We start from the raw sequence: 56,206 nt of genomic DNA, 5'->3' as shown, positions 1-56,206 counted from the left end.
GGCAGGTGCCGGTCGAAGATCGCGCGAATGTATGGCTCAGGTTGCAACAGGCCTGGGACGACCCGACTTTCATACGCGTACAGCGAGATCGCCTCCTCCTCGACCCCCGCCCACTGCCGGAACCACGACGCCAGTCCCGCCTTCCGCGTCAGGCTCCTCGCCGCAGCCTCCAGCACCCGTGACGCGACCGCCCCCAGGACTTCGTCCGACCGCTTCAGCAGTTCCCTCGGCGGGAAACGCTTCCCCTGCTCGATCTTGGCGACGTACGCGGGCGAGTAGCGCACCAGCGGCGCGAACTGCTCCTGGGTCAGGCCGGCTTCCTCCCGGAGGGCTTTGAGGACCGCGCCGAAGGTCTTCAGGCTGTCGGAGAGTTCCGGCTCGCAGCCCCCGCCCGCCCCGCCACCGTTGTCCGTCGTCATCGCAGCCGCCTTCCCCTGTGCCACCGGGCCGTACCCGTGCCGTACCGTTCGTCGTCCGGGCTGCGCCACGCCAGACCGATCAATGCTCACGCACAGCGACCGGCCCAGTCCAGTGCGTGAACCAGTACAACGTGATCTGTATCAGCGGCGGACCTGCCGACGGACTGTCAACTGGCAGCACCCTGGCCCACATGCCAGCCCTGAACCACGAATCCGCCACCCCCACACGCACGTTCACGCAGCGTTTCTCCGCCACCCGGCGCGGTGCCCGCCTCGCCCGGCTGCTCGCCGCGCATCAGCTCACCGAGTGGGGGCATCCCCGTGGGACCGAAGCGCATGACACCGTCGTGCTCGTCGTCGCGGAGCTCGCGGCGAACGCCGTTCTCCACGGCCGTGTACCCGGGCGGGACTTCGCCCTCGCGCTGTTCTTCGAGGAGGGCCGGGACGCCGTCCGGATCGAGGTGACCGACACCCATCCCGCCCTGCCGGCGCGCATGGCTCCCGGCCCGGACCAGGACGGGGGCCGTGGCCTGGTCCTCGTCGACGCGCTCGCCGACGACTGGGGCGTACGCGACCGCCTCGGCCCCGGCAAGACGGTCTGGGCCGAGTGCGCCCTGTGAGGAGGGCTTACGGGTTCGACTTCAAGGGGTCGCCGAGGGCTCAGTTCCCCAGGGACGACAGCGCGGCAGCGACCCGTTCGGCTGCCTCCGGTGGGGTCGAGGCGTGCGGGGAGAGTCTGAGGGAGTCGGTGCGCACGGTCGTGGTGACGCCTTCCGCGTGCAGTGCCTTGGCGACGAGGGCCGGATCGTGGTCGGGCAGGGTGAAGGAGAGGATGCCCGCGCGCCGCGCCGGGTCGGCGGGGGAGAGGACGCGGCCGCCGTATGCCTCGACGGTCTCGGTGAGTTCGGCGATCCGGACGGCGATCGCGGCTTCGATCGCGGGGACGGTGTGCCGCTCGACGAGGTCCAGCGCGGCCGCGAACGCGGCGGCCGTCACCGGGCTCAGATTGGTGATCGACCACCGTCGGGCGTCCGGGGCGGGCGGGTGCTCGGCTCCGTCGAAGAGGCCGACGTCCTCCACGCCCGTCCAGCCGGTGAGGACCGGCTCAAGGGACTCCAGGGCGCGGTCGGACAGGGTGGCGAAGCCGGTCGACCATCCGGCGCGCAGCCACTTCTGGCCGCCCGCGACCACCACGTCGGCGGCGTCCCAGGGCAGGGAGGCGACACCGAACGCCTGGATGGCGTCCACGATCAGCAGCCGGTCGGGGCCGATCGCCTCGCGCAGCGCCGCCAGGTCGGCGCGGAAGCCGGTGCGGAAGTCCACGGCGCTGACCGACACGGCCACGACGTCGTCGGTCAGCGCGGCGCGGACCAGGTCGGGGGTGACTCCGGAACCGGGCGCGGGGTCGAGCCAGTGCGGCGTGGCCCGGCCCAGGTCCGCGCTGCGCCGCCACGGGTAGTGGTTGGCGGGGAAGTCGGTGCGCGGCGCGAGGACCACGCCCTCCCGTACGCCGAGCGCGGCGTGGAACAGACCGGTCGACGCGTTCGGGAGCAGCACGGTGTGCCGGGCGTCGGTGCCCGCGAGGCGGGCGGCCGTGTCCCGCGCGGTCTCCTCCGCGCGCATCAGCGTGTCCACGGTGGTGTGGTCGGCGCGGGCGGAGGCGTCCAGGGCCTGCGCGGTGGCGGTGACGGCGGCCCGGGACGGCGGCCCGAAGCGTGCGAAGTCCAGGTACCCGGCGGGTGTGTCGAAGTGGGCGGCGTACGACGTGAGCACGGGGCTCGTCCCTCCGGGGTGGTGCGGGCGGATCGGGTGGTGCGGCGGGCGGTGGAGCGAAGTCCGGTAGCGCCACGGAGCCCGCCCGCGCATCCTGCCACAGCGCTTCGGATGCTCCAGATGGTGAGATGCCCGTGCGCGAGTCGAAACCCCTCGGTGGAGAAGATCACGTCCGAGATCGCGGTCTTGGCCGGGCGGGCGGCACGCGATACGGTCTGTCCGATATCGACGACGGCGAGACGGAAGCCGGTGGGAATCCGGCACGGTCGCGCCACTGTATGTGAACGCCCCCGGGCGTTCGTGAGTCAGACCCGTGGCTGTCGTCCTGTGCACCACCGAGATGGGACGCGAACTCCCAGAGGAGGTTCTGCCATGGCGCAGACCGTCGCCCAGCCGACTGCCACCGCCGCACCCGCCCCGCTGCCGCTGAAGGCGATAGCCCCCTGGGCGGTCTTCTTCGGCGTTCTCATGCTGGTCCTGCTGTACTTCGTCGGCGCCGAGCAGGGCGCCACCTCCGTGTTCAGCGGCACGGACGTCCACGAGTGGGTGCACGACGCCCGCCACCTGCTCGGCTTCCCCTGCCACTGAGCCGAGGGACGCCGCACGCTCATGAACTCCGCAACGGTAAGAAACCTCCTGGTGCGGGGCATGCTCGCCGGCCTCGCCGCCGGTGTGCTCGCCCTCGTCGTCGCCTACTTCCTCGGGGAGCCGTTCGTCGACAAGGCGATCGGCTTCGAGGAGGCGCACGCCCACGGGCACTCCCACTCCCATGACGAGGTCGAAGTCGTCTCCCGTTCCCTCCAGTCCACCGCCGGTCTCGCCACCGGCGTCCTCGTCTACGGGGTCGCCTTCGGCGGCATCGCCGCGCTCGCCTTCTGCTTCGCGCTGGGCCGCGTGGGCCGCTTCTCCCCGCGGGCGACCGCGCTGCTGCTGTCCGGCTGCGCGCTGCTCGCCGTGTACGTCGTGCCGTTCCTGAAGTACCCGGCCAACCCGCCCGCGGTCGGTGAGGAAGACACCATCGGCAAGCGCACGACCCTGTACTTCCTGATGATGCTCCTCAGCATTCTTCTCGCGATCGCCGCCACCATCCTGGGCAAGCGCCTCACGCCCACGCTGGGCACGTGGTATGCGACGGTGGCCGCGGTGGCCGCCTTCGCCGTGGTGATCGGGCCGGCGTTCGCCTTCCTGCCCGCCGTCAACGAGGTGCCGTCGCACTTCCCGGCCACCGTGCTGTGGCGGTTCCGGCTCTCCGCGCTGGCCATCCAGGCCGTCCTGTGGGGCGGGTTCGGGCTGCTCTTCGGCGAGTTGGCCGAGCGGCTGCTGAACCCCCGGCCCGCGACCGCCGCGTCCGTACAGGCGGTACCGGCCGCGCACTGAACCCCTTCAGCCCGCACGAGCACCCTTCAGCGCGCACGACAGGGCCCCTCGGAATCGTCCGGGGGCCCTGTCGCGTTCGGTCAGGGCGCCGCCAACGGCTGTCCGAGTCGCAGATTCCAGCGGCCGGCCCGTCCGCTGAGTTCCGTGGCCGTCAGCGGCGGTACGTCCAGCCGCCAGAAGCCGGCCAGGGGCAGGTCCAGTGCGTGGACGATCGCGGCCCGTACGACCTCCGGCTCGACCACGGCGAGCGTACGGCCGTCGGTGTCCCGCGCGGTGTCCAGCCGGCGTCCGACCCGCTCGCACACGTCCCGCACCGACTCGCCGCCGTGCGGCGCGCAGTCGGGGTCGGCGAGCCAGCGGCCCACCGCCTCCGGCTCGGTGGCCATCACCTCCTCCAGGGTCCGGCCCCGCCAGCGGCCCGCGTCCAGGCCCGCCAACTCGGCCTCCGCCACGCCGTCGAGACCGAGCGCCGAGGCCGTCTCCCGGCAGCGCACGCTCGGGGACAGGAACACCCGGGCGGCCGCGGGCAGCGATCCTGCGGCCGAACGGGCCTTGACCACGCCGCCGTTGTCGAGCGAGTCGCCGTCGTCGAACCGGGCCTGCCGCAGCGACGGGCTCGTCGCGGGCGAGATGAGCGTGATACGGCTGGTCAACGTCACTCCTACCGTGCGGTGTTGACGGCGGTGCCGGCGGCGCGCAACGCCTCGATCTCGTCGGGTGGCGCGGATTCGTCGGTGACGAGGGTGTGCAGTCGCGCGACCGGTGCGACGAAGGCGTGTGCCGTGCGGGAGAGTTTGCTGCCGTCGGCCACGGCGAGCACGCGCCGGGCCGATTCGATCGCCGCCCGCTTCACCGCCGCGTCGTCCAAGTCGTAGGCGGTCAGGCCCTGTTGTGCATTGAGCCCGCAGCAGCCGACGACGGCGGTGTCGAAGCGCAGGGCCGCCAGCGAGGACAGGGTCAGGGGGCCGGTGAGGGCCCCCTCGCCCGGTCGGGGCCGCCCGCCGGGCACGAGGAGGGTGGTCTGCCCGGGGTTGTCGGCGAACACGTTGACGGCCTGGAGCGACAGTGGCATCACGGTCACCCGCCGGCCGCGCAGTGCCCTGGCGACCTCCAGGCACGTGGTGCCGCTGTCGAGGACGACCGTCTCCCCGTCGGCGATCAGCGCGGCCACCTCCGCGCCGATGCGCTCCTTGGCCCGCGTGCCCTCCTGCGCGCGCAGGGTGAAGGGGGGCTCCTCGCCGCGCAGCAGCAGGGTCCGGGCGCCGCCCCGGAAGCGCTCCAGCACGCCTTGGGCCGCCAGGGTCTCCAGATCGCGGCGGACGGTCATCTCCGAGGCCCCGGTCAGTTCGGCCAACTGGCCGACGCCGAGGCTGCCCGCCTCCCGCACCGCGTCCGTGATCTGCCTCAGGCGGTCCATGTTCCCCATGGCCGTGATTGAACACCATGCACCGACAAACAGGAATGCTGTGAGAACAGGCGCTTTTCAAACAAGCAGAATGTTCGATACGTTCGTATCCATGGAGCGAACCCTTCGTGTCGCGCGTCTGGCGACCTTCGCGTACTTCATCCTCAACGGGACCCTGCTGGGGATGTGGATCGTGCAGATCCCGGCCATCGAGCACCGCGTCGGCGTGAGTCACGCCGTCCTGGGCGGCTTCCTGCTCCTGCTCGGGGCGGGCGCCTTCGTGGGGATGCAACTGGCCGGCCCGGTCGCCGACCGCCTCGGCACCCGGATCGTCGTGCCCGCCTCGGGTGTGCTGTGCAGCGCTGCCCTGGTGCTGCCCGGACTGGCCTCCCGGCCGTGGATGCTCGCCGCCGCCCTGATCGTGCTCGGGTTCGGCAACGGCTGCCTGGACGTGAGTATGAACGCCCACGCCGTCCAGGTCGAGAAGGCGTACGGACGCCCGGTGATGTCCGCGTTCCACGCCACGTTCTCCGTCGGCGGCGTGGTGGCCGCCCTCGCGGGTGCCGCCGTCGCGAGCGCGGGCTGGACCCCGGCGGCGACGCTCGGCACGGCCGCCGCACTGGGAGTGGTGGCCTCCGTGTGCGCCGCCCCCGGTCTGCTGCCCTCCGCCGCGTCCACCGTCGCGGGACCGGGCGCGGATGCCGGGAGCGAGTCCGGGGCCGGGTCCGGCGGGCCGGCCGAGCAGGCGGACCGGGCGCGCACCCGTATCTGGATCCTGGCCGTCCTCGCGCTGATGGTCATGCTGTGCGAGGGGGTCGCCAACGACTGGAGCGTGCTGCACCTGCGGACCGTCCTCGGCGCCTCCGAAAGCACCGCGGCCTTCGCCTACGGCGCGTTCGCCGCGACGATGACCGTCGGCCGTCTGCTCGCGGACCGCATCTCGGCCCGCTTCGGCCCCGCCGCGATCCTGCGGTACGGAGCCTCGGTCGCCGCCGTCGGCATGGCGGCGGCCGCCCTGTCGCCGTGGACGCCGCTCGCCCTGGCCGGCTGGGGGCTGTTCGGCGCCGGGCTCTCCGGCTGCGTTCCCCAGCTCTTCAGCGCCGCCGGACACGCCGACGCCGACGCCGCCGGCGCCAACGTCTCCAAGGTCGCCGGACTCGGCTACCTGGGCATGCTCGCGGGACCGGCCGTCATCGGCTGGCTCACCCGCCTGGTCCCGCTGAACCTGACCTTCTTCCTCCCGGTGGCCTGCTGCGTCGTCGCGGCGGCGACGGCGGGGGTGCTGCGGTCGCGGGGGACCACGGTCGCGGGCCGCGGGCCCGTTCCCGAGGTGGGGCCCCGGACTGGGTCACCCCTCCGGGGTGAGGGTGCCGCCGAGGGTCGAGGCGCGGGCCACTAGCGCGGGGCGCAGCCGCCGGGAGCGGCCCTGCTTGCCGTTCAGCATGGCGACCAGGGTCGTCGCCGCCACCTCGCCCATCCGGTACATCGGGGAGCTCACGGAGGTCAGGGACACCGGGAGGGCCGCCGCCAGGGGGACGTCGTTGTAGCCGACGATCGCCACGTCCCGGCCGACCGCGAGGCCCGCGTCCCGGACCGCCGCCATCACGCCGATCGCCGCGAAGTCGTTGACCGCGAAGACGGCGGTGGGCCGCGGCCGCAGGGCCAGCAGCCGCTCGGCCGCAGCCCGGCCGCCGGGCACGTCGAAGCGGGACGGCACGACGTGGCTCCCGGGCACTGGCAGGCCCGCCTCGGCGAAGGCGTCGAGGAAGCCCTGGGTGCGCTCCGTGCCGGTACTGGCGTAAGGCTCGCCGGCCACCACCGCGACCCTCCGGTGGCCGAGTTCCAGCAGGTGCTCCGCGGCCAGTCGCCCGCCGAGGACGTCGTCGGTGGTCACCGAGACCCGTCCCGGCAGCCGGCGCGACACCAGCACCAGGGGGACGTGCCGGCGGGCCAGTTCGGCGACGAGGTCGGTGTCGGAGCGGGCGTCGCCGAGCACCAGGCCGTCGACGCGCCGGGCGAGCAGGGCGTCGGCCCGCCGCCGTTGCAGCTCCGGGTCGTCGGCGGTGTTGGCGACCACGGTGTGGTAGCCGGCGGCCGCCGCGGCCGCGTCGATGCCCTCGTAGACGGTGGCGAGCACGATGTCGGTCAGTCTCGGGACGAGCACGCCCAGCATCCTGGAGCGGCCGGTGCGCAGCGCCGCCCCGGCCGGGTCGCGCTGGTAGCCGAGTTCCTCCGCGAGCGCCCGGATCACTGTGGCGGTGTCGGCGGCCACCCCGCTCCGTACGCTCTCGTCCGGGCTCAGTGCCCGTGACACCGTGGAGACGTGGACCCCCGCCTGCCGGGCTATCAGGGCCAGTGTGACCGGGGCGCGACCGGTCTGTGCACCGGCCCCCGCCCGCGCTCCCTGCCGATCCACGCTGGCTGCCCCTCTTCTCGTTTCGTCCGGGTTCTTCTCGGTGTCTCTCGACGGTTCCCGGGTTTCGCCGGGCTCCTGCCGGAACCCGTGGGTGCCCCCGCGTCGCGCCCTTGAGCTTCGCACATCCCCGAACCGTCCGGCCAGACAAGTGTGCGGCAACCCATTGACCCGCCGCAATCGTTTGCATAGCCTCTGCGCAATCGATTGCGGAGAGAGGGTCCATGCGTCGTATCCAGGTCGTGGCAACCGGCGGCACCATCGCGAGCCGTTCCGGGGCGGAGGGCCGCCGGGCGACCGTGCTCGCGGAAGAACTGGTCGCGTCGGTCGGCCCGCTGCCGGAAGGCGCGGAGGTGAGCACACGCGACGTGGTCACCCGGGGAAGCTACGCCTTCGACACCGCCGACCTGCTGGCGCTGGCCCGTGAGGTGCGCGGCACACTGCGCGACGGCGCCGACGGGGTGGTGATGACGCACGGCACCGACACCATGGAGGAGACGGCCTTCCTGCTCGACCTGGCGTTCGACGACCCGCGGCCGATCGTGCTGACCGGCGCGCAGCGCCCGTTCGACGACCGTGCCGCCGACGGTCCGGGCAACCTGGGCGACGCCCTCGCCGTGGCCGCCGACGACGCCGCCCGCCGGCACGGCACGCTGCTGGTCTTCGACGGCTTCGCCTTCCCCGCCCGCGGGGTGCGCAAGAGCGACACCATGTCGGCGCACGCCTTCACGGCGCCCGGCCGCGGTGCCGCGCTGCGCGTGGTCGGCCGGCGGGTGGTCCCGTTGTGGCAGTCCGTGCCCAGCCCGCGGCTGCCCCTCGACCTCGACCTGCCCCGGCTGCCCCGGGTGGACGTGGTGCCGGCCTACCCCGGGGCGGACGGGCTGTTCGTCCGGGCGAGCCTGGCCGAGGGCGCGGCAGGGGTCGTGGTGGCGGCGGTCGGCGCGGGCAACGCCGGGCCGGAGCTGGTGGAGGCGGTCGCCGAGGCCGTGGCGGCGGGCCACCCGGTGCTCATCTGCTCACGGGTGCACTCGGGCCCGGTCGAACCCCTCTACGCGGGGGGCGGAGCCGAACTGCAACGGGTCGGCGCGATCTTCGCCGGTGATCTCAGTCCCTGGCAGGCCCGGCTGTTGCTGGCCGCCGCGAGCACGGTACCCGGAACGTCGCCGGCCGCAGTCGTCCGCGCCTGGCTCGCCGGACGGGACCCGTCGTCCGACACCGGCTCCTGACCGCTTCCCGGCCGACTGACTTCCCGACTCCGCGAGCCGTCCCGACTTCTTGACCCGTCCCCGTCCCCGACCCGTCCCCGACCCGTCCCCGACCCGTCCCCGCCCGGACTCCCCGAACCGCCCCCGTCCCCGACCCGACTCCCCGACCGCTTCCGATCCCCCCACGCAGCAAGCAACCCCAGCAAGAGCAAGGAGATTTCGATGACCAAGGAAATCCTCGTCAGCTTCGGTGTGGACGTAGACGCCGTCGGCGGATGGCTCGGCTCCTACGGGGGTGAGGACTCCCCCGACGACATCTCCCGCGGGTTGTTCGCGGGCGAGGTCGGCGTGCCGCGCCTGCTGGAGCTGTTCCGGCGCCGCGGCCTGACCCAGACGTTCTTCTGGCCCGGCCACTCCGTCGAGACCTTCCCGGAGGAGTTCGACGCCTGTGTCGCCGCCGGTCACGAGATCGGCGTGCACGGCTACAGCCACGAGAACCCGATCGCCATGAGCCGCGAGCAGGAGGCCGCGGTCCTGGACCGCTGCATCGAGCTGATCGAGACCCGTTCCGGGCGTCGCCCGACCGGCTACGTGGCCCCCTGGTGGGAGTTCAGCCCGGTCACCAACGAACTGCTCCTCGAACGCGGGATCAAGTACGACCACTCGCTGATGCACCGGGACTTCGAGCCGTACTACGTGCGGGTCGGCGACTCCTGGACGAAGATCGACTACAGCCGGCCGGCCGAGGACTGGATGAAGCCGCTGGTGCGCGGCCGGGAGACGGACCTCATCGAGATCCCGGCGAACTGGTACCTCGACGACCTGCCTCCGATGATGTTCATCAAGGCCAGCCCGAACAGCCACGGCTTCGTCAACCCCCGTGACATCGAGCAGATGTGGCGCGACCAGTTCGACTGGGTGCACCGGGAGATGGACCACGCCGCCTTCACCATGACCATCCACCCCGACGTGGCCGGCCGCCCGCAGGTCCTGCTGATGCTGGAGCGGCTGATCGACCACATCAACTCCCACGAAGGCGTCCGCTGGGTGACCTTCGACCAGATCGCGGACGACTTCGCCGCCCGCAACCCGCGTCAGAAGGGTGACAGCAGATGACCACCGCACAGGAACAGCAGACCGTCCACGAGAGAGACTGGCCGCGCGGCGGCGCACCCTCGGACGAGGTCCTCTTCAAGGGCCCCCCGGCCCTCAGCCGGCGCACCATCACGACCACCACCGTGGTGTGCTTCCTGGCCTGGGTCTTCTCGGTCTACGACTTCGTGCTCTTCGGCACCCTGCTGCCGAAGATATCCGAGACGTTCGGCTGGACCACCGGACAGGCCACGGCCATCGCGACCGGGGTGACGGTCGGTACCTTCGTCGTCTCGCTGCTGGTCGGGCCGATGCTGGACCGCTGGGGCCGCAAGCCCAGCCTGATCGTCACCACCGCGGGCGCGGCGCTCTCCTCAGGCTTCACCGCCCTGGTCGGCGGCGCCGCCTCCCTCATCGGTGTCCGTGCCATCTCCGGCCTCGGCTACTCCGAGGAAGTCGTCAACAGCGTCTACCTCAACGAGATGTACGGCAAGAGCCGGCGCCGCGGCTTCATGTTCAGCCTGGTGCAGAGCGGCTGGCCGGTCGGCGCACTGCTCGCGTCGGCGTTCGCCGCCGTGCTGCTGCCGGTGATGAGCTGGCGCTGGATCTTCCTCCTCGCCACCTTCCCGGTGGTGGTCATCCTCGTCGCCGGGTCCAGGCTTCGTGAGTCGCCCTCCTTCGTCGCCCTGAAGCGGACGCGGGAGCTGCGCAAGGACGGGCGCGAGGCCGACGCGGCCCGGCTGGCGGAGCTCTACAGCCTCGACATCACCCGGGACGACGAGTCCGGTCTGCGCCAGCTCTTCGCCCCGGACCTGCGCCGCCACACCCTGTGCCTGTCCGGAGCGTGGCTGTTCAACTGGATGGGCATCCAGATCTTCTCGGTGCTGGGCACCACGATCCTCACCGACGGCAAGGGCGTCTCGTTCTCCAGCGCGCTGGTCGTGCTGATCCTGGCCAACCTGGCCGGTTTCCTCGGCTACCTCTTCCACGGGTACCTCGGTGACCGGATCGGCCGGCGGACGACCATCATCGTCGGCTGGAGCATCGGCGGCATCGTGATGACGGCGATGCTCTTCGGGCCGAACAGCAGCGCGTACGTCATCCCGATGTACGCCCTGGGGCTCTTCTTCCTCCTCGGCCCGTACTCCGCCATGGTGTTCTACATGGGCGAGTCGTTCCCGGCCCGGGTCCGGGGCATCGGCTCCAACACCGCCCACGTGATGGGCCCGGTGGGCGCGATCGTCGGCTCGGCGCTGCTCAGCGCCCTCATCGGGATCGGTGCGAGCGCCACCATGGCCGCGTTCCTCGCGGGCGCCCTGGGGATGTTCATCTCCGGCGTCCTGATGCTCGGCGCCCGCAACGTCAGCCAGGACGCGGACGAGGAGTCCGCCCCCGCGGCGCCCGCCGCCTGAGCAGCACCTCCTTCCTTCCCCTCCCTCTTCCGGTGCGTGGCGGCCCACACCCGCCACGCACCGGAAACCCCACGAAAGGCAGGACATGCCCTCCAGCGAGCACACCGCACCGGTCCGCGACGACGGGCTGGCCGGCAAGGTGGCCGTCATCACCGGCGGCGCGAGCGGCATCGGCCGCGCCCTGGCCGTGGCGTACGCGCGCGCCGGGGCCGACAGCGTCGTCGGTTTCTACCCCAAGGACCCGCACAGCGCGGAGGAGACCATACGGCTGGTCGAGGACGCCGGCGGCCGGTGCACCGCGGTCGCGGTCGACGTCCGGGACAGCGAGCAGGTCGACGCCCTGGCCCGGTCCGCCGTGGAGACGTACGGGCGGCTGGACATCGCCGTAGCCGGAGCCGGAGTGCTGCGCCGGGCCGCCCTGGCCGAACTCGACGACGACGCCTGGAACGACATGCTCTCGGTCGACCTGACCGGAGTGCTGCGCACCTTCCGCTCCGCCGCCGCGGTGATGACCGGCCCCGGTGCCATGGTGGCGGTCTCCTCCATCGCCGGCGGGGTCTACGGCTGGGACGACCACGCCCACTACGCCGCCGCCAAGAGCGGGGTGCTGGGGCTGTGCCGGTCGCTGGCGACCGAACTCGCCCCGCGCGGCATCCGCGTCAACACCGTCATCCCCGGGCTGATCGAGACCCCGCAGTCGCTCGACGAGGCCAACTCGCTGGGCCGCGCGGGGCTGGAGCGGGCCGGCCGGAGCATCCCGGCGGGCCGGGTGGGCCACGCCGACGAGGTCGCCCGCGTGATCCGCTTCCTCACCAGCGACGACGCCGCGTACATCACCGGCCAGGAACTGGTCGTGGACGGCGGTCTGACGGTCCGGTGGCCGGAGTGACGGCGCGGCGGCGGCAGGACACGGAACAGCGCGGAAAGGTGAACGGCATGGGAGTCCTCCAGGATCAGGTCGCCCTGGTGACCGGCGCGGCGAGCGGCATCGGCACGGCGATCGCCGACGCCTACGCGGCCGAGGGCGCGCGGCTCTTCCTGGCCGACCGCGACGCCGACCGGCTGACCGCGCTGGCCGAGCGTTACGCGGCGCAGGGGACGGAGACGGCCACCGCGGTCGTCGACGTGGCCGACGCGGAGCAGACCCGGCACATGGTGGAGAGCTGTGTGGCCGAACTGGGCGCGCCCGACGTCCTGGTCAACTCGGCGGGGATCCTCACCGAGGTCCCGCTGGTCGAGATGGACGTCGAGACCTGGGACGAGATGATCGCGATCGACCTGCGCAGCGTCTTCCTGTGCTGCCGGTGGACGGTGCCGCACATGGTCGCCCGCGGCAGCGGCCGGGTCATCAACATCGCCAGCCAGCTGGGCATCAAGGGGGGCGAGGGCCTCGTGCACTACTCGGCCGCCAAGGCCGGCGTCATCGGGCTGACCAAGGCCCTCGCCCGTGAGGTCGCCCCGCACGGAGTGCTGGTCAACGCGATCGCTCCGGGCCCGGTGTTCACCCCGCTGGTGGAGGGGATCAGCGAGGACTGGAAGCAGGCCAAGCAGGCCGAGCTGCCCCTCGGCCGGTTCGGGGTCCCGGCGGAGGTCGCCCCCACCGCCGTGCTGCTGGCCAGTGATCCGGGCGGCAACCTCTACGTGGGCCAGACCCTCGGACCCAACAGCGGCGACATCATGCCCTGAAGCCCCGACAGGAGGGAGCCACGATGTGCGGAGCCTGCGGCGCGGGCCGTTCCGTACCGCGCTGGGAGGACGTCCTTGCCCGGCCCGGCCGTTCGGTCCTGGCCGACCGCGCGGCGCGGACCGAACGACTCCTGGGGCCCGGATCGGGACTGCGGGTCCGGGCCTGGATGTCCGCGGGATACCTGCTTGCCGACCGGGTCGGCCGTACCGTGCACGCGGCGGACCTGGACACGCTGTGGCGTGCGGCCGCCGAGCGCGGCGCACGGCCGGCGGGCTGGCGGCCGCTGCGGGGCCCGGCCGCCACCGTGCCCGTCGAGGTGCCCGGCGGCTGGGACCCGGCCACGGTCGCGGTGTGGTGCGCCGCCGTGGCCCGGACCGAACCGGACGCCTCGCTGAAGGTCACCCTCCCCGACCCCGGCGGGGCGCGCACCGTACTGGTGGAGATCGGGTCGGGCGCCGTACGGGCCACGGTCCTGGAGGCCGGCCCGGACGGCCCGGAGCGCGGGGGCGCGATCCTGGTCGGCGGAGTCGGCGCGGCCGGTGCGGCCCGGCATCTGACGGACTGCCATCAGGTGGCGCGTGGGCCCGCGGACGGGCTGTAGTGGGCTGGGCCGATGCCGTCGAAAGTTTCGAAGGTGTCGGCCCTCAAGTTGATCTAGTGCCTGGAGGCCTCGTCGGGATCGGCCGGAAGAATCAGGCCTCTATGGCTCTGAGCAGGAAAAACATGCTTCCTTGGGGCTTCGAGGTCGAGCGAACGTTTCGAAATTCCGACCGAAACTGTTGACACCCGTCGGACCCGGCTCAACACTTCACACCGCTGCGTCACCTCCTGGCAGCCGGCCGTTCCGCGAGGTCCTGTCGTGCTGCCCGCCCCCCACCACCTTCACGAGGAGGAAGCACGGACATGAACACGCTCGTCCGGACGACCGGCCGCAGACGCGGTCGCTTCACGTGGTTCATCAGGAGCCTCTGTGCCGCCGCCATGATTGTCATGGCCGCGATGACTTTGCCGGGCACCGCCAGCGCCGACACGGTCATCACCTCGAATCAGACCGGCACCAACAACGGCTACTACTACTCGTTCTGGACCGACGGCGGCGGCTCGGTCTCCATGAACCTCGGCTCCGGCGGCGGCTACAGCACCCAGTGGAGCAACGTCGGCAACTTCGTGGCCGGCAAGGGCTGGGCCACCGGCGGCCGCAAGGCGGTCAACTACTCGGGCAGCTTCAACCCGTCCGGCAACGCCTATCTGGCCCTCTACGGGTGGACGACCAACCCGCTCGTGGAGTACTACGTCGTCGACAACTGGGGCACCTACCGGCCCACCGGAACGTTCATGGGCACCGTCACCAGCGACGGCGGCACGTACGACATCTACAAGACGACGCGGGTCAACGCTCCCTCCATCGAGGGCACTCGGACCTTCGACCAGTACTGGAGCGTCCGGCAGTCGAAGAAGACCGGTGGAACCATCACCACCGGCAACCACTTCGACGCCTGGGCGGGCAAGGGAATGAAGCTCGGCAGCTTCAACTACATGATCCTCGCGACCGAGGGCTACCAGAGCAGCGGCAACTCCAACGTCACCGTGAGCGACGGCGGTTCCGGCGGTGGCGGCACCGGCGGCGGTGGTGGCGGTGGTGGTGGTGGCACCGGTGGGTGCACCGCGACGCTGTCGGCGGGTCAGCAGTGGAGCGACCGGTACAACCTGAACGTGTCGGTGAGCGGTTCGAGCAACTGGACGGTGACGATGAACGTTCCGTCGCCGGAGAAGATCATCGCGACCTGGAACATCAGCGCGAGTTACCCGAGCTCGCAGGTGCTGGTCGCCAAACCCAACGGCAACGGCAACAACTGGGGTGTGACCGTCCAGACCAACGGCGCCTGGACCTGGCCCACGGTCTCCTGCAGTGCGAGCTGACCCTGCCGACACCGAAGACCTCTTCAGAAAGGTCCCAAGCCGCATGAGTACCAGACCACTTGCGTCACTCCGGTCCCTGGCCGCGGGACTGGCCGTCGCGGCGCTCGCCGTGGCCGGCTCCCTCACCGTCGAAGCCGCTCCGTCGTACGCCGCCACCTGCAACGGCTACGTCGGGCTCACCTTCGACGACGGGCCGTCCAACGACCACACCCCGGCCCTGCTCAACGCGCTGAAGCAGAACGGGCTGCGGGCCACGATGTTCAACGAGGGCCAGTTCGCGGCCTCCTACCCGGCCCAGGTACGGGCCCAGGTGGACGCCGGAATGTGGGTCGGCAACCACAGCTACACCCACCCGCACCTGATCCAGCAGAGCCAGTCGCAGATCGACTCGGAACTCTCCCGGACCCAGCAGGCCATCGCCGCCGCGGGCGGTGGTACGCCGAAGCTGTTCCGGCCGCCCTACGGCGAGACCAACTCCACGCTGAAGTCGGTCGAGGCCAAGTACGGCCTGACCGAGATCATCTGGGACGTCGACTCGCAGGACTGGAACAACGCGAGCACCGACGCGATCGTGCAGGCCGTCTCCCGGCTGGGCAACGGCCAGATCATCCTCATGCACGAGTGGCCCGCCAACACGCTCGCGGCGATCCCGCGGATCGCCCAGACACTGGCCTCCAAGGGCCTCTGCTCCGGCATGATCTCCCCGCAGACGGGCCGCGCCGTGGCCCCCGACGGGGGCGGTTCCGGCGGTGGCGGCACCGGCGGCGGTGGTGGCGGTGGTGGTGGTGGCACCGGTGGGTGCACCGCGACGCTGTCGGCGGGTCAGCAGTGGAGCGACCGGTACAACCTGAACGTGTCGGTGAGCGGTTCGAGCAACTGGACGGTGACGATGAACGTTCCGTCGCCGGAGAAGATCATCGCGACCTGGAACATCAGCGCGAGTTACCCGAGTTCGCAGGTGCTGGTCGCCAAACCCAACGGCAACGGCAACAACTGGGGTGTGACCGTCCAGACCAACGGCGCCTGGACCTGGCCCACGGTCTCCTGCAGTACCAGTTAGTCGTCCGGTGGCGCGGCGGACCACGGCCGCCGCGCCACCGGCGGTTCGCGGTTCGCGCGAGCGCGCGCGGGGGCCACCGGAAGCGGGCCCCCGCGCGCTCAACCCTTCTTCGGCGCGCTCGGCTTCGCTGCCGTCAGCGAGATGTCCTGGCTCGACAGCGTCTGTGGGGTGGCCGTGAACGCGCGCAGACGGATGCGGACACCGCGCCGGGGGACGGTGTACCTGCCGCCGGGCGGCCGCAGTTCGAGGCGGGCGGTGGAGTGGCCGGGGATCGTGGCCGGACCCTTCGCCAGGGACCAGAACCTGCCCGAGCCCTGGCTCGTGGTGAGCATGAAGTGCGGGGTGAGGGGGTCGCCGCCGGTGTTGGTGACCTGGAGGCTCAGCAGGGAGACGTGCCGGGCGGAGGACCGCTGCACCCCCGTGACCCGCATGGCCAGCGGCGGCCTGCCCGTCACCGCCAAGGCCGCGCTGAGCAGCGCGGGTACGACCAGGAGCCCGACCGCCGCGATCCGGGCCGGGCGCCGGTGAGGTCCCGACAGCGGGCGCGGCCGGGGCTGCCAGGCCCGCGTGAACTCCGTGGACGGCGCCGTGACCACGGCCGCGAGCCACAGCGGGGTCATCATCAGGTAGTAGCCGTCCTGGGAGCGGGTCGCCAGGAAGAAGGCGCACCAGGGCAGCACGGTCGCCGCCGGGCCGAGCCGCCGTACGAAGAGCACGAACAGGGCCAGCAGGCCCGCGGCGAGGAGCACACTCGCACGCGAGTACCAGTCCAGGCGGTCGCTGCCGTCGGTGAAGTACAGGGAGACGTCCATCAGGCCCTGTCCGTGCAGCACCGCGCCCTGGGTCAGCGGCAGCGCGACGCCGCGCAGCCAGTCGCCCGGCTCGTGCACGATGAAGTACGCGTTGACCAGCAGCCATACGGTGACGGTGGTCCCGAGCACCCGGAGCAGCACCGACAGGGCCTGCCGGTGTCCGAGTTCGCCGCGGCGCACCGCATAGATCCCGGCGAGCAGGAACGGGGTCACGAACCAGGGGAGTTGCTGCGCCGCGCACGCCGCGCCCAGGCACGCGGCCTGGGCCAGGCCGGCCGCGCCGAGCCGCCCGCCCTGACCGATCCGGGGCCAGCGCACCACCACCGGGATCAGCAGCGCCAGGGCGAGGATCGCCGGATAGCCGAGGCGCCCGTAGGTCGGCAGGAAGCCGAAGCCCAGGCAGACCATGGTGGCCGCCGGGCGCCACCGGGGCGGCAGCATCCGCCACAGGATGACCGTGCCGACGATCAGTGCGCCCGTGCTCACCGCTGTCGCGGGGGCGCCGCCGTGCCCGAGCCACAGCAGGGGCGCGGTCAGCAGCACCGCCAGCGGGGGGTAGCCGTAGGTGTAGTCGTAGCCGCCGTACACGGTGGGGGTGAGCGCCACGTGACCGTGGAAGAGCCAGGGCCAGGGCTGCCCGTACACCGGGTGCCCCGCGACGAGTTCCCTCGCCGCCTGCGAGGTGAGGACCGCCTCGTCACCGCCCGCGTGGTTCAGGACCCAGGTGCACAGGGCGAGCGTCACCGCGGTCAGCAGCACGCACAGGTCCACGCGGGCCAGGGACCGCGTCCGGCGGACCACCAGGGCCAGCACCCCGCAGACCAGGATCGAGGCGTAGCACAGGGAGATGACGCCGGCGACGGGGAGCAGCCGGGACGCGGCCTGCGTCCACGCCGCCCGGGTGCCGATGAAGAGACTGACGACTGCCAGCAGTGTCAGGACGCGATGCCACTGAGCCGGCGGTTCCGGGGCGGACACCGCCGACAGTGTCCGCCGACCGGGTGCCACCAGCTGTTGTTCTGCCAAGTGCACGACATGCGAAGGTAATCGGATCCGGTGAGCGGCGCGTGGCGAGGGGTGAAGAGTCCGGTGTGAACGCGGTAAGAAGCCCCTTTCCGGCAGGAAACGGTCAAGCTGTGTGTCGCTGGCGATCCATATGGGTTGAGAAGATGCCTCTTTCGGACACTCTCGGGACCTCTTGTCGCGCACCGTGTCGCTGTTGGGCCGAAAGGGTGACTTGGCGTAAGAATTGAGTGGTGCAGGTGAGGCAAGCGAGTCAGGGCAGGGGGCGCCGATGAACAGGCGCGACGTCACCGATGAGCAGTGGGAGGGGCTCGCCCAGGTCGTCCCGCTGCGCGGCCGCGACGCCTGGCCGTCCGCGGTGGACCACCGGGTGCCTCCGGAGGCGACGACGGAGGCGCGCCGTCGCTTCGTCGTTCTGCGGGTCAATGTGTTCGCGGACGCCCGTGACGTCGCCGAGACCCTGATGGCGGGCGTCCCGGTACTTCTCGACCTCACCAGCGCCGAGGGTGAGGTCGCCAAGCGGGTCCTGGACTTCAGTACCGGCGTCGTCTTCGGGCTGAGCAGCGGGATGCACCGCGTCGACCGCAATGTCTTCCTGCTCACGCCGCCCGGCACCGAGGTGAGCGGACTCATGCCGGGCGCGGCGGTTCCGGGCCGGTGAGTGCCGGTTCCGCGCCAGTGGTAGACCTGGTGCCGTGACTGAGGAATCCGAAGGTCCGGATCTGGCCGGGTTGCAGCGGCGGCTGGCGGAGTTCGCCGCGGCGCGCGACTGGCAGCCGTACCACACACCGAAGAACCTGGTCGCCGCCCTCAGCGTGGAGGCGTCCGAACTGGTCGAGATCTTCCAGTGGATGACGCCGGAGGAGTCGGCCGGCGTCATGGCCGACCCGGAGGCGGCGCACCGCGTCCGCGACGAGGTCGCGGACGTCCTCGCGTACCTGCTGCAACTGTGCGAGGTGCTCGGGGTCGATCCGGTGGCGGCACTGGCGGCGAAGATCGACCGGAACGAGCGGCGGTTCCCGGTGCCGGGCAAGCCGGGGGAATCGGAGGAATCGGGGGGATCTGGGGGATCGGAAGGCTCGGCTGAGTGAAGAGGGGAGGAAGCCCACCCTCCGTTGTCACTCTCCGAATTCGTTCATCCGGCCGAAACCGTTTTGTTGTCCGCAGATTTCTACCTTCCTCTGGCCTTTCGCCCCAAGCGCCTTCACTCTGGGTAGTGAACAAGGGTGTTCGGGCGGACGTGCGAACAGCACGTCGGGACAGACGGGGGCAGCGCATGGACGCGGTGCGGCTCATCCTGGCGAGCAGGCGTGCCCTGGCGGGCAGCGACGAGACCCCCGCCATCCTGACCGAGGTGTGGCAGGCGCAGGCCCTGGCGCAGGCGATCGGCAGCCGCCTCGCCGTCTCGGGACCGCCCGAACTGCGGGGCGAGGCACTGGGGTTGACCGAACTGGCGGGCCGCGGCTGCGGCGTTCTCGGCGCGCCGGACCTCGATCCGGCGGACCTGCGGGCGGCCCGGCTCACCGAACTCGAGGACGCCCGGCAGGTGTTGCTGAACCTGGACGTCCTGCTCGGCGAGGCCGGCATCGCGCTCGTCGGCGTCGCCAGCTCGGCCGCCGACGAGGCCATGTACTGGCAGTGCATGGAGGCGATCGACGCGGCGGACGAGTCCCGGGACCGGGTCCGCGAGATGGTGCGGAAGCTGGCCGCGCGGGAGGCGGTGCCGCCGCAGAAGGAGGCGATTTCACCCGACCGGGGGCGGGAGGGTCGCGGGTCCCGGTGAGGCCCCCGCGCCGGCCGGCCGGCCGGCGTGCAGGATGGGGGTATGGATCTCCGCATCTTCACCGAGCCCCAGCAGGGGGCGACCTACGACACCTTGCTCACCGTGGCGAAGGCCACGGAGGACCTGGGGTTCGACGCCTTCTTCCGCTCCGACCACTTCCTGCACATGGGCGACGTGGACGGCCTGCCCGGACCCACCGACGCCTGGATCACCCTCGCCGGACTCGCCCGCGAGACCAAGCGCATCCGGCTCGGCACCCTGATGACGGCCGCCACCTTCCGGCTGCCCGGCGTGCTCGCCGTCCAGGTCGCCCAGGTGGACCGGATGTCCGGCGGCCGGGTCGAACTGGGCCTGGGAGCGGGCTGGTTCGAGGAGGAGCACAAGGCGTACGGGATCCCCTTCCCGAAGGAGAAGTTCGGCCGCCTGGAGGAGCAACTGGCCATCGTCACCGGGATGTGGGCGACGGAGGCCGGCAAGACCTTCGACTTCCGCGGGACGTACTACGAGCTCACCGGGTCGCCCGCGCTGCCGAAGCCCGCGCAGGCGAAGGTCCCGGTGCTCGTCGGCGGGCTCGGAGCGACCCGCACGCCGCGGCTCGCCGCCCAGTACGCCGACGAGTTCAACGTCCCGTTCGCCTGCGTCGAGGACAGCGAGCGGCAGTTCGGCCGGGTCCGGGCAGCCGCGGAGGCGGCCGGCCGTGGCGCCGACGATCTGACGTACTCCAACGCGCTCGTCGTCTGCGTCGGCCGGGACGACCAGGAGGTCGCCCGCCGTGCCGCCGCGATCGGCCGTGAGGTCGGCGAACTGAAGGCCAACGGACTGGCCGGCTCCCCGGCCGAGGTCGTCGACAGGATCGGCCACTACGCCGCGATCGGCGCCGGCCGGATCTACCTCCAGATTCTCGACCTGGCCGACCTGGACCACCTGGAATTGATCGCCGGCCAGGTGCAGTCGCAGCTGTCCTAGGGACCCCGGCGGTCAGGGCGGCCCTGGGGTCACGCCCACGGGCTGCCCTCCCGCAGGCACACCGCCGAGGCGCTCAGCGCCGCCTCGTGCAGCGCGGTGAGGGTCTGGACACCGGCGACGAGCCGTGCGCCGGGCAGATCGGCCGGAGCGAACCAGCCGTGCCGGTCGTGCTCGGCGCTGAGCCGCACGGCCGTGTCCGCGCCGCCGGGCAGCGTCCCGCCGTAGAAGAAGCAGTCCAGGACCGGGCCTGTGCCCAGCACGTCCACGCGGTGATCCACGCCGATCAGCCGTGGCACCGGCCCGAGTTCGAGGCCCGTCTCCTCGCGCATCTCCCGCCGGGCCGCGGTCCAGGGGTCCTCGCCGTGGTCCAGCATCCCGCCGGGCAGCCACCAACTGCCCGCCCCGGGCTGACCGGAGCCGTAGCGCAGGAGCAGGACGCGGCCGTCGCCGTCCAGCACCACCACACACGCGGCGAGGAGCGCCTGCGGCTGCGTCCTCACCCATTCCTCCCGCGGCATCCACTCCACCACTGATCGCCTCCCGGACGCTCTCGGCCGGCACCCCCGCGGCCGCGGTCTCGGCCCGGCCGCGCCGGTACCGGCTGTTTCTCCTGCCCCCTGACAACGACGCCGCGGCCAGGGGGAAGTGGGCGGCGAATATTGGAAGGCACAGGTCCGGCCCCCTGTGCGAAGGTGAGGACGTCGTCCTGCCGAGCCCCCGGGATCACGGTCCTCGGGGGCTCCGGCGTACCCGGCACCGCAGCCGTCCATCCAGCCGGAGAGGCCCTCCGCATGTTCCTGACCATCACCACCACCGGCACGCCCGAACACCCGGCGACCGACCTCGGTTTCCTGCTGCACAAGCACCCGGGCAAGGCGCAGGCGTTCTCCACCTCCTACGGCACCGCGCACGTCCTCTACCCCGAGGCGGACGATCAGCGGTGCACGGCGGCGCTGCTCCTGGAGGTCGACACGGTGGCCCTGGTCCGGCGCGGCAAGGCCAAGGGACGCGGCGGCGCCCCCGACGCGACGCTCGCGCAGTACGTCAACGACCGCCCCTACGCCGCCTCTTCGCTGCTGGCGGTCGCGCTGAGCGCCGTCTTCTCCAGCGCCCTGCGCGGAGTGTGCCGGGCGCGCCCCGAACTCCCGGACCGGCCCCGCCCGTTGCGCATCGAGGTCCCCGCGCTTCCCGCCCGTGGCGGCCCCGCCCTCGTGCACCGCCTGTTCGCGCCGCTCGGCTGGACGGTCTCCGCCGAACCGGTCGCGCTGGACCCGGAGTTCCCCGAGTGGGGTGACTCGCGGTATGTGCGGCTCGTGCTGGAGTCGGAGGCGATCACCCTCGCCCAGGCGCTGCGCCACCTCTACGTCCTGCTCCCCGTCCTCGACGACGCCAAGCACTACTGGGTCGCCCCCGACGAGGTCGACAAGCTGCTCCGGGCAGGTGAGGGCTGGCTGCCCGCGCACCCGGAGCAGAAGCTCATCACCAGCCGCTACCTCTCGCGCCGCTGGTCGCTGACCCGGGAGGCGATGGAGCGCCTGGAGCTGCTGCGGCTGGCCGAGGCCGACGACAGCGGGGTCGAGGAGCTCGACAACGCCGTGGCGGCGGAGACCGAGACCGAGGAGAAGCCGACGCCGCTGGCCGTGCGGCGACGGGACGCGATCGTCGCCGCGCTGCACGAGCACGGGGCCGCCCGGGTCCTCGACCTCGGCTGCGGGCAGGGCCAGTTGGTGCAGACGCTGCTGCGTGACGCGCGGTTCACCGAGATCGTCGGCGTCGACGTGTCGGTACGGGCCCTCACCATCGCCGCCCGGCGGCTCAAGCTGGACCGGATGGGGGAGCGGCAGGCCGCCCGCGTCACGCTCCGGCAGGGCTCGCTCGTCTACACCGACAAGCAGCTCAAGGGCTACGACGCCGCCGTGCTCAGCGAGGTGATCGAGCACCTCGACCTGCCCCGGCTGCCCGCCCTGGAGTACGCGGTGTTCGGCGCCGCCCGCCCCCGTACCGTCCTCGTGACCACTCCGAACGTCGAGTACAACGTCCGCTGGGAGAGCCTCCCCGCCGGGCACGCCCGGCACGGCGACCACCGCTTCGAGTGGACCCGTGAGCAGTTCGGCCAGTGGGCGCGCGCGGTGGCCGAACGCCACGGCTACGACGTCGGGTTCCGCCCCGTGGGCCCCGACGACCCCGAGGTCGGACCGCCCACCCAGATGGCCGTGTTCACCCTCGGCACCACCAACGACAGCAGAGACAGCGAGAAGGAGGCGAAGGCGGCATGACCGAGACACAGACCCCCGCACGAGGAGGACGCGTGCTGCCCGTGACCGACCTCTCCCTGGTCGTCCTCGTCGGCGCCTCCGGCTCGGGCAAGTCCACCTTCGCCCGGCGCCACTTCAAGCCCACCGAGATCATCTCCTCGGACTTCTGCCGCGGACTGGTCTCCGACGACGAGAACGACCAGGGCGCCACCCGCGACGCCTTCGACGTGCTGCACTACATCGCCGGCAAGCGCCTGGCGGCCGGCCGCCGTACCGTCGTCGACGCCACCAGCGTGCAGCAGGACGCCCGGCGTCAGTTGATCGACCTCGCGAAGAGCCACGACGTGCTGCCCATCGCCATCGTGCTCGACGTGCCGGAGGAGGTGTGCGCCGAGCGCAACGCGGCCCGCGCCGACCGGGCCGACATGCCGCGCCGGGTGATCCGGCGGCACACCCGCGAACTGCGGCGCTCCCTGAGGCACCTGGAGCGCGAGGGCTTCCGCAAGGTGCACGTGCTGCGCGGGGCCGAGGAGGTCGAGAACGCGTCGGTCGTCACCGAGAAGCGCTTCAACGACCTCACCCACCTCACCGGCCCGTTCGACATCATCGGCGACATCCACGGCTGCTCCGCCGAACTGGAGGCCCTGCTCGCCAAGCTGGGCTACGCCGACGGAACGCACCCCGAGGGCCGGACCGCCGTGTTCGTCGGCGACCTGGTCGACCGCGGCCCGGACAGCCCGGGTGTGCTGCGCCGGGTGATGTCCATGGCCGAGTCCGGCGACGCGCTGTGCGTGCCGGGCAACCACGAGAACAAGTACGGGCGCCACCTCAAGGGCCGCAAGGTCCAGCACACCCACGGACTCGCCGAGACGATCGCGCAGATGGAGGGGGAGAGCGAGGAGTTCAAGGCACGGGTACGGGAGTTCATCGACGGTCTGGTCAGCCACTACGTCCTCGACGGCGGGCGGCTGGTGGTCAGCCACGCCGGTCTGCCGGAGAAGTACCACGGCCGCACCTCGGGCCGGGTGCGCTCGCACGCGCTCTACGGCGACACCACCGGGGAGACGGACGAGTTCGGCCTGCCGGTGCGCTACCCGTGGGCGGAGGACTACCGCGGGCAGGCGGCCGTGGTCTACGGCCACACCCCGGTCCCGGAGGCCACATGGCTCAACAACACGATTTGCCTGGACACCGGCGCGGTGTTCGGCGGCAGGCTGACCGCGCTGCGCTGGCCGGAGCGGGAACTGGTCGACGTACCGGCCGAGCGGGTCTGGTACGAGCCGGCCAGGCCGCTGCGCACCGAGGCACCCGGCGGGCACGACGGGCGTCCGCTGGACCTCGGTGATGTGCACGGCCGCCGGGGCGTCGAGACCCGGCACGCCGGACGGGTGGCGGTGCGCGAGGAGAACGCGGCGGCGGCCCTGGAGGTCATGAGCCGCTTCGCGGTCGACCCGCGGCTGCTGCCGTACCTGCCGCCCACCATGGCGCCGACGGCGACGTCGAAGGTGGAAGGCTACCTGGAGCACCCGGAGGAGGCGTTCGCCCAGTACCGGGAGGACGGGGTGGCCCGGGTCGTGTGCGAGGAGAAGCACATGGGCTCGCGGGCGGTGGCCCTGGTCTGCCGGGACGCGGAGGCGGCGCGCCGCCGGTTCGGAGTGGAGGGCCCGACCGGTTCGCTGTACACCCGCACCGGACGTCCCTTCTTCGACGACCCGTCGGTCACCGAGGAGATACTCGGGCGGCTGCGCGCGGCGGCCACCGAGGCGGGCCTGTGGGCGGAGCTCGACACCGACTGGCTGCTGCTCGACGCCGAGCTGATGCCGTGGTCGCTGAAGGCCTCCGGGCTGCTGCGCTCGCAGTACGCGGCGGTCGGCGCGGCCTCCGGAACGGTGTTCCCGGACGCCCTGGCCGCCCTCGAGGGAGCCGCGGCGCGCGGTGTCGACGTGACGGGCCTGCTGGGCCGGCAGCGCGAACGGGCCGCCGACGCGGCCGCGTTCACGGATGCCTACCGCCGCTACTGCTGGCCCACCGAAGGCCTGGACGGAGTCCGCCTGGCGCCGTTCCAGATCCTGGCGGTGCGGGGCCGCAGCCTGGCCGGACTGCCGCACGACGGGCAACTGGCGCTGATCGACCGGCTCGTGGAGCACGACACGACCGGTCTGCTGCAGACCACCCGCCGTCTGTACGTCGACGTGGCCGACCCGGAGTCGGTGCGGGCGGGCGTCGACTGGTGGCTGGAGATGACCGGACGCGGCGGCGAGGGCATGGTCGTCAAGCCGCTGGGCGCGCTGGTGCGCGGCGAGACGGGCCGGCTGGTGCAGCCCGGCGTCAAGTGCCGCGGCCGGGAGTACCTGCGGATCATCTACGGTCCCGAGTACACCCGCCCGGACAACCTCGCCCGGCTGCGTCACCGCTCCCTCCACCACAAGCGCTCCCTGGCCGTCCGCGAGTACGCCCTCGGTCTGGAGGCCCTGGACCGGCTGGCCGGCGGCGAACCGCTGTGGCGGGTGCACGAGGCGGTGTTCGGTGTGCTCGCGCTGGAGTCGGAGCCGGTGGACCCCCGTCTGTGACGGGGTGTCCCGCCGCTTCCGGCGGCTCTCGTCAGAGTGACGAAAAAAGGAGGCCGTGGAAACAGGTGCGCGGAGGGTGAAACCGGCCGCCGTTGGCCAGGATGGAGGCATGGGATTCCATGTCGACTCCGAGGCCGGGCGGCTGCGCCGGGTCATCCTGCACCGGCCCGATCTCGAGCTCAAGAGGCTCACCCCCAGCAACAAGGACGCCCTCCTCTTCGACGACGTCCTGTGGGTGCGCCGGGCGCGCGCCGAGCACGACGGGTTCGCCGACGTGCTGCGCGACCGCGGGGTCGCCGTGCACCTCTTCGGCGATCTGCTGACCGAGGCGATGGAGATCCCGTCGGCCCGCTCGCTCGTCCTGGACCGCGTCTTCGACGAGAAGGAGTACGGGCCGCTCGCCACCGATCACCTGCGGGCCGCCTTCGAGAGCCTGTCCGCCGCCGAACTGGTCGAGGCCCTCGTCGGCGGCATGACCAAGCGGGAGTTCCTGGACGCCCACGAGGAGCCGACGTCCGTGCGCTTCCACGCCATGGAACTGGACGACTTCCTGCTCCGCCCGCTGCCCAACCACCTCTTCACCCGCGACACCTCCGCCTGGATCTACGACGGCGTGTCCATCAACGCCATGCGCTGGCCCGCCCGGCAGCGCGAGACCGTCCACTTCGAGGCGATCTACCGCCACCACCCCCTCTTCCGGGACGAGTCGTTCCACCTGTGGTCCGAGGGGCAGGCCGACTACCCGTCCACCATCGAGGGCGGCGACGTGCTCGTGATCGGCAACGGCGCCGTGCTGATCGGCATGAGCGAGCGGACCACGCCCCAGGCCGTCGAGATGCTCGCGCACAAGCTGTTCGCCGCCGGCTCGGCCCGGACGATCGTCGCGCTCGACATGCCCAAGCGGCGGGCCGTGATGCACCTCGACACCGTGATGACCATGATCGACGGCGACACCTTCACGCAGTACGCCGGGCTCGGCATGCTCCGCTCGTACACCATCGAACCGGGCTCCGAGGACAAGGAGTTGAAGGTCACCGACCATCCGGCGGAGCACATGCACCGGGCGATCGCGGCCGCCCTGGGGCTCAGTGAGATCCGGGTCCTCACCGCCACCCAGGACGTGCACGCGGCCGAGCGCGAGCAGTGGGACGACGGCTGCAACGTCCTCGCCGTCGAACCCGGCGTCGTCGTCGCCTACGAGCGCAACGCCACCACCAACACCCACCTGCGCAAGCAGGGCATCGAGGTCATCGAGATCCCCGGCAGCGAACTGGGCCGGGGCAGGGGCGGCCCGCGCTGCATGAGCTGCCCGGTCGTCCGGGAGGCGGTGTCGGGTTAGCCGTGTGCCCGGGGGATCACGTTCCGGTGACGGCGGGAAGAGGGTCTTGTATCGCAGATCACGTCGGCGTACGGTCCGTATCACCCCGGCGAACAAAGTGTTCGCTCAAGAAGTATCAGGTGTTCGCTCATGACTGATCGTTCGTTGCCGGGACCCTCCGGTGGTGACACCGACAGTGCCGCCGACGCGGCGCTGGGGGGCCGCATCCGGGAGTACCGGATGATGCGGCGGATGTCGCTGCGGGCCCTGGGGGAGGCGGCGCAGGCCAGCCCCGGGTTCCTCAGCCAGCTGGAGCGCGGGCAGGTGAACTGCTCCATCGGCATGCTCCGGCGGATCGCCGACTCGCTCGGTCTGACCGTGGCCGACCTGTTCGACCAGGACGGCCGGCCCGGTCCGAGGGTGGTGCGCAGGGCCGACAGGCCGATGCTGCACACCGCTCCAGGGAGTCGCAAATTACTCATTTCGCAGCGCCCGCTCAGCCATCTGGAGGTCTACGCGGGCGAGTTCGACCCCGGGGCCTCCACCGGTGACGACGCCTACACCCATGGCGACTCCCAGGAGATCCTCCTGGTGATCAGCGGCGCCGTACGGGTCGAGCTCGACGGCCGGGCCCATGACCTGGAGGCCGGCGACAGCATCGAGTACCGCTCCTCGGTGCCGCACCGCGTGGTCAACCACCACGAAGACCCCGCCGAGATCCTCTGGATCATCAGCCCGCCGACCCCGGACTGACTCCCCCGCTCCCCTCTCCTTCCCGCACCGCATCCGACTCCCGAGCCCCGTACGCCGCACCCCTCCTCACCGCGCCCTTCCCGCGCGGTGCCCCGCCGCGCCCCGCCGCCGTGCGCCCGCGCGCCGTGCCCTCTCGGTCCCCTTGCGTCTTCGCCGTCCTCCTTGGAGACAGTCATGCCCGGAATATCACGCAAAATCATGGGGTGTGCCGCTGCCGTCGGCGCCCTGCTGCTGACCGTCACCGGCTGCGCCGGCACCGGCCCGGCGGCCGCTGACGTCGACCTCGGCCCAGGACCGGCCGTGGCCGGCCAGGTGAAGAAGGGCGCGCTCGACGGCGTCACCCTCACCTTCACCTCCTACGGCGGCATCTACCAGGACGGTCAGGAGGCCGCCGCCGTCAAGCCGTTCGCCACCGAGTCGGGGGCGAAGGTCCTCTCCGACGGGCCCACCGACTACACCAAGGTCAAGGCCCAGGTCGACGCCAAGAACGTCACGTGGGACGTGGTGGACGCCGACACGCTCTGGGCCAAGCGCCAGTGCGGCAAGATGTTCATGCCGCTTGACAAGGACATCGTCGACACCTCCAAGCTGCCCAAGGGCACGGAGGACAAGTGCTCCGTGCCGGCCATGAGTTACGGCGTCGTCCTGATGTACGACAAGAAGAAGTTCGGCGACAACCCGCCGAAGGACTGGGCGGACTTCCTCGACACCAAGAAGTACCCCGGCAAGCGCGCGATCCCCGGCTTCGCGTCGGACGCGGCCCCGGGAGCGCTGGAGGCGGCGCTGATCTCCGACGGGGTCGCTCCCGACCAGCTGTACCCGCTGGACGTCGACCGGGCCCTGAAGAAGCTGACGAGCGTCCGCTCCTCGCTGGTCTTCTGGGACACCGGCGCCCGGTCCCAGCAACTGCTGGAGTCCGGTGAGGTCTCCATGGCGATGGTGTGGTCCGGCCGCGCCTACTCGGCGGTCAAGAACGGCGCCCACTTCGCCCCGCAGTGGAACCAGTTCCTGCCGGTCTCCGACTCCCTCGCCGTCCCCGTCGGTGCCAGGAACCCCAAGGCCGCCATGGCGCTGATCAACTACTACCTGGGCGCCGCCCAGCAGACCAAGCTCACCGAGCTGACCTCCTACTCGCCGATCAACACCGACGCCAAGCCCAAGCTCGACACGCTCGCCACGCAGTACCTGACCACCACCCCCGAGCGGCAGGCGCAGGCGCTCCAGGTCGACAACGACTGGTGGGCGAAGAACCAGGAGCAGGTCATCCAGAAGTGGTCCGACTGGCTGGCGCGGTAACCCATGACAGCCCTGATCGAGATCGCCTCCCCGGCCACCGGCGGCCGGCCCCGCAAGGGCGCCGGCGGCCGGTGGGGATGGCTGCTGCTCCCCTCGCTGGTCCTGCTGGCCGTGCTCTTCCTGGTGCCGCTTGGCCTCATGGCCTGGCGCAGCGTCAGCGAACCGACGCCCGGTGCGGCCAACTACTCCTGGTTCTTCACCAGCGACGTCGCCCTCGCCACACTGGTCCGCACCCTGACCGTCGGCGCCGTCGTCACCCTGGTGACCCTCGTGCTCTCCTACCCGTACGCCTACCTGATGACCGTCGTCGGCGCGCGGGCGCGGATCTGGCTCACGCTGCTGGTGCTGCTGCCGTTCTGGACCAGCCTGATGGTGCGCACCTTCGCCTGGGTGGTGCTGCTCCAGGACAGCGGCGTGGTCAACCAGATCCTCGGCACCGTGGGTCTCGGTCCGCTCCAGCTGATCCGCACCCCCACCGGCGTGGTGATCGGCATGTCGCAGGTGCTGATGCCGTTCATGGTGCTGCCGCTGTACGCCGTGATGAGCGGCATCGACCGCCGGCTCCTGGACGCCGCGCAGGGCATGGGCGCGCGCCCCGCGATCGCGTTCCTGCGGGTGTTCGTGCCGCTGTCGCTGCCCGGAGTGGGCGCCGGCGCGCTGACCGTGTTCATCACCTCGCTCGGCTTCTACGTCACCCCGGCGCTCCTCGGCTCGCCCGACCAGGCGCTGATCTCGCAGCAGATCTTCACCCAGGTCAACGGCCTGCTCGCCTGGGGCCGCGGCGGAGCGATGGGCGTGGTGCTGCTGGCGGTGACACTGGTCCTGCTGGGACTGGTCGGCGTCGTCCTGCGCCTCACCCGCGGCCGGGGAGGTGCCCGATGAGGACCGCACCCGCGCGGATCGCGCTGTGGGCGTTCAGCGTGCTGGTGGGCCTGTGGCTCATCGCGCCGACGCTCGTGGTGATCCCGCTGAGCTTCACCGACAAGGCGTCCCTGGTGTTCCCGCCGAGCGGCTGGTCCACCCACTGGTACACCAACTTCTTCACCGACCCCCGGTGGACCGAGGCGCTGTTCTCCTCGATCCAGGTCGGCGCCCTGGTCGCGGTGGTGGCCACCGCCCTGGGCACCGCCGCCGCGATCGCGCTCACCCGGTCCGGCTCACGCTGGGTCAAGGCGTCGTACGGGCTGCTGCTGGCCCCCATGATCGTGCCGACCGTGGTCGTCGCCATCGGTGTGTACGCGCTCTTCCTCCAGTACAACCTGCTGGGCACCCTGCTCGGCTTCGTCACCGCCCACACCGTGCTGGCCCTGCCATTCGTGATCATCCCGGTGACGGCGAGCCTGCGCGGCTTCGACCGGCGCCTGGAGGACGCCGCACTGATCTGCGGCGCCACCCGGTGGGGCGCCATCCGGCAGGTGACCCTGCCGCTGATCGCCCCGGGCGTCGTCTCCGGTGCCCTGTTCGCCTTCGTCACCAGCTTCGACGAGGTCGTGGTCTCGCTGTTCATCCAGAGCCCCTACCTGCAGACCCTGCCGGTCAGGATGTTCGCCAGCGTGACCCGGGACACCGACCCCACCATCGCCGCGGCCGCCACCCTGATCATCGTCTTCACCACGGTGCTCGTACTGGCCGCCACCTTCGCCACCGCCAGGAGGAACCGTGTCCGCTGAGACCAGCCTCATCAAGGCGCGCGGAGCCCGTATCGAACTGGCGCAGGTGCGCAAGGAGTACGCGGACTCCGTCGCCGTCGACGACGTCTCCCTGGTGATCGAACCGGGCGAGTTCATGACCCTGCTGGGCCCCAGCGGCTCCGGCAAGACCACCACCCTCAACATCATCGCCGGGTTCACCGCCGCCACCTCCGGCACGCTGACCATCGGCGGCAAGCAGATGCAGGACCTGCCGCCGCACCGGCGCGACATCGGCATGGTCTTCCAGCACTACGCGCTCTTCCCGCACATGACCGTCGCGGAGAACGTCGCCTTCCCGCTCAAGCAGCGCAAGGTGCCGAAGGCCCGCCGCGCCGCGATGGTCGAGGCGGCCCTGGAGACCGTACGGCTCGGCGGCTACGGCCACCGCAGGCCGCGCGAACTGTCCGGCGGGCAGCAGCAGCGCGTCGCCCTGGCCCGCGCCGTGGTGTACGAGCCGAGCGTGCTGCTGATGGACGAGCCGCTCGGCGCGCTCGACAAGAAGCTGCGCGAATCCCTCCAGCTGGAGATCAAGCGGGTGCACCAGGAGGTCGGCTCCACCTTCGTCTTCGTCACCCACGACCAGGAGGAGGCACTCGTCCTGTCGGACCGCATCGCCGTCTTCGACGACGGGGGCATCCAGCAGGTCGGCACCGCGAGCGAACTCTACGAACGGCCCCGCAGCCTCTTCGTGGCCGAGTTCCTCGGCGAGTCCTCCACCGTCCGGGGACGCGTCGAGGCGGACGGCGACGACTCCCGCGTGCGGGTCGGCGACCGCACCGTACGCGTCGCCGGCCGGCTGCCCGGCGGCGGCGCGGCCGCCGTCGTGGTCCGGCCCGAGCACCTGCGGGTGCAGCCCGCCGCCGAGCCCGTCGCCCCCGGCGTCAACGCGCTGCCCGCCCGAGTCACCCAGGAGATATACCTGGGCTCCGGCCGCAAGCTCGAACTCGCCCTGCCCGACGGCACCGTGCTGCTCGCCCGCGAGCAGGCCGACCGGCTCTCTGGCGTCCGCCACGGCGACGAGGTCACCGTGGTCTGGGACGTCGAACGAGGCGTCCTGCTCGACGACCCCTCCGGCACCACCCACCCATCCACTTCGGGCGACCGGATCCCGGTCGCCGCCGCGGAAGAGAGCGGACGATGAGCACCACTCCCGCCACCAGCCCCACCTTCGTCAACGGCGACGTCTCCTTCTGGTTCCGGGAGAGCGGCCTCCCCGCCCGCCGTCCCGCCCTGCCGGGCGACCTGGACGTCGACGTCGCACTCGTCGGCGGCGGCTACACCTCCCTGTGGACCGCCTACTACCTCAAGAAGGCCCAGCCCGACCTCAGGATCGCCGTCCTGGAGAAGGAGTTCGCCGGGTTCGGCGCCTCCGGCCGCAACGGCGGCTGGCTCAGCGCCGAACCGCCCGGCCAGATGCGCCGCTACGCCAAGTCCCACGGGCGCGAGCCGGCCGTCGCCCTGCAGCGGGAGATGTTCTCCTCCGTCGACGAGGTCGTCCGGGTCGCCGCCGAGGAGGGCATCGACGCCGACATCCAGAAGGACGGCCTGCTGCACGTCGCCACCAACGCCGCCCAGGAGCGGCGGCTGCGCGAAGGGCTGCCCACGCTCCGCGCCGAGGGCTGGGGCGAGGACGACCTGGTCGAACTCGACGCGGACCAGCTCGCCCGGCGGGTCCGCGTGGCCGGCGCCCGCTACGCCCAGTGGAGCCCGCACTGCGCCCGCATCCAGCCCGCCAAGCTGGTCCGGGGCCTGGCCGACGTGGTGGAGCGGATGGGCGTCGCCATCTACGAGGGCACCGAGGTCACCGAGATCCGCCCGCGCGAGGCGGTCACCACCCACGGCACCGTCCGGGCGTCGCACGTCATCCGGGCGCTGGAGGGGTTCACCGCCGAGCTGCGCGGCCACCGCCGCGTCTGGCTGCCGATGAACAGCAGCATGATCGTCACCGAGCCGCTGCCCGCCTCCGTGTGGGAGGAGATCGGCTGGCGCGGCGCCGAGCTGATCGGGGACGAGGCCAACTCGTACTGCTACATCCAGCGCACCACCGACGGCCGCATCGCCATCGGCGGGCGAGGCATCCCGTACAAGTTCGGCTCCCACGTCGACCAGCGCGGCGAGACCCGCGACGCCACCCAGGCGCAGCTCCTGGCCATCCTCCGGCAGCACTTCCCGGCCACCGAGGGCGTCGCGATCGACCACACCTGGTCCGGAGTGCTGGGCGTGCCGCGCGACTGGTGCGCCACCGTCCACCTGGACCGGGACACCGGCATCGGCTGGGCCGGCGGCTACGTCGGGCACGGCGTGACCACCACCAACCTCGCCGGACGCACCCTGCGCGACCTGATCCTCGGCCGGCAGACCGACCTCACCCGGCTGCCGTGGGTGGGCCGCAAGGTGCGCGGCTGGGAGCCGGAGCCGCTGCGCTGGCTCGGCGTGCGCAGCCTCTACGTCGCCTACCGCGCCGCCGACCGGCACGAGAACTCCGGTCTTGAGCGCACCTCCGTCATCGCACGCGTCGCCAACGTCATCAGCGGACGCTGAAAGGAGCGGTAAGCCCATGGACACCGACACCACCGCACTCGCCGTCGCCTTCCTCGCCGACCCGGCGAGCGCCGACCTGCCCCCCATGGCGCCCAAGCCCACCAGCACCACCGGCCAGCGGGAGACCACGCTCACCCTGTGGCAGTCGCCCGACGGGGTGGCCGAGGTCGGGGTCTGGGAGTGCGACCCCGGCCAGTTCACCGCCACCCGCGAGGGCTACGACGAGGTCTGCCAGGTGCTGACCGGATCCGCCACCGTCCGCACCGAGGGCGGTGAGGACGTCGAGCTGCGTCCCGGCGCCACCCTCGCGATGCCGGCCGGCTGGCGCGGCACCTGGCAGGTCCACGAGACCCTGCGCAAGGTGTATGTGCTGCGCACCCACGGGACCGGCGCATGACCCTCGTCCTGCACGGCGGCCGGGTGTGGACCGGCGACCCGCGGCGCCCCGACGCCACGGCCGTCGCCGTGTCCGGCGGCCGGATCACGGCCGTCGGCACCGACGCCGAGGTACGCCGGGCCGCCGGCCGCCCGGCCGAGACGTTCGACCTGGCCGGCCGGACCGTGGTGCCCGGCCTCCAGGACGCGCACATCCACCCGGTCTGGGGCGCCCTCGAGGCGCTGCGCTGCGACCTCACCCGGGCCACCGACGCCGAGGGCTGCCTCACGGCCGTCCGGGAGTACGCGGCCGCCCACCCCGGCCGGCCGTGGATCCTCGGCGGCGGCTGGGGCATGGACTGCTTCCCCGGCGGCTGGCCCACCCGCGAGCCCCTGGACGCCGTCGTACCGGACCGGCCGGTGTTCCTGCCCAACGCCGACCACCACTCCGCGTGGGTCAACTCGGCGGCACTGGCGCGCGCCGGGATCGACGCGGCCACCCCGGACCCGCCGGCCGGGCGGATCGAGCGCGACGCGGCCGGCCGGCCCACCGGAGTGCTGCACGAGAGCGCCATGGACCTGGTGGCCCGGCTGCTCCCGCCGGACACCGCCGAGGACCAGCTCGCCGCGCTGAGCCACGCGCAGACCCATCTCTTCCGGTACGGCATCACCGGCTGGCAGGACGCCATCGTCGGCGCCTACGGCGGGGCCGGCGACACGCTCGCCGCCTACCGGCGGGCCGACGCGGAGGGGCTGCTGAAGGCCCGTGTCACCGGCGCCCTGTGGTGGGACCGCGACCGCGGCCTGGAGCAGCTCGACGACCTGGTGGCGAGGCGCGGGGAGCCCGGCCGCCGCTTCCGGGCCGGCGCCGTGAAGGTGATGCAGGACGGCGTGCTGGAGAACGGCACCGGCGCCCTGCTGGAGCCGTACCTGGACTCCTGCGGGTGCGCCACCGGCAACGCCGGCCACTCCAACGTGCCCGCCGCGCTGCTCGCCGACGCGGTGACCCTCCTGGACGCCGCCGGATTCCAGGTGCACTTCCACGCGATCGGCGACCGGGCGGTGCGCGAGTGCCTGGACGCGGTCGAGGCCGCGGCCGCTGCCAACGGGGCCCGCGAGCGGCGCCACCACATCGCCCATGTGCAGTTGGTCGACGACGCGGACATCGCCCGCTTCGCCGCCCTCGGGGTGACGGCCAACGTCCAGTCGCTGTGGGCGACCCACCACCAGCAGACCGACGAGCTGACCAACCCGCTGCTGGGCGAGGCGCGGGCCGGCCGGCAGTACCCCTTCCGCCGGCTGCTTGACAGCGGCGCCCGGCTCGCCGGAGGGAGCGACTGGCCGGTCACCACGGCCGACCCGTGGCAGGCCATGCACGTCGCCGTGCACCGCACCGAACCGCCCGGTTCGGCGCACACCGGATGGCCGGGCGCCGACCGCCCGTTCGTGCCGCACGAACGGCTGGAGCTGACCGACATCCTGCGCGCGTACACGGCCGGTTCGGCCTGGGTGAACGGCAACGACGACGAAGTCGGCCTGCTGCGCGAGGGCATGGCGGCCGACCTCGCCGTACTCGACCGGGACCTGTTCGCCGCGGACACCGGCGTGGCCGGCACCCGCGCCGTGCTCACCCTGGTCGCGGGGGAGGCGGTCCACACCGCGTGAGCGGCCGGCTCACCAGTTGACGGGGAGGGTGAGCGGCGACTTGCTCGGCGACTCGTCCTCCCAGATGGGGCGGTGGTCCTCGGCCAGGCGCAGGTCCGGGAGCCGGTCGAACAGCGCCTCCAGGCACACGGTCATCTGCGCCCGGGCCAGATGGGAGCCGATGCAGTTGTGCGCCCCGCGGCCGAAGGTGAGATGGGGGTTGTCCGCGCGGCACAGGTCGAGCCCGTCGGGGTCGGTGAACACGCTCTCGTCGCGGTTGGCCGCCGCGAGCACGGGCAGCACGGCGTCGCCCGCGCGGATCGTCCGGCCGTGCAACTCGATGTCCTCGACGGCCTGGAGGACGACGACGCCGTTCATCACCGGCACATAGCGCAGGAGTTCCTCCACCGCGCCCGGCAGCAGGGCGCGGTGGTCGCGCAGACGCGCGTACGCGCCGGGCACGCTCAGCAGGGTCAGCACCGCGTCGGCCAGGAACATGGTGCTCGTGCGGTAGCCGGCGACCAGCATGGACAGCCCGAAGTTCACCGCGCTCTCGTGGTCCAGAGCGCCGCGATCGCACTCCCCGACCAGCCGGGTGAGCATGTCGTCGCCGGGCTCGCGCCGCTTTCGGTCGAGCAACGAGGTGATGTACTCGCGCAGTTGCGAGGTGGCCTCGCGGCCCTCCTCCAGGGTGAGGATGGCGCCGAGCGCGGCGTCCGCCCTGGGCAGGAAGTAGTCGCTGTCCTCGTAGGGGATGCCGACGAGATCGCACATCACCATGACGGGGAAGGGCTCGATGAACCGGACGACCAGGTCGCCGGGCTGGTCGCCGGCGACGAACGGGTCGAGCAGCCGGTCGGCCGACCGCCGGATGCGCGGCATCCCGCTCCGCACGGACCGGACGCTGAACGGCTCGCTCAGGGCCCGGCGCAGCGCGGCGTGCCGGGGGCCCTCCAGCTCCATCATCGTGACCAGGCCCGGCTCGTCGCCGGGGGCATGGCCGGGGCGGGGCGGCCAGTCGGTGATGCTCGGCCTGATCAGCCGGGCGTCGGCGACGAGTTCCTTGACGTCGTCGTAGCGGGTGGCGTACCAGGCGGTGGCGCCGATCGGCAGCCTGACCCTGGCCAGCGGGCACTCCTGGCGCAGCCGTTGGTACTCCTTGGGCGGGCCCATGGTGCCCGGCGGCGGCAGGGGCAGCTCGATGACGGGCACGACGGACACGTCGGGCACGTCGACGGCGGGTTCCGGCGTGGTGTTCACGGGTGGACCTCCCCTGGTGCCTGCGGATGGGCTCACCAGCCGACCGGGAGGGTCAGCGGTGACTTGGTGACGGACTGGTCGTCCCAGAGGGGCTGTCGACTCCGGGCCGGACGCAGCCCCGGGAAGCGGTCGAGCAACGCCTCGATTCCCACGGTCAGTTCGGCGCGCGCCAGATGCGCGCCGACGCAGTTGTGGGTTCCCCGGCCGAAGGCGAGGTGGGGGTTGTCCGCGCGGCACAGGTCGAGCCGGCCGGCGTCGGCGAACGCGCTCTCGTCGCGGTTGGCGGAGGCCAGCACGGGGATGACGGCGTCGCCCGCGCGGACGGTCTGCCCGCCCACCTCGACGTCCTCGGTGGCGAGCAGCAGCACGGTGCCGTTCATCACCGGCATGTACCGCAGGAGTTCCTCCACCGCGCCGGGCATGAGGTCGCGGTGGTCGCGCAGGCGGGCCCACTGGTCCGGCCGGCGCAGCAGGGTGTGCACCGAGCCGGCCAGGAAGAAGCCGCTGATGCCGAAGCCGACGGTGAGCATGGACAGCCCGAACGCCGTGACCTCGTCGTCGGTCAGCGTCCCGTCCTCGGTCTCGCGGACCAGCAGGGTCAGGACGTCGTCGCCGGGCCGGCTCCGCTTCCGCGCGATCAGCTCGGCCACGTACGCGTGCAGCAGGCCGGTGACCCTGCGTCCCTCCTCGGCGGTCACCATGCCGCCGAGGGCGGCGTCCAGGACCGGCAGGAACCAGTCCCGGTCCTGCCAGGGGATGCCCACCAGGTCGCACAGCACGAGCAGCGGGAACGGCTCGGTGAATGCGGCCACCAGGTCGCCGGGAGGGCCGCCCGCCGCGAACTCCTCCAGCAGCCGGTCGGCGAGCGCCTGGATGCGGGGCAGCCGGTCCCGGACGGCCCCCGCGCTGAACGCCGGGGCCACGGACCTGCGCAGGGCCAGGTGCCGGGGGCCGTCCAGCTCCGCCATGGTGACCAGGCCCGGCCCGTCGTCGGCGGCCGGTCCGGGACGCGGCGGCCAGTCGTTGATGGTCGGCCTGATCAGCCGGGGGTCGGCGAGCAGCGCCCGGACGTCCTCGTACCGGGTGACGTACCAGGCGGTCGCGTCCATCAGCAGCCCGACCCTGGTCACGGGACGGCTCTCGCGCAGCCGCGCGCACGTCTCGGGCGGCCCCATGGTGCCGGGCGGCGGCAGCGGGAAGTCCAGGACGTCCGCCTCGGGGCCCGGCGCCGGCGCGCCGGGTGACTGTGGGGTCATGCTGGCTCCTTCGGCGTGGGCTGAGGGAGTCCGGCCACCGGCGCCGGCTACGGGCGCTCGATGTAGCCGGTGGCGTAGAAGTACTCCAGGTAGCGGTCCAGCAGATCCGCGTCGACGGGCGGGCAGCTCAGGCCCGTACCGGCCAGGTCGCGTTCGATGTTGTCCCGCCCCACGGACGGGAAGGTGCCCTCGAAGTACATCTCCTTGACGGACATGTCCGCCTGCTTGCAGCGGTCCACGCACAAGGAGACGAACGGGGCGGTGGGACTCGTGGGGTGCCGCGCGACATGGCGGACGAGGTCGTCCACCCACTCCTCGTAGGGAAGCCGCCGGATCCGGTGGCCGCTCGCGTCCATCCGGTCCAGCATGTCGCGCAGGCTCGCCGGGCGGGGGTTGGTCATGTGGTAGGTCCGGTGGGTGGTGCGGTGCCCGGTGGCGATGTGCACCACCGCCTCGGTGAGGAAGTCCACCGGGACGAAGTCCAGCGGCAGCGGGATGTCGGGGGCCAGCCCGGTCTCGGTGATCGTCTTGAACAGCGAGCAGATCGCCGTGTCGGTGTTGCACGCGCCGGTGCGCCGGTCGCCGGTGATCTCGTACGGCCGGTGGACCGCCACCGGCAGGCCCTGGCCGGCGGCGTCCCGCAGCACCTCCTCGGCCACCCACTTGCTCTCGGCGTAGCCCATGGTGAGCCGGTCGGCGTGGTCGAGCGGCAGGTCCTCGTCCACGTGCCGCACGCCCGCGGTGCCGAAGCCGGCGAGCACCGCGATGGTGGAGAAGAAGTGCACGGGCACGGCCCGTTCGGCCGCCAGTCCTACGAGCTGCCGGGTGCCTTCCACGTTGGCGCGGCGCAACGCCTCGTACGGGTAGAGGAAGTTGACCTGTGCGGCGGCGTGCAGCACCAGGTCGAGGGTGCCGGCCAGCTCCTCGGCGCGGCCCGGTTCCATACCGAGGCCGGGCTCGGCGAGGTCGGCGGGGAAGCACACGACGCGGTCGGCCGCCTCCGCGCCGGCGAGGCCGAAGCGGGCCAGGTTCCGCATCACCTTCCGCCGGGCGTGCGCGGCGTCGCGGGCGCGCACCGGGCAGTGCACCCGGGCGCCGGTGCGTCGCAGCAGCCGGTCAAGCAGGAAGGCGCCGACGAAACCGGAGGCTCCGGTCAGCAGCACCTCCCCGGGGTGCCGCCAGTCCGGTTCGGGACCGCGCGGCGACGGCAGGGCGAAGCCGAGCCGCGACTCGGCGCGGAAGTCCACGGCGTGGGCCTCGGGGGCCGCCCGGGCCCGCCGGCCCTCGACGGAGGTGAGGGTGGCGACGGCGGCGGTGAAGTCCTCCAGGGTGGGGGAGCGCAGCAGGCTGTGGACCAGGGTGCGGCCGTACCGGGCGTCGAGGCCGAAGGCGGCCAGGGTGCGGGTGACGACCTCGGCCGCCAGCAGGGAGTCGCCGCCGATGTCGAAGAAGCCGTCCCCGGGCGCCGGGCGCACGCCCAGCACCACCTGCCACACCCGCGCGACCGTCTCCTGCGGGCCTGGGTCCGAAACCGGAGCCGGACCCGGACCGTGCCCGGGACCCGCCGGTGCGGTGGCCGTCTCCGTGCCTGTCCCCGCGCCCATCCCCGTGCCCGTGGCCGTCGCCCCCGGGGCTGTCGTCTCGGGGGCCTTGTACGGTGCCGTGCCCGCAGCCGACCTCGGGGCCGTGTCCGGCGCCGCCTGCAGGCGCAGCCGGCGCCGGTCCACCTTGCCGCCCGCGGTCACCGGGAACCGCCCCACCTCCACCAGCCGCGCGGGCACCGCCGCCGCGGGCAGCCAGGCCGTGAGGCCGCCGCGGATACGGTCAAGCGGCAGCGCCATGCCGGGCCGGGCCGGTGTCACGTACCCGATCAGGCTGTCGCCCTCCAGTTCCACGACGGCCTCGCCCACCGTGTCGTCAGCACGCAGCCGCGCCTCTATCTCGTCCGGCTCGATGCGGTGCCCGCGCAGTTTGATCTGCCGGTCGACCCGCGCCCGGTACTCCAGGACGCCGTCCGCGCGCCGCACCACCCGGTCGCCGGTGCGGTAGAGCCGCGTACCGGGCTCGAAGCGGTTGTCGACGAAGCGCTCGGCGGTCAGCTCGGGGTCGCCGAGGTATCCCAGCGCGAGCCCGTCCCCGCCGACGAGGAGTTCGCCCTCCTCACCGGCGTCCGCGAGCGTGCCGTCCGCCCGCACCACGTAGCAGGTGGAGTTCTCCAGCGGCCGCCCGATCGGCACCGCCGTCGCCTCGGGCGGCAGGCCGTCCACCAGGTGCGCGGTGGAGACCACGCTGTTCTCGGTCGGACCGTAGAAGTTGACCACGGTGGTGTCCGGGCAGGCCGCCAGGATCGCGCGGGCCAGCTCCGGGTCCATCGCCTCGCCGCCGGCCGAGGCGAACCGCAGCGACCGCAGCGCCGACGGCCTGGTGCGCCCGATGTGGTGGAACACCCCGGTGGTCAGGTAGGCGACGCTGACCCGCTCGGACAGCAGCCGGGACTCCAGGGCGGCCGGGGACAGCAGCTCCTCCTGGTCGGCGATCACCACGCAGGCCCCGGCGAGCAGCGCGGACCAGATCTCGATCGTGGAGGCGTCCGAGGAGAGGCCGTAGGCGTGCAGCACCCGCTCACCGGGCCGCGGCCGCTGCCACACCAGATCGGAGGCGGCCAGCCGGACCACGCCGCAGTGCGGGACCGCCACGGGTTTGGGACGGCCGGTCGAGCCGGAGGTGAACATCACATAGGCGCAGTCCCCGGAACGTGCCCCGGTCCGCGGGAGCGCGACCGGGGCGCTCGGCGCCGACCCGTTCAGGGCGATGCGCGTACGCACCCGCCGGATCCGGCAGACACTGCCGGGCAGCGTCACCACGGTGTGCACCCCGGCGTCCTCCGCCATCGCCTGGAGCCGTCCGGGCGGCGAGGCGTCGTCGAGCGGGACGTAGGCCGCACCGGCCTTGAGGATGCCCAGAAAGGCGACCAGCGCCTCCAGGGACCGGCCCCCGCACACGCCGACCCCGTCGCCGCGCCGCACCCCGGAGCCGAGCAGCCGGGCGGCCAGCGCGTCGGAGCGGTCCTTCAGCTCGCCGTAGCTCATGCTGCGGCCGTGCTGGACGGAGGCGGTCGCCCGTGGGCGCAGCGCGGCCCGGGCGTCGAACAGCTCATGCAGACAGCGATCGCGCGGGTACCACACCGTTCCCGCGTTCCACGCCGGCGCCACCGGAAGCGTCCTGCTGTCAGTGACCATCGGGATGTCCCGTCTGTGCTGCACGTGAACCGCCCGCCGCACGGAGAACTACGACTCGAACTCCGCGGCGAAGGCGGAGAAGTCGGCCGTTCTCCATCTCTCGGGCCGCATGCGGATGAGGATGTCGTCGACCAGCTGCTCCTGGTTGGCCGCCAGGTAGGCCGCCGCGGTCTCCGCGTCCAGGTACCGGTGGGCCAGCGCCTCCTGCTCGGCCGCGGGCAGCGGATCCTCGACGCCCACGACCGGCCCCTCCACGCTCACATACCGATACGGGGCCGACTCGTCCTGCGCGCAGAGGCTGAACCTCCCGGCGTCACGGATGAGGCGGGCCTTCAGCGACTGCCGCCCGGTCGCGATCGTCACCGGACCGCCGGGACGGTAGGAGTACCAGAGCGGGACCAGCAGCGGCCCACCGCCGTCACGAGGATCGTCGACCCCCAGGATTCCCACGTGGAGGCCGGCGAGGAACTCTTCCCGGTCTTCGACCGACATCCTGAGATCCATGACTCCCAGAGTTCAACAGACCCGGGCGCTTCGCATCCCGGACCCCGGCACTCTGTATAGAAATGTGGAACATCGTATAGACTTCCACAGTCCGCATTCCGCCCGCCGTCCCCAGGAGACTCCCCGATGGTGCACGTCCCGACCGGTCTCACCGGCCGCCACTTCCTCAAGGAGCTGGACTTCACCGAGGAGGAGTTCCGCGGCCTGGTCGGGCTGGCCGCCGAGCTGAAGGCCGCCAAGCGGGCCGGGACCGAGACGCCGTACCTGCGGGGCCGCAACATCGCGCTGATCTTCGAGAAGACCTCGACGCGCACCCGCTGCGCCTTCGAGGTCGCCGCCGCCGACCAGGGCGCCTCGACGACGTATCTCGACCCGTCCGGATCCCAGATGGGGCACAAGGAGTCCGTCAGGGACACCGCCCGTGTCCTCGGCCGGATGTTCGACGCGATCGAGTACCGGGGCGACAGCCAGGACACCGTCGAGGAACTCGCCGCGCACGCCGGCGTCCCCGTCTACAACGGGCTCACCGACGACTGGCACCCCACCCAGATGCTCGCCGACGTGCTCACCATGACCGAGCACTGCGCCAAGCCGCTGAGCGAGACCGTCTTCGCCTACCTCGGCGACGCCCGCTTCAACATGGGCAACTCCTACCTGGTCACCGGCGCCCTGCTCGGCATGGACGTACGGCTCGTCGCCCCCAAGAGCTACTGGCCCGCCCAGGCGGTCGTCGACCGGGCCCGCGAACTGGCCGCCTCCAGCGGCGCGCGCGTCACCCTCACCGAGTCACTGGAGGAGGGCGTGCGTGGCGCCGACTTCGTCGCCACCGACGTCTGGGTCTCCATGGGGGAGCCCAAGGAGGCCTGGGACGAGCGGATCGAGGCCCTGGCCCCGTACGCCGTGACGATGGACGTGCTGCGCGCCACCGGCAACCCGGACGTGCGGTTCCTGCACTGCCTGCCCGCCTTCCACGACCTCGGTACCGAGGTCGGCCGCGAGATTTACGAGCGGCACGGCCGCACCTCGCTGGAGGTCACCGACGAGGTCTTCGAGTCGGCCCACTCGGTCGTCTTCGACGAGGCGGAGAACCGGCTGCACACCATCAAGGCGATCATGGTCGCCACCCTGGCCTGACCGGCCGTCCGTCAGACCCGCGGCCCGGAGCCACCCCTTCCGCCGCCGCCACGCGACCTCCCCCCGCACAAACGGGGGACACCCCGAGGCCGCCCCGCACCACCAGAAACGAGCACCACCCCCGCATGTCCGCTCCCCGCATCAAGTCCCCGGCCCTCCTCGTCGCCGAGTCCGGCGCCGACAGCGCGGGCCACGGCCTCAAGCGCACGATGGGCCTGTTCCAGCTCGTCTGCTTCGGCATCGGCGCGGTCGTCGGCACCGGCATCTTCGTCGGCCTGTCCGACTCGGTCGCCCAGGCCGGTCCCGCCGTCGTCGTCTCCTTCGTCCTGGCGGCGATCACCTGCGTGTTCACCGCCTTCTCCTTCGCCGAGCTCGGCGGCGCGATCCCCGTCTCCGGATCCTCGTACTCCTTCGCCTACGCGGGCCTCGGCGAGACCACCGCCTTCCTGGTCGGCTGGTGCCTGCTGCTCGAGTACGGCATCTCCATCTCCGCGGTCGCCGTCGGCTGGAGCCAGTACGTCAACGAGCTGCTGCACAGCCTCACCGGATGGCAGCTCCCGGCCGCCCTCTCCGCCGGACCCGGCGACGGCGGGGCCGTCAACCTCCCGGCCGTCCTCGTCATCGCCATGGCCTGCCTGCTGCTGGTGCGCGGAGTGCGCGAGAGTGCCCGGGCGACCGCTGCGATGGCCGTGCTCAAGATCGTCATCCTGGTCGCCTTCTGCGCCATCGGGTTCTCCGCCTTCAAGCACGGCAACCTCACCCCGTTCTCGCCGGCCGGCCTCGGCGGCATCGGCGCGGGCACCACGGCCGCGTTCTTCTCCTACATCGGCTTCGACGCGATCACCACCGCGGGCGAGGAGGCCAGGAACCCGCGCCGGGACATCCCGGTCGCCATCCTCGTCTGCATCGGCCTGGTCACCCTGCTGTACTGCGCGGTCGCGCTCGCCGCGATCGGCGCCATCGGCGGCGACCAGGTCGGCGGCCGGCCCGCGGCACTGTCGTACGTCGTCAACACGGTCACCGGCTCCACGGTCGGCGGCGCCGTGATCGCCTTCGGCGCGGTCGTCGCCATCGCCTCCGTGGTGCTGACCGTGACGTACGCCCAGTCCCGCATCCTGATGTCGATGTCGCGTGACGGGCTCGTGCCGCCCGTCCTGCAGAAGGTCTCGCCGCGCACCTCGGTGCCCGTCGCCGGCACCCTGATCGTCGGCGTGGTCTTCGCGATCCCCGCGGCGTTCGCCTCGCTGGACGTCGTGGTCAACCTGTGCACCATCGGCACGCTCGCCATCATGGGCGTCGTCAACATCGCCGTGATCACGCTGCGCCGCCGCGAGCCGGGCCTCGCCCGCACCTTCCGGGTGCCGCTCTACCCCGTGCTGCCGGTGCTCGGCGTCGGCTGCTCCCTGTACCTGATGTACGAGACCGGCTGGACCACCTGGCTCCAGTTCGCCGGATTCCTCGTGGCCGGGCTGCTGGTGTACGCCGTCTACGGCCGCCGGCACTCCCGGCTGGCGGCACGGGCCGGGGCCGCGGAGGTCACGCAGGGCGCAGCCGGGGCGGACCCGCGGACAACCTGAACCACACCGCCTTGCCCGAGGCGGTCACGCGGTGCCCGCAGGCGGAGCTGAGGGCGCGGATCAGCAGCAGGCCGCGCCCGTGCTCCTGCCAGGGGTCCGGGGCGGCGAGGCCCGGCCGGGTCAGGCCGCCGGGCGGGTCCGGGTCCGGATCGTGCACCTCGACATGGCAGCCGGTCGGCAGCAGCTCCACCACCAGCTCTATCGGGCCCCGGCCCACGGCGTGCTCCACGGCGTTCGCGACCAGCTCCGCGGTCAGCAGCTCCGCGGTGTCGCAGTCGGCCGTGTGCTCCAGCTCCGTCAGCGCCGTCCGTACCAGGGCGCGCGCCACCGGCACGGCGGCCGCCGAGTGCGGCAGCGCGACGCGCCAGGACGGAGAGGACGGCACGAAGTGCCTCCGCGAGGGACGGTCGTCGGGTGACGGGTGGGCCGGGGCTGAAGGGTGCTCGGGCAAGGCGGGTCCGTTCGGGGCGGGGGGCGTCCCGGCGGCGGCCACCAGGTTGTCCCGCTTTCAACGAGGGGAATGGTACGGGGGCCGCCCAGGCGATCTTGTGGCGGCCTCGGCTCCGGAGCCGGCGGCGCCCCGCACGCCCATCTATCGCGCACTCGTGACGACAGTCATCAATGAGTGATAACTTCACGGGGAGAGTCCGGCGCGGCAGAGGCCCGGCGCTTCATCGGCGCGGCACGGCCCCGGCACAGCGCGGCAGAGGTTCGTGGCAGTCCCCCGAGGAGGCCCCACGTCATGAGTCCCTTCACCGGCTCCACCGACCGCACCCCCCACTGGCACCATCTGCGCGTCGAGCGCGCCGACGGCGTCGCCACGGTCACCCTCGCCCGCCCCGACAAGCTCAACGCGCTCACCTTCGGCGCCTACGCCGACCTGCGCGACCTGCTCGCCGAACTGTCCCGCGAACGTGCCGTGCGCGCCCTGGTGCTGGCCGGCGAGGGCCGCGGCTTCTGCTCCGGCGGCGACGTGGACGAGATCATCGGCGCCACCCTGAGCATGAACACGTCCGAGCTGCTCGACTTCAACCGGATGACCGGACAGGTCGTGCGCGCCGTACGGGAGTGCCCGTTCCCGGTGATCGCCGCCGTGCACGGGGTGGCGGCCGGGGCCGGAGCGGTCCTCGCCCTGGCGGCGGACTTCCGGGTCGCGGACCCCACCGCACGGTTCGCCTTCCTCTTCACCCGCGTCGGCCTCTCCGGCGGCGACATGGGCGCCGCCTACCTGCTGCCCCGGGTGGTCGGGCTCGGCCACGCCACCCGGCTGCTGATGCTCGGCGAGCCGGTGCGGGCGGCCGAGGCCGAGCGGATCGGCCTGATCAGCCACCTCACCGACGAGGGCAGCGCCGACGAGGCCGCGCGGTCCCTGGCCCGCCGGCTGGCCGACGGACCCGCCCTCGCCCACGCCCAGACCAAGGCCCTGCTCACCGCCGAACTCGACATGCCCCTGTCCGCCGCGGTCGAACTGGACGCCTCCACCCAGGCCCTGCTGATGAACGGCGAGGACTACGCCGAGTTCCACGCGGCCTTCACCGAGAAGCGCCCGCCGAAGTGGCGGGGGAGGTGACCGGGGTGACCGGTGCCATGAGGGTCGCGGTCATCGGCGGCGGACCCGGCGGCCTGTACGCGGCGGCCCTGCTGAAACGGCTCGACCCGACCCGTGAGATCACCGTCTGGGAGCGCAACGCGCCCGACGACACCTTCGGGTTCGGCGTCGTGCTCTCCGACGAGACACTCGGCGGCATCGAACACGCCGACCCGGTGGTGTACGAGGCACTGCGCCGGGAGTTCGTGCGCTGGGACGACATCGACATCGCCCACCGGGGCACCCGGCACACCTCCGGCGGCCACGGCTTCGCCGCGCTCGGCAGACGGCGCCTGCTGCGGATCCTGCACGAACGCTGCCGCGCGCTCGGCGTCGACCTGCGCTTCCGCACCGAGGCACCGGACCCCGCGCGGCTGACACGGACGTACGACCTGGTCGTCGCCGCCGACGGCGTGCACAGCGCCACCCGCGAGGCCTACGCCCACGTCTTCCGGCCCCGGGTGACCGGCCACCGCTGCCGCTACATCTGGCTGGCCGCCGACTTCGCCCTCGACGCCTTCCGCTTCGAGATCGCCGAGACCGAGCACGGCGTGGCACAACTTCACGGCTACCCCTATTCCCGCCCGTCGCCCGACCACCACCCCTCAACGAGGCCCTCCCGGCCGCGGGACGATGGCGCCTCGACGGTCATCGTCGAGATGCGCGAGGAGGTGTGGCGCGCGGCCGGCTTCGACACCATGGACGAGCAGGAGTCCGTCGAGCGCTGCGCCAAGATCTTCGCGGACGCGCTCGGCGGACGGCCGCTGCGCTCCAACAAGTCCACATGGACCACCTTCCGCACGGTCGTCACCGAACGCTGGTCGCACGGCAACCTCGTACTGCTCGGCGACGCCGCCCACACCGCCCACTTCTCCATCGGCTCCGGCACCAAGCTCGCCGTCGAGGACGCCCTCGCCCTCGCCGCCTGCCTGGACGAACAGCCGTCCCTGCCCGAGGCGCTCACCGCCTACGAGGAGGAGCGCAGGCCGGTCGTCGCCTCCACCCAGCGCGCGGCCCGGGCCAGCCTGGAGTGGTTCGAGAACCTGGACCGCCACCTCGGCATGCCGCCCCGCCAGTTCGCCTTCAACCTGCTCACCCGCAGCCGCCGCGTCACCCACGGCAACCTCCGCCTGCGCGACCCCCGCTTCACCGACGCCGTGGAGCGCGAGTTCGGCTGCCCGCCCGGGACACCGCCCATGTTCACCCCGTTCCGGCTGCGCGGACTGACCCTGCGCAACCGGGTCGTCGTCTCACCCATGGACATGTACTCGGCCACCGACGGCGTCCCCGGCGACTTCCACCTCGTCCACCTGGGCGCCCGGGCGCTCGGCGGCGCCGGACTGGTGATGACCGAGATGGTCTGCGTCAGCCCCGAGGGCCGGATCACCCCGGGCTGCGCCGGCCTGTGGACCGGCCGGCAGGCCGAGGCCTGGCGGCGGATCACCGGCTTCGTGCGCCGGCAGGCCCCGGACACCGCGATCGGCGTGCAGCTCGGCCACAGCGGACGCAAGGGGTCGACCCGGCTCATGTGGGCGGGCATGGACGAGCCGCTGCCGCAGGGCAACTGGCCGCTGGTGGCCGCCTCCCCGCTCCCGTACCGGCCGGACAGCCAGGTCCCGCGCCAGGCCACCCGGGCCCAGCTCACCGACATCCGCGAGCAGTTCACCGCCGCCGCCCGGCGAGCCGCCGGGGCCGGCTTCGACCTGCTCGAACTGCACTGCGCCCACGGCTATCTGCTCTCCGGCTTCCTCTCCCCGCTGACCAACCGGCGCACCGACGCCTACGGCGGCTCACTGGACAAGCGGCTGCGCTTCCCGCTGGAGGTCTTCGACGCCGTACGCGGAGTGTGGCCCGAGGAACGGCCGATGACCGTAAGGATCTCCGCCACCGACTGGGCCGAGGGCGGTACGACCGCCGCCGAGGCCGTGGAGATCGCCCGCGCCTTCGCCGCGCACGGCGCCGACGCGATCGACGTGTCGACCGGGCAGGTGGTCTCGGACGAGCACCCCGAGTTCGGGCGCTCGTACCAGACGCCGTTCGCCGACCGCATCCGCCACGAGGCGGGCGTCCCGGTGATCTCGGTCGGCGCGATCTCCTCCTGGGACGACGTCAACTCCCTGATCCTGGCCGGTCGTACGGACCTGTGCGCGCTGGCCCGCCCACATCTGTACGACCCGCACTGGACCCTGCACGCGGCCGCCGAACAGGACTACACGGGCCCGGCCGCGCCCTGGCCGGCGCCCTACCGGGCGGGCAGCCGCCGCCCGCGGACGGGGCGTACGGACGCGCCCAAGCCGCGGCTGGGGCTGGGGGGTTGAGCGAGGTTGAACGGGGGTTGAGCCGGGGGCAGCGGCTCGGAACCGGTCGTGCGGAGGCCGACGCTCGGAAGGTGACCGGCGTCAGAGACCGGCGAACTCGGCGCCCGTGTCCCGCAGCCGCTCGTGCAGCCCCTGGAAGACGGCGGCCGAGCGGGCACCGGGCCAGTCGGCGGGCAGCAGCCGCGCGGGCAGGCCCGGGTCGGCGTACGGCAGATGGCGCCAGGAGTCCAGGGCGAGGAGGTAGTCGCGATAGGCCTCCTCGGCCGGGGTGTCCGCACGCTCCTCCCAGGCGCGCAGCACGCGCGCGTGCCGGTCGAGGAACGCCTCGTGCTGCTCGGCGATCGCCGCCAGGTCCCACCACCGCGCGACCGCCTGAGCGGTCGGGGTGAACCCCAGGTGCTCACCGCGGAAGAAGTCGACGTACGGGTCAAGGCCCAGGCGCCGCAGGGTGTGCCGGGTCTCCTCGTACAGACGGGCCGGAGCGATCCACACACCGGGCGCCGCCGTGCCGAAGCCGAGCCCGGCCAGCCGGGAGCGCAGCACGTGCCGCTTGTTGCGCTCCGACTCCGGCACGGAGAACACGGCCAGCACCCAGTCCTCGTCCCCGGACTGCGCCGTGGCATAGATGCGGCGGTCGCCGTCGTCGAGCAACTGCCGTGCCTCGTCCGACAGTTCGTACCCGGCCGCGCCCTGCGCCGTACGGGCGGGCAACAGCAGCCCGCGCCGCTTGAGCCGCGACACCGAGGAGCGCACGGACGGCGCGTCCACCCCGACGGCGGCCAGCAGCCGGATCAGCTCGGCGACGGGCACGGGGCCCGGCGCGAAGCGGCCGTAGGCGCCGTAGAGCGTGACGATGAGGGACCTCGGGGCGTGTAGCGCCTGCTGCTCGGACACGTTGATCATTTTAGGTCTTCGGCATCACTGCTGGTCACCGTCACGACTGGTCACCCGGGCCGCTGCGGGCCGTCACCGCCGGGCGGTGCCACGTGCGCGCTGTCACCGCCGGGTGGTGTCATGTCTGCGCTGTCACCGCTGGGCGGTGTCACCGGCGGCCCCGTCGGCGCGCAGCCGGAACCGCTGGAGCTTCCCGGTGGCCGTGCGCGGCAGCACGTCCAGGAACACGATCTCGCGCGGGCACTTGTACGGAGCCAGCTCCGACTTGAGGTACGCGCGCAGCGCCTCCGCGTCCCGCCGAGCGCCCTGCCGCAGGACGACGTAGGCGACCACGACCTGCCCGCGGTCCTCGTCGGGCCGCCCGACGACCGCCGTCTCCACCACGTCCGGGTGGCGCAGCAGCGCGTCCTCGACCTCCGGACCGGCGATGTTGTACCCGGCCGAGATGATCATGTCGTCGGCGCGGGCGACGTAGCGGAAGTAGCCGTCGGGCTCGCGGACGTAGGTGTCGCCGGTGACGTTCCAGCCGTCCCGCACGTACACGCGCTGCCGGGGGTCGGTGAGGTAGCGGCAGCCGACCGGACCCTGGACGGCAAGCAGCCCCGGCACTCCGTCCGGCACCGGCTCACCGTGCTCGTCCTGCACGCGCGCGTGCCACCCCGGTACGGGAAACCCGGTCGTGCCGGGCCGGATGTCCTCGTCCGCCGCCGAGATGAAGATGTGCAGCAGTTCGGTGGCGCCGATGCCGTTGACGATGCGCACTCCGGTCTGCTCGCGCCAGGCGTGCCAGGTGGCCGCGGGCAGGTTCTCCCCGGCGGACACGCAGCGCCGCAGCGAGGAGACGTCGTACGAGCCGAGTTCGTCGAGCATCGCGCGGTAGGCGGTGGGGGCGGTGAACAGCACGGACACCCGGTGCTCGGCGATCGCGGGCAACAGCTGCCGCGGGTGGGCCTGTTCGAGCAGGAGCGCACAGGCGCCGGCCCGCATCGGGAAGACCACGAGCCCGCCGAGCCCGAAGGTGAAGCCGAGCGGGGGACTGCCCGCGAACACGTCGTCCGCGCGTGGTCCGAGCACATGGCGGGAGAAGGTGTCCGCGACGGCCAGCACGTCCCGGTGGAAGTGCACGCAGCCCTTGGGCCGCCCGGTGGTGCCCGAGGTGAACGCGATGAGCGCGACGTCGTCGGCGGCGGTGTCCACGGCCGGGTACGGCGTGCCGGGCACCGCACGGCGCAACAGGTCGTCGGGGCCGTCGCCGCCGTACGTCGTGACGACGAGCCCCGGTATCCCCGCGTTGGCCAGGTCGTCCACGGCCCGGATGTCGCACAGCGCGTGCCGGACCCGGGCGATCTCGCAGATCGTGCTCAGCTCGTGCGGGCGCTGCTGGGCCAGCACGGTGACGGCGACCGCGCCCGCCTTGAGCACGGCCAGCCAGCAGGCCGCCAGCCAGGGGGTGGTGGGGCCGCGCAGCAGCACCCGGTTGCCGGGGACCACACCGAGGTCGCCGGTCAGGACGTGCGCGATGTGGTCGACGCGGGCGCGCAGGTCGCCGTAGGTCCACGTCTCCCCGGCGGCGGTACGGAACACCGGGCGCCCGGCGTCTGTGCGGTCCAGCAGCTCGGCGGCGCAGTTGAGCCGGTCCGGGTAGCGCAGCTCCGGGAGGTCGAAGCGGAGTTCGGGCCACTGGTCCGGGGGCGGCAGGTGGTCGCGCGTGAAGGTGTCCACGTGCGCGGAGGCCGTCGGCCGCGCGGTGCCGCCCCTGCCGGAGTCCACGGTGTCCATGGCGGTTCGCCCCCTTGTCGTGGTGGGCACGCACAAGGAGCGTATCGTGTTGGTGACGACAGTCAACGGTACGCGATACGGTGGATCGCGCCTCGGGTGGCCGGGGGCGGTGCCGGGTTGGCGGCTGGCCTTTGGTCGTTGACCGTTGGCTGGCGGCCAGCGGCCAGCGGCCAGCGGTCGGCGGCCGGCGGATCGGCCGACCGGGAGGTCGGGAGGCAGGGAGGACGGCGAATGCCCGCATTCTCACTCGAACCGGAACGGGCGTCCTGGTGCGCCGAGTTGCGCGTCCTGGCCGCCGAACGGCTGCGCCCGCTCGCCGAGAAGGGCGAGCCGGGCCACGTCAACCGCGCGCTCCTCGCCGAACTGGGCCGACTCGGCCTGCTGGCACGCCTGTTCACCTCCGGCGCCCTCGATCTGTGCCTGATGCGCGAGTCCCTGGCTCACGCCTGCACCGAGGCCGAGACCGCCCTCGCCCTCCAGGGCCTCGGCGCCCACCCCGTCCATGCCCACGGCACCCCCGCACAGCGCGCCCACTGGCTGCCGAGGGTGACGGACGGCAGCGCGGTCGCCGCCTTCGCCCTGAGCGAGCCGGGCGCGGGCTCGGACGCGGCGGCACTGGCGCTGGCGGCCCGCCCGGACGGCCCCGCCCGCTGGCGGCTCACCGGCGAGAAGTGCTGGATCTCCAACGCCCCCGAGGCCGACTTCTACACCGTCTTCGCCCGTACGGCACCGGACGCGGGCTCCCGCGGCGTGACCGCGTTCCTGGTGCCCGCCGACCGCCCCGGCCTCACCGGCACAGCGCTGGAGATGCTCTCGCCGCACCCCATCGGCGCGCTCCACTTCGACGGCGTTCCCGTCACGTCCGAGGACGTGATCGGCGAGAGGGACCGCGGCTTCCGGGTGGCCATGGGCACGCTCAACCTGTTCCGCCCCAGCGTCGGCGCCTTCGCCGTGGGCATGGCGCAGGCGGCGCTGGACGCCACGCTCGTCCACACCGCCCGCCGGGACGCCTTCGGCGGCAAGCTGAGAGACCTCCAGACGGTCGCCCACCAGGTCGCCGAGATGGCCCTGCGTACGGAGGCGGCCCGCCTGATGGTGTACGCGGCGGCGACGGCGTACGACGAGGGCGCCCCCGGCGTTCCCGGCCGCGCCGCCATGGCGAAGCTCCTCGCCACCGAGACCGCGCAGTACGTCGTCGACACCGCCGTCCAACTCCACGGCGCCCGCGCCCTGCACCGCGGCCACCTGCTGGAACACCTCTACCGCGAGGTGCGCGCCCCCCGGGTGTACGAGGGGGCGAGCGAGGTGCAGCGGGGAATCATTGCGAAGGAGCTGTACGCGGGGCTGGGTGAGCGCGGGGAGGGCCGGTGACCGACTTTTGTGAACGCCTGGCCGCGTACGACCCGGGAGGTCATGTGACCGCCGACCGCGTGAACCCGCCTGGGGAGTGGGAGTCCGTGTGACCGCCGAGCCGCGTACGACCCTGGAGGCCATGTGACCGCCGACCGTGTGAACCCTCCCGTCCTGTCCCCGCCCACCGGCTTCTCGCACGCGGTGGTCGCCACCGGCTCACGGCTGGTGTTCCTGGCGGGCCAGACGTCGCTGGACGCCGACGGCAAGGTGGTCGGAGAGACCCTGCCCGAGCAGTTCGAGCGGGCGCTGACCAACCTGCTGACCGCGCTGGCGGCGGCCGGCGGCACCGCGTCGGACCTGGCCCGGGTCACGGTGTACACCACGGACGTCGCCGCCTACCGAGCCCGCGCCGCCGAACTCGGCCGCATATGGCGCCGGTTGGCGGGCCGTGACTACCCCGCGATGGCGGTGGTCGGGATCGTACGGCTGTGGGACGAGCGCGCCCTGGTGGAACTCGACGGCTTCGCGGTACTGAGCGAGGGCTGATCGGGCGGTGTCGGCCAAGTGGTCGACGGGCACGCGCCGCCGAAGAGTGAGGATCGCGGCCACCGCCGAGGACGCCGGGTACGAGTGGAAGCTCGTGTTCTCCAGCCACCCGGGAGGTTCTTCCATGCCCCTGCGTCCCGTACTCGGAGCCCTGGGCGCGGCGGCGGCCGCCGTGCTCGCGCTGAGCACACCCGCGACGGCCGCTCCGGACGCCAACCTGACCATCGACCAGACGGCCCGCCTGTCGGCGGACGGCACCGTGACCGTATACGGCACCTACCGCTGCTTCGACGCGAACGGCCTGGTCTTCGTCGGCGCCGCCATCAGCCAGGACCCGTCGGCCACCCGCTACGGCATCGGCGGCACGCGTGCCGTGTGCGACGGCGCCTACCACCGCTGGCACAACTCCGGCACGGTGACACCGAACCGGCTCACCCCCGGCCCGGCCCGCGTCGAGGCCGCCCTCGTCGAACTGAGCTCCCACAACGGCCTGCCCCTGCCCGACATCCACGCCACACGCCATCGGGACGTGGTACTGGTCGCAGACTGAACCGGCCCCGGGCTGCCCGGCACCGGCATCGGCGGGTGCTGGGCATCCCGTTCAGGCCCTCGCGCTTTCAGACCTTGATCACGGTGGCCCGTCCGCGGCAGAGCGCGGTCAGGTCCTCGGGGTCCGAGGTGAGGATCGTGACCGGGCCGGGCGCGGCGAGTGCGGTGGCGCTGAGCATGGCGTCGATGGCGTACTTGTGGCCGTGCAGGCCGGCGTCGGTGAGGAGAGCGGCGGCGTGGCGGGCGACGGTCTCAGTGACCGGTTCGACGACGAGTCGGGACAGTGTCCACTCCAGCGCCGGGCGTCCGATCCGGGGGTGGACCACCTCGACCAGGGTGGCCGCGGAGGTGATCACCCGGAGATCGTCCGCTCGGGCCAGGGCCAGCCAGCCGGTGACGGCACGGTCCCGCAGCACGGCCTTGGCCAGCCCCTCGCTGTCGAGGACCAGGGTGCCGCCGGGAACGGCGGGGGAACGCGTCACGCGGCGTTCGTCCCGCCCTGCTCGCGACGAGCCCGGTGGAGCTGTTCGCGCAACGCCTGGATCTCCTCGTCGGTGACGGGACCGTGCTCGGCCTCGGCGACCTGGATGAGTTCGTTGAGGTTGTCGCGCTCGATCTGCCGGGCCACGGCGGCGGCCACGTAAGCAGACAGTCCCGAGGGGCCACCGCGGGCCTTGGCGGCTTCGGCGATGTCACGCGGCATGGTGATCGAGTACTTGCCGGTGGGCTCACTCATGCCCCTCATCCTACTCGTGGTGTGCTCAACGCGCTCAGACCCACGACGGAGCGGAGCGGCGCCGCTTCGGCGTGGGGGCGAGGATCTCCACCGGCCGTCGTTGCAGGTGCTCGTGGACGAGCGAGGCGTTCAGGCCGGCCACCAACGGGAACTGCGCGATGTCCTCCAGCGCGGACGACTTCTGATCTTCCTCAACTCTGCTCCCGATGTGAAACCTTCGGAATCTCCCAACAGGCTGTGCGATGATCACCACGCGATCGGGGGGCCGTTAATTCTGCACGAAACGGTCGCTTCGAGCCGCACGTCGCAGCCAATCGACGAAAGGCCATCCGTGCGCAGGCTCGTCTACTACATCGCCACCACGCTCGACGGTTTCATTGCCGGGCCGGACGGCGCCGATCCCTCCGGCCCGAACGGCTTCTGGCCAATCCCTGACGATTACCTCCAGTACATCGTGACCGAGTACCCGGAGACGCTCCCCGCTCCGGCCCGGGCGGCATTGTCCGTCACGGCCGAGGGAACGCGCTTCGACACCGTCCTCGAAGGGCGACGCAGCTATCAGATCGGCCTCGCGGCCGGGATCACCGACGCCTATCCCCACCTGCGTCATCTCGTCTTCTCGCGAACCCTGTCCGAGAGCCCGGACCCTGCCGTCGAACTGGTAGCTGACGATCCGGTGGCGAAGGTGCGAGAGCTGAAGCAGGAGGACGGCAAGGACATCTGGCTGATCGGTGGCGCCGAGCTGGCCAATGCCCTGTACACCGAGATCGATCAGCTGATCCTCAAGGTGGGATCACTTACTATCGGTGCCGGGATACCGCTCTTTTCCCATAAGTCCACCTTCGAACCGCGCCGCTGGGAACTCACAGACCAAGCCCTCTTGAAGAGCGGAGCGCTATTCCTCACCTATGCGCGCGTCACCGACTAAAGGAGCTGTTCGCATGTCAGGTCGAGGTCGTCGTCCTGACATGTGAGCCCCTGACAATGGGCGAAGAGCGGTACTACGCGGCCGAGATCGTCCTGAAGAGCGACTTCGTCAATGGACGGGTCGGCCTCCAGGTATCCCTTGAGGATCTGGACGAGTGGGAGCGTTGTCTCGATGCTCTTGAGGCTGAGGCGGGGGCTGAGTGGCCGACTGGGGGCCGCAGTGCCTGGCTGGCAGTGGTTCCCGAGGACCCGGTGGAGGTGACCGTGCACGACTCGCCGTCGACGCAGATTGCTGTGCGCATGCCGATCGACGTCGCCTCGGACTGGTTGGAGGAGAACCGGCTGCGCTTGGATCGCGTCCAGAAGGCCGTCGCAACCGTCTCGTAGTGCCCCGGCGTCGCAAGCGTCCTGGACCACTTGACTGGGGCCGCAGCGGCCACGTACCGGCCTGCGTCCGCGACGCGTACTCCAGAGCCACCGGCACGTGAGTGAGCTGTCGATCGACTGGCTCCCGACGGCCCACAGACGGCCCGGGCTGTCCGATACGCCTACCGACGACAACCTTCCGTTCCACCTCCACGGGGAGGAGAAGCCCAGTCACCCACCCGAGCCCCTCTTTCCGTCACGTCATCCCGGTCCCGAAAGGGGGCGGCGGCAAGCAGGCCAGGACTGACAGCCATGCTGAGCACCCGCCCGGCCGGCGCGCCCGCTCGGTGTCACACGGGCGCCTTTCAACGTGCCGGGCTGTGTGCAGCCGGCCGCACGCCTCACCACAGCTCCGCAGACGACCTGTGGCCGACTGCCGAAACCACCGCACTCGTGGGAGCTAGGCGGCGTTGGGTCGCGCGCCACGCATGCCCGAGGCGGGCCCCTGTACATCCTCGGCCAGGAAGATCTCACCTTCCCCGAAGTCCGGCGCCCGGAAGGGGTTTGCCGTCGGAGGGGGCGATGCTGCAGTGGCGCAGCGGGGTTGCTCTTCCAGGGCGGAGAACAGCGACGTCAGATCGATGAGGGGTCTCCCTTGGGTCGCAGGCCCCTGACGGGGCCTGGCGTGCCGTGGCCGGGCACAGCGGTCCTACAGCTTGGTCATCTTGGCGTACGGGCTCAAGATCCGCATTTGCGCCGAGCCGAAATCCACGAGCGCCGCGATTCCGTCCTCGATGCCGATCACCCGGCCGAGGCCGTACACGTCGTGCGTGACCTGGTCGCCCACGGCGAAGTGCTTGGGCGGCGGCGCGACCGGGGCCTTGAAGGGGCTGGTGGGCAAATGACGCTTCGGTGCAGCAGGCTTTGTCATCGCCCCCAGTATGCACCTACGAACCGCGCTGGTGGCCGACACCCAGCGGTAGGAGGAGCTGATCATCGCCCTCCACTCCGGCGAGAGCTGAGCCCGCCGACCGGTCGGCAGACGGGCGGGGTCGGGCGGTTCGGCCTCGCAGGCGGCCGAACCGCCCGTATCCTTCGTGGTGTCTACGGCGTCACATGGCGGGCGCCAAACACTGGAGGCAATACCCCGTGCTGATCGCTCAGCGTCCCTCGTTGACCGAAGAGGTCGTCGATGAGTTCCGCTCCCGGTTCGTGATCGAGCCGCTGGAGCCGGGCTTCGGCTACACCCTCGGCAACTCCCTTCGCCGTACCCTCCTGTCGTCGATTCCCGGTGCCGCTGTCACCAGCATCCGCATCGACGGTGTCCTGCACGAGTTCACCACCGTGCCGGGCGTCAAGGAGGACGTCACCGACCTCATCCTCAACATCA

The 56,206-nt window shown here is 72.2% G+C and carries 53 protein-coding genes and 1 pseudogene (1 of these 54 cut by a window edge); 37 read left to right on the top strand and 17 right to left on the bottom strand.

Going from position 1 to position 56,206, the window contains the following annotated elements; genetic code table 11:
- Positions 1-419 carry the 5' portion of a helix-turn-helix domain-containing protein gene (locus CG719_RS23280; RefSeq protein WP_100570623.1) on the bottom strand. It extends 433 nt beyond the left edge of the window, so only the first 419 of its 852 coding nucleotides appear in the window; its start codon is at positions 417-419; the stop codon falls past the left edge of the window.
- A 191-nt stretch (positions 420-610) separates the two neighbouring features.
- On the opposite strand from CG719_RS23280, the gene CG719_RS23275 reads away from it, so the two are divergent.
- Entirely contained in the window at positions 611-1,039 is a 429-nt protein-coding gene (locus CG719_RS23275; RefSeq protein ID WP_100570622.1) for an ATP-binding protein, read from the top strand.
- A gap of 40 nt (positions 1,040-1,079) precedes the next feature.
- Here the strand turns inward: CG719_RS23275 and CG719_RS23270 are convergent, their stop codons facing one another.
- A complete protein-coding gene (locus CG719_RS23270) occupies positions 1,080-2,192 on the bottom strand; it encodes an aminotransferase class V-fold PLP-dependent enzyme (protein ID WP_100570621.1) in 1,113 nt (370 codons plus the stop codon).
- 372 nt (positions 2,193-2,564) lie between these two features.
- On the opposite strand from CG719_RS23270, the gene CG719_RS23265 reads away from it, so the two are divergent.
- Positions 2,565-2,780, top strand: coding sequence for a CbtB domain-containing protein (locus CG719_RS23265; RefSeq protein WP_100570620.1), 216 nt, complete (start codon positions 2,565-2,567; stop codon positions 2,778-2,780).
- Positions 2,781-2,801: 21 nt separating this feature from the next.
- A complete protein-coding gene (locus CG719_RS23260; protein ID WP_100570619.1) occupies positions 2,802-3,569 on the top strand; it encodes a CbtA family protein in 768 nt (255 codons plus the stop codon).
- Positions 3,570-3,649: 80 nt separating this feature from the next.
- Here CG719_RS23260 and CG719_RS23255 read toward each other — a convergent pair whose 3' ends face one another.
- Both CG719_RS23255 and CG719_RS23250 read right to left on the bottom strand, forming a co-directional pair.
- Positions 3,650-4,222, bottom strand: coding sequence for a histidine phosphatase family protein (locus CG719_RS23255; protein WP_100570618.1), 573 nt, complete (start codon positions 4,220-4,222; stop codon positions 3,650-3,652).
- An 8-nt stretch (positions 4,223-4,230) separates the two neighbouring features.
- Positions 4,231-4,995: a DeoR/GlpR family DNA-binding transcription regulator gene (locus tag CG719_RS23250; protein ID WP_100570617.1), complete on the bottom strand. Its 765-nt coding sequence runs from the start codon at positions 4,993-4,995 to the stop codon at positions 4,231-4,233.
- A 91-nt stretch (positions 4,996-5,086) separates the two neighbouring features.
- Between CG719_RS23250 and CG719_RS23245 the strand changes: the two genes are divergently transcribed.
- Positions 5,087-6,373, top strand: a complete 1,287-nt coding sequence (locus tag CG719_RS23245) for an MFS transporter (protein WP_100570778.1) — start codon at positions 5,087-5,089, stop codon at positions 6,371-6,373.
- Here CG719_RS23245 and CG719_RS23240 read toward each other — a convergent pair.
- Positions 6,323-7,390 carry a LacI family DNA-binding transcriptional regulator gene (locus tag CG719_RS23240; protein WP_100570616.1) on the bottom strand — a complete coding sequence of 356 codons (1,068 nt, stop codon included), beginning with the start codon at positions 7,388-7,390 and terminating at the stop codon, positions 6,323-6,325. The two genes, CG719_RS23245 and CG719_RS23240, sit on opposite strands and share 51 nt — an antisense overlap.
- Positions 7,391-7,611: 221 nt before the next feature.
- On the opposite strand from CG719_RS23240, the gene CG719_RS23235 reads away from it, so the two are divergent.
- From CG719_RS23235 to CG719_RS23200, 8 genes are all read left to right on the top strand, one after another.
- Positions 7,612-8,613 (top strand): asparaginase domain-containing protein, encoded by a 1,002-nt coding sequence (locus tag CG719_RS23235; RefSeq protein ID WP_100570615.1) that lies wholly within the window; start codon positions 7,612-7,614, stop codon positions 8,611-8,613.
- Between the two features lie 201 nt (positions 8,614-8,814).
- On the top strand, positions 8,815-9,708 hold the full coding sequence (locus CG719_RS23230) for a polysaccharide deacetylase family protein (RefSeq protein ID WP_100570614.1): 894 nt from the start codon (positions 8,815-8,817) through the stop codon (positions 9,706-9,708).
- Positions 9,705-11,096 (top strand): MFS transporter, encoded by a 1,392-nt coding sequence (locus tag CG719_RS23225; RefSeq protein WP_100570613.1) that lies wholly within the window; start codon positions 9,705-9,707, stop codon positions 11,094-11,096. Before CG719_RS23230 ends, CG719_RS23225 begins: the two co-directional genes overlap by 4 nt.
- Positions 11,097-11,181: 85 nt before the next feature.
- Positions 11,182-11,985 carry an SDR family NAD(P)-dependent oxidoreductase gene (locus tag CG719_RS23220; RefSeq protein ID WP_100570612.1) on the top strand — a complete coding sequence of 268 codons (804 nt, stop codon included), beginning with the start codon at positions 11,182-11,184 and terminating at the stop codon, positions 11,983-11,985.
- A 47-nt stretch (positions 11,986-12,032) separates the two neighbouring features.
- Positions 12,033-12,782 (top strand): SDR family NAD(P)-dependent oxidoreductase, encoded by a 750-nt coding sequence (locus CG719_RS23215; protein WP_100570777.1) that lies wholly within the window; start codon positions 12,033-12,035, stop codon positions 12,780-12,782.
- Between the two features lie 23 nt (positions 12,783-12,805).
- Complete coding sequence (locus tag CG719_RS23210; RefSeq protein WP_100570611.1) at positions 12,806-13,384, top strand: hypothetical protein; 579 nt, start codon at positions 12,806-12,808, stop codon at positions 13,382-13,384.
- A gap of 302 nt (positions 13,385-13,686) precedes the next feature.
- Positions 13,687-14,703, top strand: a complete 1,017-nt coding sequence (locus CG719_RS23205) for a glycoside hydrolase family 11 protein (RefSeq protein ID WP_100570610.1) — start codon at positions 13,687-13,689, stop codon at positions 14,701-14,703.
- Between the two features lie 43 nt (positions 14,704-14,746).
- Positions 14,747-15,763: a polysaccharide deacetylase family protein gene (locus tag CG719_RS23200; protein WP_100570609.1), complete on the top strand. Its 1,017-nt coding sequence runs from the start codon at positions 14,747-14,749 to the stop codon at positions 15,761-15,763.
- Between the two features lie 98 nt (positions 15,764-15,861).
- Here CG719_RS23200 and CG719_RS23195 read toward each other — a convergent pair whose 3' ends face one another.
- Complete coding sequence (locus CG719_RS23195) at positions 15,862-17,553, bottom strand: hypothetical protein (protein ID WP_199836749.1); 1,692 nt, start codon at positions 17,551-17,553, stop codon at positions 15,862-15,864.
- Positions 17,554-17,869: 316 nt separating this feature from the next.
- Between CG719_RS23195 and CG719_RS23190 the strand changes: the two genes are divergently transcribed.
- From CG719_RS23190 to CG719_RS23175, 4 genes are all read left to right on the top strand, one after another.
- Positions 17,870-18,259, top strand: a complete 390-nt coding sequence (locus CG719_RS23190; RefSeq protein WP_100570608.1) for a cell division protein SepF — start codon at positions 17,870-17,872, stop codon at positions 18,257-18,259.
- Between the two features lie 34 nt (positions 18,260-18,293).
- Positions 18,294-18,689 carry a nucleotide pyrophosphohydrolase gene (locus CG719_RS23185; protein WP_100570607.1) on the top strand — a complete coding sequence of 132 codons (396 nt, stop codon included), beginning with the start codon at positions 18,294-18,296 and terminating at the stop codon, positions 18,687-18,689.
- 185 nt (positions 18,690-18,874) lie between these two features.
- Positions 18,875-19,381 (top strand): DUF6099 family protein, encoded by a 507-nt coding sequence (locus CG719_RS23180; RefSeq protein WP_100570606.1) that lies wholly within the window; start codon positions 18,875-18,877, stop codon positions 19,379-19,381.
- A 42-nt stretch (positions 19,382-19,423) separates the two neighbouring features.
- Entirely contained in the window at positions 19,424-20,347 is a 924-nt protein-coding gene (locus tag CG719_RS23175) for an LLM class F420-dependent oxidoreductase (protein WP_100570605.1), read from the top strand.
- A 29-nt stretch (positions 20,348-20,376) separates the two neighbouring features.
- Here the strand turns inward: CG719_RS23175 and CG719_RS23170 are convergent, their stop codons facing one another.
- On the bottom strand, positions 20,377-20,847 hold the full coding sequence (locus tag CG719_RS23170; protein ID WP_234375723.1) for an NUDIX hydrolase: 471 nt from the start codon (positions 20,845-20,847) through the stop codon (positions 20,377-20,379).
- A gap of 291 nt (positions 20,848-21,138) precedes the next feature.
- Between CG719_RS23170 and CG719_RS23165 the strand changes: the two genes are divergently transcribed.
- The 11 genes from CG719_RS23165 (at position 21,139) to CG719_RS23115 (ending at position 34,811) form a co-directional block, all read left to right on the top strand.
- On the top strand, positions 21,139-22,623 hold the full coding sequence (locus CG719_RS23165) for a 3' terminal RNA ribose 2'-O-methyltransferase Hen1 (RefSeq protein ID WP_100570604.1): 1,485 nt from the start codon (positions 21,139-21,141) through the stop codon (positions 22,621-22,623).
- The gene (locus CG719_RS23160) at positions 22,620-25,172 is read left to right on the top strand and encodes a polynucleotide kinase-phosphatase (protein ID WP_100570603.1); all 2,553 of its coding nucleotides are present in this window, start codon (positions 22,620-22,622) and stop codon (positions 25,170-25,172) included. Before CG719_RS23165 ends, CG719_RS23160 begins: the two co-directional genes overlap by 4 nt.
- Positions 25,173-25,281: 109 nt before the next feature.
- The gene (locus CG719_RS23155; RefSeq protein WP_100570602.1) at positions 25,282-26,511 is read left to right on the top strand and encodes an arginine deiminase; all 1,230 of its coding nucleotides are present in this window, start codon (positions 25,282-25,284) and stop codon (positions 26,509-26,511) included.
- Between the two features lie 129 nt (positions 26,512-26,640).
- Positions 26,641-27,243 (top strand): helix-turn-helix domain-containing protein, encoded by a 603-nt coding sequence (locus CG719_RS23150; protein WP_100570601.1) that lies wholly within the window; start codon positions 26,641-26,643, stop codon positions 27,241-27,243.
- A 198-nt stretch (positions 27,244-27,441) separates the two neighbouring features.
- Positions 27,442-28,539, top strand: a complete 1,098-nt coding sequence (locus CG719_RS23145; RefSeq protein ID WP_100570600.1) for an ABC transporter substrate-binding protein — start codon at positions 27,442-27,444, stop codon at positions 28,537-28,539.
- Between the two features lie 3 nt (positions 28,540-28,542).
- Positions 28,543-29,421, top strand: coding sequence for an ABC transporter permease (locus tag CG719_RS23140; protein ID WP_100570599.1), 879 nt, complete (start codon positions 28,543-28,545; stop codon positions 29,419-29,421).
- Positions 29,418-30,209 carry an ABC transporter permease gene (locus CG719_RS23135; protein ID WP_100570598.1) on the top strand — a complete coding sequence of 264 codons (792 nt, stop codon included), beginning with the start codon at positions 29,418-29,420 and terminating at the stop codon, positions 30,207-30,209. Before CG719_RS23140 ends, CG719_RS23135 begins: the two co-directional genes overlap by 4 nt.
- Positions 30,199-31,371 (top strand): ABC transporter ATP-binding protein, encoded by a 1,173-nt coding sequence (locus CG719_RS23130; protein WP_100570597.1) that lies wholly within the window; start codon positions 30,199-30,201, stop codon positions 31,369-31,371. The genes CG719_RS23135 and CG719_RS23130 overlap by 11 nt, the downstream gene beginning before the upstream one ends.
- A complete protein-coding gene (locus CG719_RS23125; RefSeq protein WP_100570596.1) occupies positions 31,368-32,771 on the top strand; it encodes an NAD(P)/FAD-dependent oxidoreductase in 1,404 nt (467 codons plus the stop codon). The genes CG719_RS23130 and CG719_RS23125 overlap by 4 nt, the downstream gene beginning before the upstream one ends.
- 16 nt (positions 32,772-32,787) lie before the next feature.
- A complete protein-coding gene (locus CG719_RS23120) occupies positions 32,788-33,168 on the top strand; it encodes a cupin domain-containing protein (RefSeq protein ID WP_199836748.1) in 381 nt (126 codons plus the stop codon).
- Positions 33,165-34,811, top strand: coding sequence for an amidohydrolase (locus tag CG719_RS23115; protein WP_100570595.1), 1,647 nt, complete (start codon positions 33,165-33,167; stop codon positions 34,809-34,811). Before CG719_RS23120 ends, CG719_RS23115 begins: the two co-directional genes overlap by 4 nt.
- 9 nt (positions 34,812-34,820) lie before the next feature.
- Here the strand turns inward: CG719_RS23115 and CG719_RS23110 are convergent, their stop codons facing one another.
- From CG719_RS23110 to CG719_RS23095, 4 genes are read right to left on the bottom strand one after another with little or no spacing between them, the layout of a single operon-like run.
- Positions 34,821-36,050 (bottom strand): cytochrome P450, encoded by a 1,230-nt coding sequence (locus tag CG719_RS23110; RefSeq protein ID WP_100570594.1) that lies wholly within the window; start codon positions 36,048-36,050, stop codon positions 34,821-34,823.
- A 32-nt stretch (positions 36,051-36,082) separates the two neighbouring features.
- A complete protein-coding gene (locus CG719_RS37180; RefSeq protein WP_100570593.1) occupies positions 36,083-37,306 on the bottom strand; it encodes a cytochrome P450 in 1,224 nt (407 codons plus the stop codon).
- Between the two features lie 47 nt (positions 37,307-37,353).
- Complete coding sequence (locus CG719_RS23100) at positions 37,354-40,545, bottom strand: amino acid adenylation domain-containing SDR family oxidoreductase (RefSeq protein ID WP_100570592.1); 3,192 nt, start codon at positions 40,543-40,545, stop codon at positions 37,354-37,356.
- Between the two features lie 48 nt (positions 40,546-40,593).
- Positions 40,594-41,037: a pyridoxamine 5'-phosphate oxidase family protein gene (locus CG719_RS23095; RefSeq protein ID WP_234375722.1), complete on the bottom strand. Its 444-nt coding sequence runs from the start codon at positions 41,035-41,037 to the stop codon at positions 40,594-40,596.
- Positions 41,038-41,175: 138 nt separating this feature from the next.
- On the opposite strand from CG719_RS23095, the gene argF reads away from it, so the two are divergent.
- Both argF and CG719_RS23085 read left to right on the top strand, forming a co-directional pair.
- A complete protein-coding gene (gene argF / locus CG719_RS23090; RefSeq protein WP_100570590.1) occupies positions 41,176-42,183 on the top strand; it encodes an ornithine carbamoyltransferase in 1,008 nt (335 codons plus the stop codon).
- A gap of 125 nt (positions 42,184-42,308) precedes the next feature.
- A complete protein-coding gene (locus CG719_RS23085; RefSeq protein WP_100570589.1) occupies positions 42,309-43,760 on the top strand; it encodes an amino acid permease in 1,452 nt (483 codons plus the stop codon).
- Here CG719_RS23085 and CG719_RS23080 read toward each other — a convergent pair.
- Complete coding sequence (locus tag CG719_RS23080) at positions 43,720-44,145, bottom strand: ATP-binding protein (protein WP_234375721.1); 426 nt, start codon at positions 44,143-44,145, stop codon at positions 43,720-43,722. The two genes, CG719_RS23085 and CG719_RS23080, sit on opposite strands and share 41 nt — an antisense overlap.
- A gap of 357 nt (positions 44,146-44,502) precedes the next feature.
- On the opposite strand from CG719_RS23080, the gene CG719_RS23075 reads away from it, so the two are divergent.
- Complete coding sequence (locus tag CG719_RS23075; RefSeq protein WP_100570588.1) at positions 44,503-45,330, top strand: enoyl-CoA hydratase family protein; 828 nt, start codon at positions 44,503-44,505, stop codon at positions 45,328-45,330.
- Positions 45,331-45,347: 17 nt separating this feature from the next.
- Positions 45,348-47,666, top strand: a complete 2,319-nt coding sequence (locus tag CG719_RS23070; protein ID WP_100570772.1) for a bifunctional salicylyl-CoA 5-hydroxylase/oxidoreductase — start codon at positions 45,348-45,350, stop codon at positions 47,664-47,666.
- A gap of 81 nt (positions 47,667-47,747) precedes the next feature.
- Here CG719_RS23070 and CG719_RS23065 read toward each other — a convergent pair whose 3' ends face one another.
- Together CG719_RS23065 and CG719_RS23060 are read right to left on the bottom strand one after the other, a co-directional pair.
- On the bottom strand, positions 47,748-48,569 hold the full coding sequence (locus CG719_RS23065) for a PaaX family transcriptional regulator (protein WP_100570587.1): 822 nt from the start codon (positions 48,567-48,569) through the stop codon (positions 47,748-47,750).
- Positions 48,570-48,692: 123 nt separating this feature from the next.
- Positions 48,693-50,339 carry an AMP-binding protein gene (locus CG719_RS23060; protein ID WP_100570586.1) on the bottom strand — a complete coding sequence of 549 codons (1,647 nt, stop codon included), beginning with the start codon at positions 50,337-50,339 and terminating at the stop codon, positions 48,693-48,695.
- A gap of 231 nt (positions 50,340-50,570) precedes the next feature.
- Between CG719_RS23060 and CG719_RS23055 the strand changes: the two genes are divergently transcribed.
- The 3 genes from CG719_RS23055 to CG719_RS35900 all read left to right on the top strand — a co-directional run bounded on the left by CG719_RS23055 (position 50,571) and on the right by CG719_RS35900 (position 52,788).
- Positions 50,571-51,710: an acyl-CoA dehydrogenase family protein gene (locus CG719_RS23055; protein ID WP_100570585.1), complete on the top strand. Its 1,140-nt coding sequence runs from the start codon at positions 50,571-50,573 to the stop codon at positions 51,708-51,710.
- Between the two features lie 123 nt (positions 51,711-51,833).
- Positions 51,834-52,238 (top strand): RidA family protein, encoded by a 405-nt coding sequence (locus CG719_RS23050; RefSeq protein WP_100570584.1) that lies wholly within the window; start codon positions 51,834-51,836, stop codon positions 52,236-52,238.
- A 124-nt stretch (positions 52,239-52,362) separates the two neighbouring features.
- Complete coding sequence (locus tag CG719_RS35900) at positions 52,363-52,788, top strand: DUF6299 family protein (protein WP_100570771.1); 426 nt, start codon at positions 52,363-52,365, stop codon at positions 52,786-52,788.
- Between the two features lie 67 nt (positions 52,789-52,855).
- On the opposite strand, the gene CG719_RS35895 is transcribed toward CG719_RS35900, so the two are convergent.
- Together CG719_RS35895 and CG719_RS23035 are read right to left on the bottom strand one after the other, a co-directional pair.
- The gene (locus tag CG719_RS35895) at positions 52,856-53,269 is read right to left on the bottom strand and encodes a PIN domain-containing protein (protein ID WP_199836746.1); all 414 of its coding nucleotides are present in this window, start codon (positions 53,267-53,269) and stop codon (positions 52,856-52,858) included.
- Complete coding sequence (locus CG719_RS23035; protein WP_100570582.1) at positions 53,266-53,523, bottom strand: CopG family transcriptional regulator; 258 nt, start codon at positions 53,521-53,523, stop codon at positions 53,266-53,268. Before CG719_RS23035 ends, CG719_RS35895 begins: the two co-directional genes overlap by 4 nt.
- 331 nt (positions 53,524-53,854) lie before the next feature.
- Between CG719_RS23035 and CG719_RS23025 the strand changes: the two genes are divergently transcribed.
- Positions 53,855-54,451, top strand: a complete 597-nt coding sequence (locus CG719_RS23025; RefSeq protein ID WP_100570580.1) for a dihydrofolate reductase family protein — start codon at positions 53,855-53,857, stop codon at positions 54,449-54,451.
- A complete protein-coding gene (locus CG719_RS23020) occupies positions 54,421-54,837 on the top strand; it encodes a DUF5959 family protein (protein ID WP_442802744.1) in 417 nt (138 codons plus the stop codon). The genes CG719_RS23025 and CG719_RS23020 overlap by 31 nt, the downstream gene beginning before the upstream one ends.
- 688 nt (positions 54,838-55,525) lie before the next feature.
- Here CG719_RS23020 and CG719_RS23010 read toward each other — a convergent pair.
- Complete coding sequence (locus tag CG719_RS23010) at positions 55,526-55,747, bottom strand: hypothetical protein (RefSeq protein WP_100570769.1); 222 nt, start codon at positions 55,745-55,747, stop codon at positions 55,526-55,528.
- 218 nt (positions 55,748-55,965) lie between these two features.
- Here CG719_RS23010 and CG719_RS23005 point away from each other — a divergent pair.
- Positions 55,966-56,206 (top strand): annotated as a pseudogene (locus CG719_RS23005) (DNA-directed RNA polymerase subunit alpha); the annotation flags it as partial.

Source organism: Streptomyces sp. CB01373 (assembly GCF_002803075.1).
In the GTDB taxonomy this organism is placed as follows: domain Bacteria; phylum Actinomycetota; class Actinomycetes; order Streptomycetales; family Streptomycetaceae; genus Streptomyces.
This window is presented reverse-complemented; position numbering and strand designations above follow the sequence as displayed.

Coding starts and splice junctions, on each gene's coding strand:
- CG719_RS23225 (WP_100570613.1), top strand. CDS start 9,705: ATGACCACCGCACAGGAACAGCAGACCGTCCACGAGAGAGACTGGCCG.
- CG719_RS23215 (WP_100570777.1), top strand. CDS start 12,033: ATGGGAGTCCTCCAGGATCAGGTCGCCCTGGTGACCGGCGCGGCGAGC.
- CG719_RS23190 (WP_100570608.1), top strand. CDS start 17,870: ATGAACAGGCGCGACGTCACCGATGAGCAGTGGGAGGGGCTCGCCCAG.
- CG719_RS23035 (WP_100570582.1), bottom strand. CDS start 53,523: ATGAGTGAGCCCACCGGCAAGTACTCGATCACCATGCCGCGTGACATC.
- CG719_RS23180 (WP_100570606.1), top strand. CDS start 18,875: ATGGACGCGGTGCGGCTCATCCTGGCGAGCAGGCGTGCCCTGGCGGGC.
- CG719_RS23070 (WP_100570772.1), top strand. CDS start 45,348: ATGAGGGTCGCGGTCATCGGCGGCGGACCCGGCGGCCTGTACGCGGCG.
- CG719_RS23055 (WP_100570585.1), top strand. CDS start 50,571: ATGCCCGCATTCTCACTCGAACCGGAACGGGCGTCCTGGTGCGCCGAG.
- CG719_RS23260 (WP_100570619.1), top strand. CDS start 2,802: ATGAACTCCGCAACGGTAAGAAACCTCCTGGTGCGGGGCATGCTCGCC.
- CG719_RS23275 (WP_100570622.1), top strand. CDS start 611: ATGCCAGCCCTGAACCACGAATCCGCCACCCCCACACGCACGTTCACG.
- CG719_RS23230 (WP_100570614.1), top strand. CDS start 8,815: ATGACCAAGGAAATCCTCGTCAGCTTCGGTGTGGACGTAGACGCCGTC.
- CG719_RS23265 (WP_100570620.1), top strand. CDS start 2,565: ATGGCGCAGACCGTCGCCCAGCCGACTGCCACCGCCGCACCCGCCCCG.
- CG719_RS23150 (WP_100570601.1), top strand. CDS start 26,641: ATGACTGATCGTTCGTTGCCGGGACCCTCCGGTGGTGACACCGACAGT.
- CG719_RS23235 (WP_100570615.1), top strand. CDS start 7,612: ATGCGTCGTATCCAGGTCGTGGCAACCGGCGGCACCATCGCGAGCCGT.
- CG719_RS23175 (WP_100570605.1), top strand. CDS start 19,424: ATGGATCTCCGCATCTTCACCGAGCCCCAGCAGGGGGCGACCTACGAC.
- CG719_RS37180 (WP_100570593.1), bottom strand. CDS start 37,306: ATGACCCCACAGTCACCCGGCGCGCCGGCGCCGGGCCCCGAGGCGGAC.
- CG719_RS23155 (WP_100570602.1), top strand. CDS start 25,282: ATGGGATTCCATGTCGACTCCGAGGCCGGGCGGCTGCGCCGGGTCATC.
- CG719_RS23210 (WP_100570611.1), top strand. CDS start 12,806: ATGTGCGGAGCCTGCGGCGCGGGCCGTTCCGTACCGCGCTGGGAGGAC.
- CG719_RS23010 (WP_100570769.1), bottom strand. CDS start 55,747: ATGACAAAGCCTGCTGCACCGAAGCGTCATTTGCCCACCAGCCCCTTC.
- CG719_RS23200 (WP_100570609.1), top strand. CDS start 14,747: ATGAGTACCAGACCACTTGCGTCACTCCGGTCCCTGGCCGCGGGACTG.
- CG719_RS23145 (WP_100570600.1), top strand. CDS start 27,442: ATGGGGTGTGCCGCTGCCGTCGGCGCCCTGCTGCTGACCGTCACCGGC.
- CG719_RS23135 (WP_100570598.1), top strand. CDS start 29,418: ATGAGGACCGCACCCGCGCGGATCGCGCTGTGGGCGTTCAGCGTGCTG.
- CG719_RS23125 (WP_100570596.1), top strand. CDS start 31,368: ATGAGCACCACTCCCGCCACCAGCCCCACCTTCGTCAACGGCGACGTC.
- CG719_RS23250 (WP_100570617.1), bottom strand. CDS start 4,995: ATGGGGAACATGGACCGCCTGAGGCAGATCACGGACGCGGTGCGGGAG.
- CG719_RS23140 (WP_100570599.1), top strand. CDS start 28,543: ATGACAGCCCTGATCGAGATCGCCTCCCCGGCCACCGGCGGCCGGCCC.
- CG719_RS23220 (WP_100570612.1), top strand. CDS start 11,182: ATGCCCTCCAGCGAGCACACCGCACCGGTCCGCGACGACGGGCTGGCC.
- CG719_RS23120 (WP_199836748.1), top strand. CDS start 32,788: ATGGACACCGACACCACCGCACTCGCCGTCGCCTTCCTCGCCGACCCG.
- CG719_RS23065 (WP_100570587.1), bottom strand. CDS start 48,569: ATGATCAACGTGTCCGAGCAGCAGGCGCTACACGCCCCGAGGTCCCTC.
- CG719_RS23085 (WP_100570589.1), top strand. CDS start 42,309: ATGTCCGCTCCCCGCATCAAGTCCCCGGCCCTCCTCGTCGCCGAGTCC.
- CG719_RS23095 (WP_234375722.1), bottom strand. CDS start 41,037: ATGTCGGTCGAAGACCGGGAAGAGTTCCTCGCCGGCCTCCACGTGGGA.
- CG719_RS23075 (WP_100570588.1), top strand. CDS start 44,503: ATGAGTCCCTTCACCGGCTCCACCGACCGCACCCCCCACTGGCACCAT.
- CG719_RS23205 (WP_100570610.1), top strand. CDS start 13,687: ATGAACACGCTCGTCCGGACGACCGGCCGCAGACGCGGTCGCTTCACG.
- CG719_RS23060 (WP_100570586.1), bottom strand. CDS start 50,339: ATGGACACCGTGGACTCCGGCAGGGGCGGCACCGCGCGGCCGACGGCC.
- CG719_RS23115 (WP_100570595.1), top strand. CDS start 33,165: ATGACCCTCGTCCTGCACGGCGGCCGGGTGTGGACCGGCGACCCGCGG.
- CG719_RS35900 (WP_100570771.1), top strand. CDS start 52,363: ATGCCCCTGCGTCCCGTACTCGGAGCCCTGGGCGCGGCGGCGGCCGCC.
- CG719_RS23165 (WP_100570604.1), top strand. CDS start 21,139: ATGTTCCTGACCATCACCACCACCGGCACGCCCGAACACCCGGCGACC.
- CG719_RS23160 (WP_100570603.1), top strand. CDS start 22,620: ATGACCGAGACACAGACCCCCGCACGAGGAGGACGCGTGCTGCCCGTG.
- argF (WP_100570590.1), top strand. CDS start 41,176: ATGGTGCACGTCCCGACCGGTCTCACCGGCCGCCACTTCCTCAAGGAG.
- CG719_RS23100 (WP_100570592.1), bottom strand. CDS start 40,545: ATGGTCACTGACAGCAGGACGCTTCCGGTGGCGCCGGCGTGGAACGCG.
- CG719_RS23245 (WP_100570778.1), top strand. CDS start 5,087: ATGGAGCGAACCCTTCGTGTCGCGCGTCTGGCGACCTTCGCGTACTTC.